The organism is Streptomyces neyagawaensis, assembly GCF_023516595.1.
Classification (GTDB): domain Bacteria; phylum Actinomycetota; class Actinomycetes; order Streptomycetales; family Streptomycetaceae; genus Streptomyces; species Streptomyces neyagawaensis.
The window spans coordinates 56287-104257 of the sequence record NZ_JAMGBG010000103.1 but is presented as its reverse complement, the minus strand read 5'-3'; the positions used below and the strand labels follow the sequence as shown (position 1 = coordinate 104257).

The window sequence follows — 47971 nt, the reverse complement described above, 5'->3', positions numbered from 1 at the left end:
GCCCTGTCCTGCCGACGCCCATCTTCGCACTTGTCGGGAGGGAACGAGACGCCGGGCCGGGGTGTGAGACACCACACGCTCACATGTGACGGGTCGAACGGCGAAGGGGCGCGGGCGACCGCGCGACCGGCCACAGCCGGCCCGGCGGTCGCCCGCGCCCCGATGATCGAGCCGGCGGGCGGACGTCAGCCCAGGTCACCCGCGGCGGCCCGCTCGGCCAGCCGCACCAGCGTCCGCACCGCGGACCCCGTACCGCCCTTGGGGGTGTACCCGAACGGGCCGCCCTCGTTGAACGCCGGACCCGCGATGTCGAGGTGCGCCCACGTGATGCCCTCGCCCACGAACTCCTTCAGGAACAGGCCGGCGACGAGGCCGCCGCCGTACCGCTCGCCCATGTTCGCGATGTCGGCGGTGGGGGAGTCCATGCCCTTGCGCAGGTGGTCCGGGAGCGGCATCGGCCACGCGGCCTCGCCGACCTCCTCGGCCGCCTCGTGCACCGCGGAGCGGAACGCGTCGTCGTTCGCCATGATGCCGAACGTCCGGTTGCCCAGCGCCAGCATCATCGCCCCGGTCAGCGTCGCCACGTCGACGATCGCGTCCGGCGCGTCCTCCGACGCCTTGGCGAGCGCGTCCGCCAGCACCAGCCGGCCCTCGGCGTCGGTGTTCAGCACCTCCACCGTCTTGCCGCTGTACATGCGCAGCACGTCACCCGGCCGGGTGGCGGTGCCGGACGGCATGTTCTCGGCGAGGGCCAGCCAGCCCGTGACGTTGACCTCCAGGCCGAGGCGCGCGGCGGCGACGACCGCGGCGAACACGGCGGCGGCGCCGCTCATGTCGCACTTCATCGTCTCGTTGTGCCCGGCGGGCTTGAGGGAGATGCCGCCCGAGTCGTAGGTGATGCCCTTGCCGACGAACGCCAGGTGCTTGGTGGCCTTCGCGTGGGTGTAGGTCAGCTGCACCAGCCGGGGCGTGGCCGCGGAGCCCGCGCCGACGCCGAGGATGCCGCCGTAGCCGCCCTTGGTGAGCGCCTTCTCGTCGAGCACGGTCACCTTGATGCCGTGTTCCTTGCCGGCGCCCTGCGCGATCGCGGCGAACGCCGCCGGGTCGAGGTCGTTCGGCGGCATGTTGATCAGGTCGCGGGCGCGGTTGAGTTCCTCGGCGACCGCGACGGCGCGCTCGACGGCGGCCTTGTGGGCGCGGTCGCGCGGCTTGGCGCCGAGCAGGGCCACCTCGGCGAGCGGCGCCTTGCCCTTCTTCGCCTTGGCGGCGTCCTTGGCCTGACGGCCGTTCTCCTTGTAGGTGTCGAAGGAGTACGCGCCGAGCAGCGCGCCCTCGGCGACGGCACCCACGGCGTCGGTGTCGGCGAGCGGCAGGGCGAACGCCGCCTTCTTCGAGCCGGCCAGGGCACGGGCCGCGGCACCGGCCGCCCGGCGCAGCGCCTCCGCGCCGAACGAGCCGTCCTTGTCGGGCTCCGCTCCCAGGCCCACCGCCACCACGAGCGGCGCCTTGAAGCCGGACGGGGCGGGCAGCTTTGTCACCTCGCCCTCGGCGCCCGAGGCGCCGAGGGTCTCCAGCAGACCGGCCAGCCTGCCGTCGTACGCCTTGTCCACGGTCTCGGCACCCGGGGCAACGACCGGGCCCTTGGCGCCCTTCGCGACACCGACCACGATCGCGTCGGCGCGGAGGCCGGACGCGGCGGCGGTGCTGAGAGTGAGAGCAGTCACGGTGGTGAAATCTCGCTTCCGATTGAGTTTTGGGTAGCCGAACGGATCGGGTCGACGTGCCGGGCACGAGCCTAGGCCCTTGTTCGGTCCGTCGGATCTGGGGCGCGGGGGCCGGTTCCGCACCGGCCGGCCGGACGGCGTTCGCTGCCACCAGCCTCCCTGACTTTCCGCCCGGCCCATGCAGGGAGATCCCCATGACTTCGGCATAGGGGGAACCCTTGTCGCGCGAAGCCGATGTCGGTCACTCGTGCGGGCGGTGGTCGCGGGCCGCGAACGGGCCCTGCCGCACCGCTCGATGACGTGGTCCGCGATCATCCTTGGGGTACGTTGCCGCCCGCCCTGGAGCCCTTGCGATGAGACGCGCCCCCGCCCGCAGCGCCCTGCTGACCCTGCTCCTGCTGGTCGGGGGCTGCGCCGCCGCCCCCGACGACAAGCCGGGCGCGGACCCCGGCCCCGGAGCGGGCGACCGGTGGCGGCCGAAGCCCGGCACGGACTGGCAGTGGCAGTTGAGCGGGCGCCTGGACACCTCCGTCGACGTCCCCGTGTACGACATCGACGGCTTCGACCACTCCGCGGACACCGTCGCCGGCCTCCACGACGACGGCCGCAAGGTCATCTGCTACCTGTCCACCGGCGCCTGGGAGGACTGGCGTCCGGACGCCGACGAGTTCCCCGAGTCGGTGATCGGCAGGGGCAACGGCTGGGAAGGGGAGCGCTGGCTCGACATCCGCCGCCTCGACGTCCTCGAACCGCTGATGGCCGCCCGGATCGACATGTGCGCGGAGAAGGGCTTCGACGCGGTCGAGCCGGACAACATGGACGGCTACCGCAACCGGACCGGCTTCCCCCTGAAGGCCGCCGACCAGCTCCGCTACAACCGTCTCGTCGCCCGCCTCGCCCACGAACGGGGCCTGGCCGTGGGCCTGAAGAACGACCTCGACCAGATCCCCGCCCTCGTCGACGACTTCGACTTCGCGGTCAACGAACAGTGCGCCCAGTACGAGGAGTGCGACACCCTCACCCCCTTCATCGACGCGGACAAGGCGGTCTTCCACGTCGAGTACGAGATGGAGACGGACGACTTCTGCCCCGAGTCCCGGCGGCTGCGCCTGAGCTCCCTGCTCAAGAAGTGGGAGCTGGGGGTGTGGCGCAAGGCCTGCTGACCCCGGCGCACGGCGGGCCGGCCACCGGCGGCCACCCGACGGCTGCCCTCGGGCTCACCCCAGGGTGAACACGATCAGGGCCGCCGTCGCCGCCGTCTCCGCGAGCCCTCCGAACACATCGCCGGTCACCCCGCCGAACCGTCGTGTGCAGTGCCGCAGCAGCGACTCGGCGGTGACGCAGCCGAGGACGACCGCGAGCACCGTACGGGCGAGGTCGTACGGCCCGAGGAGCGCGCCCGCGCCCGCCGCCGCGCACCCCACGACCGCGGCCACCAGCACCGCGCCCCGCACCGGCACGGCCCCCGCCACCGCGGCCCCGAGGCCCTCGGGCCGGGCGGCCGGAACGCCGGTGCGGGCGGCCAGGGTCAGGGCCAGCCGTGCGGTGGTCGCCGCGACGACGGCCGCGACCGTGCCCAGGGCCCAGGACTCCCCGTACGCCTCGGCGAGCGCGGCGACCTGGGCGAACAGGACGAGCACGAGGGCGATGACGCCGAACGGACCGATGTCCGACTGCTTCATGATCCGCAGCGCGTCCTCGGCGGGCTTGCCGCTGCCCAGCCCGTCGGCGGTGTCCGCGAGCCCGTCCAGATGCAGACCCCGGGTGAGCACGGCCGGTACGGCGACACCGGCCACGGCGGCGAGCAGGGGGCTCGCGCCCAGGAACAGCAGCAGCCCGCCGAGCGCGGCCGCGGCGGCGCCGACCACCAGCCCGGCGGCGGGCGCGCACAGCATCCCCACACGCGCGGCGTCGCGGTCCCACCGGGGCACCCGCACCGGCAGCACGGTCAGGGTGCCGAAGGCGAAACGCAGGCCGTCGGAGAGGGTGGGCGCGGACGCCGGGGTCGTGGACACCGGCGCAGGCTACCCGGCGGCCGTTGAGGCGGGAACGGCGCCCAAGGGGCGGGGAAGGCCCGAACGGCAGCACTGCGCGAGGCAGTCCCTGTGTATCCACATAAAGTGCCCATATGGGTCACTGGTGGGAACGGAACATCATCGAGCCGGGCAAACTGCCGCTGCTCCTCGCGCTCACCGCGTTCGTCCTGACCTTCCTGATCACCCGGCTCATCACCCGTCTCATCCGGGCCGGCAAGGGCCCCTTCCGCAACATCAGCGGCAGCGGCGGCGTCCACATCCACCATGTCGTCCCCGGTGTCCTCCTCACCGTCGCCGGCGGCTTCGGTTCGGTGGCCTCCACCGGGCACGGCTTCGGCTCGCTGTTCTCCGCCGTGATCTTCGGCATGGGCGCCGGGCTGGTGCTGGACGAGTTCGCGCTGATCCTGCACCTCGACGACGTGTACTGGTCGGAGGAGGGCCGCAAGAGCGTGGAGATGGTGGTGCTGACGGCGGCCCTGGTGGGTCTCGTCCTCAGCGGCTTCCTGCCGTTCGGCGTCAACGACCTCAGCGAGGAGGAACTCCAGGACCGGGGCGCCGCCCTGCTCACCATCGGCACGAACTTCCTCATCGCCCTGGTCGCCCTCAGCAAGGGCAAGGCCCGCACGGCGATCTTCGGGGTGGTCATCCCGATCATCGCCGTCGTCGGAGCCGTCCGCCTGGCCCGCCCGACCTCCGCCTGGGCCCGCCGCTTCTACCGCCGCCGTCCGCGCGCCCGCGCCAGGGCCCTGCTGCGGTTCTACCGTCACGACCGCCGCTGGTCGGGCCCGAGCCGCCGTCTTCAGGACTGGATCGGAGGCACCCCGGACCTGCCCTCCGGGCCGGCGCCCCCGCCCGACCGGGCGGAACGCCGCTGACGCACGGCCAGCAGCCCGCACAGCGCCAGCACGGCCGCGATCGCCGCCAGGTGCTCCTTGCCCGCGAGGTTCTCCTTGACCAGCACCTCGACGACCATCGCCACGACGACCGCGCCCGCCGTGACGTACGCCCGGAACCGCCACCCGAGGAACACCGCGAGGCCCACCACGGCCGCCGACGGCCCGGTGTCGACGACCTGGGCGTCCGAGGCGGGCAGCCCCACGAAGGGGACGTCCGGGCCGAGCGCGATGCCCACGCGCGCGTACAGCGTGCCGGCCAGCGTCGCCAGAGACGCCACGGCCAGCGTCCGCCGCTTCCCGAGGCAGATCTCCGCGATCCCGAACACGAGCAGGATCTGCGCGAGCGCACCCCACACGGGCAGGTCCAGCGCCGGGACGAACAGGGAGAGCGGGGTCCGCAGCAGCGCCAGCCACAGCGGGTCCTCGGCCCGTACGGCGCCCACGGCCTCGATGAATCCGTAGCCCCAGGGCTGCCGGTGCACGAGGTGGACGACGGTCGCCAGACCGACGGCGGCGACGGTCATCGGGGCGGCCCGCAGTCGGCGTGCCAGGGCCGGGCGCACGGTGTCGTACAACGGCCCCCATTCGGCGCGGGCCGCCCGGGCCACCCCGTTCATCCGCCGGCCCGCATCTGTGTACGTCCTCGTCCCCATGTCCCGTGCGTCTGTTCCGTACGCCGGGTCCCGACGCGGGTGCCCGCGCGTCCGTCGCCGGACGCCCGTCCCCCTACGCGGTCACCGGCGTGACTCCAGGTGTCTGCGGTGCAGCCACTTCGGCAGTCCCGGCGCCTCCAGGAAGCCCTCCGCGCGGGCCGCGGCGACGGCGATGCGCGGCAGGTCCGCGCTCTTCTCGAAGAGCAGGAACCGCGGCTCCCAGATGGGCCGGTACTTGGCGTTGGCCCGGTACAGCGACTCGATCTGCCACCAGCGCGAGAAGAAGCTGAGCAGCGACCGCCACAGCCGCAGAACCGGTCCCGCGCCGAGGCGCGCGCCACGTTCGAAGACCGATCGGAACATCGCGAAGTTGAGCGAGACCTGCGTGATCCCGATCTCCTCGGCCCGCTGGAGGAGGTCGATGACCATGAACTCCACCAGCCCGTTGTCGGCGTCGCGGTCCCGTCGCATCAGATCGAGGGAGAGCCCGTGCGGTCCCCACGGCACGAAGGACAGCAGGGCCCGCAGCTCACCCCGCTCGTCGGCGCACTCCAGCATCACGCACTGCCCGTCCGCCGGGTCGCCGAGCCGTCCGAGCGCCATGCTGAACCCGCGCTCGGTGGCCCCGTCCCGCCAGTCGTCGGCCCGTTGCAGCAGAGCGGCCATCTCGTCGTCCGGGATGTCGGCGTGCCGCCGGATCCGCACGGTGTACCCGGCTCGCCGGACCCGGTTGTACGCCTGCCGTACGCTCCGCATGGCCCGCCCGTCGAGGGTGAACTCGGCGGTGTCGACAACGGCTTCGTCCCCGAGTTCCAGCGCGTCGAGCCCGTGCCGCGCGTACACGGTCCCGGCCTCTTCCCCCGCGCCCATCACCGCCGGGATCCATCCGTGCACCCGGGCCTCGACGAGCCACGGCCCGATGGCGCCGGGCCATGCCTCCGGGTCGCCGATCGGGTCGCCGGAGGCCAGCGAGACACCGCCCAGCACCCGGTAGGCGATGCCCGCCTTGCCCGTCGGCGACCAGAGGACGCTCTTCTCCCGCCGCAGCGCGAAGTAGCCGAGGGAGTCCCGGTCGCCGTGCCGCTCCAGCAGGGCCCGCAGTCTGTTCTCGTCGTCCTCGGTGATCGGGTCGACGGCCCTGCGGGAGCGGAAGGCGGCGTAGAACACGGCGAGGACCAGCAGGGTGCTGAGCACATTGATGGTGACGTCCACCCAGGTGGGGGCGGTGACGCCCGCGAAGTCGGAGTCGTCGGAGGCGACCGAGACCAGCCGCAGAGCCCCGTACGCCCAGCGGTCCCAGAACGTCGAGAGGTGCTCGTCGGCCGCCTCGTTGGTGACGGTGACGAGGAGCGCCGCGAGCAGCGAACAGCCCAGGAGGCCGCCGAGCGCGACGGCCGCCGCGAGCCGGGGGTTCGACCGGTCGCCCTTGGCGTAGAACTCCCGCCGTCCCACGATCAGGGACGCGACGAACGCCGCGGTCAGGGTGAGCGACACCCAGTTCTGCGGGTGCCGTCTGATGTCCTCGTAGGCCATCGCGAAGACGAACAGCAGCAGGAACAGCGTGCCCAGGACGATGTTCAGGATCCACGCGGCCCGCTTGCGGCGACGCATGGTGATCGCCAGGAACGTCGTGAACACACCGGTCGCGAACCCCGCCGTCAGCAGATACGGCGTGAAGTAGTTGTCCGTGTTGTGCCGCCGTACGTCCTGCCCCAGCGACACCCACACGGCCCCGAGGAAGTTGACGAACGCGACGACCCGCAGGTACCAGACCGCGCCCCCGGCGGCCCGCCGGGAAACGGCACCACCCCCGGGCTGCGAGGGTGTCGAAACTGGGGCATTGGCCATGTTCGGGATCTTATGGCCACGGGGTGAGCGGGGCTGTTCGCGCAGTTCCCCGCGCCCCTGGGGAGCGACCGGGGCCACGCCCCGTCCGTTTCAGCGTGACCGGGGTGGCACGGCCCGGCGGTGCCGAGCCGGCCGTTCCGTTCCGCCCCCGTTCCCGGCATGGGGGTGCCCCGTCGACCGTGGGGTGTGCCCCGGCGGTGGTGGGGCATGTGCCCCGGTGGCGTCCTACGTCGCGTCGTACTCCTCCGCGAGGTTCTTCTCCTCGGCCTCGCCGTCGTCGGCCGTCTTCTCCGGCTCCGCCGGCTCCCGCTCCGGCAGCTCCGCGGCCAGTGCCGCCGCGGCCTGCACCAGGGGTAGCGCGAGCAGCGCACCGGCGCCCTCGCCGACCTTCACCCCGTGGTCGAGCAGCGGCTCGATCGCCATCCGGTCCAGCGCCTTGGCCTGCGCCGGCTCGCCACTGTTCTGCCCGGCGAGCCACCAGTCCGGCGCCCGGAAGGCCACCCGCTGGGCGACCAGCGCGCACGCCGCGGACACCACCCCGTCGAGGATGACCGGCATCTTCCGCACCGCGCTCTGCAGCAGGAACCCGGTCATGGCCGCGAGATCGGCCCCGCCCACCGCCGCCAGCAGCTGCAACTGCTCCCCGAGCACGGGCCGCGCCCGCCGCAGGGCGTCCCGTACGGCCGCGCACTTGCGCATCCACGCCAGGTCGTCGATCGCCCGGCCGCCCCGCCCGGTCACCACCGACGCGTCGGTCCCGCACAGCGCGGCGACCAGGACGGCCGCGGCCGTGGTGCCGCCGACACTGAGGTCCCCGAGCACCACCAGATCCGTCCCGGAGTCGGCCTCCTCGTCCGCGACGGCGATGCCCGCCCGGAACGCGGCCTCCGCCTCCTCGAGGGTCAGCGCGTCCTCGATGTCGATGCGCCCGGAGCCGCGCCGCACCCGGTGCCGTACGACCTCCTCGGGCAGTGACCCGGGGTCGCAGTCCAGCGCCAGGTCGACCACGCGGACCGGTACGTCGAGCCGCCGGGCCAGCACCGCCACCGGGCTGCTTCCGTCGAGCACGCCCCGCACCAACTGGTCCGCCGTGCCCGCGGGTCGGGCGGAGACGCCCAGTTCGGCGACGCCGTGGTCGCCCGCGAACAGCACCACGCGGGCCCGGCCGATCGGCCGCACCGGCACGGCGGACTGCGCCGCCGCCAGCCACTCACCGAGGTCGTCCAACCGGCCCAGCGCCCCGGGCGGCACGATCTGCCTCTCCCGCCGCGCCTCGGCGTCGCGGCGCACCCCGCCGTCGGGGCGCTCGATCAGATCGGTGAAGTCGTCGAGATTAAGCGAGCTCATTCGCCGAACAGTACCGGCAGCGATCGAACACGACCGCGCCACACCGAAACCCACCGCGCACGGCCCCGCCGCCGCACCCAGCGGCCCGCTGCCCCGTCATCGGCTCCCTCACTCGCGGGCATGCCCCCACCCCCACCCCCACCCTTGGGCTTGCCTCGGTCTGGCGTCCCTGCCGGGGGGCCTCGTCCGCGGGCTCGCCCCGGTCCGCCGTCCCCGCCCCGCTCCTCGTCCTCCGGCCCGCCCCGGCGTGCCGTGCCCCGCCCTTGCCGCCTCGTCGCGGACTCGCCCGGCCCCCGGCCCGTCGCCCAGCCCCCGGCCCGTCGCCCCGCCACGGGCACGTCGCCCCGCCACGGGCACGTCATTGCGCCTCGGATCGCGATCATCTACGTACCGTTTTGAGGCGAATGTTCGCATATCCGCTTACTCTCCCTCGCCCTCAGGAGCCGCCATGCCCCCCACCCCCCGGCCGGACCCCGGCCCGCTCGCCCCGGGTGTCGACCCCTTCCAGGAAGCGCGCCGGGACGACTGCCCCTGGTGCGGCTCGCGGTGGCTGCGGACGCGGGTGCGGGCGCCGGAGGGGCCCCGGCGCACACCGGGCACCTTCGCGGTGGACGAGTGCGGGGACTGCTCCCACGCCTTCCAGAACCCCCGCCCCACCGCGGACGGGCTGCTCCTGCGCCACCACCGGCATCCCACCGAGGGGCACATCCGGTCCAACCTCGCGGGCCGGCTGCGCCGCCGGCACCACCGCACCGCCGCCCGCGCGATGCTGCCGTACCCCGAGCCGGAGAGCTGGCTCGACGTCGGCACCGGGCACGGCTACTTCCCGGAGGCCGCGCGCGAGGTGCATCCGTACACCGCGTTCGACGGCGTCGACCCCACCCCGCGCGTCGAACGCGCGCGGGCGGCCGGGCGGATCGAGGAGGCGTACCAGGGCCTCCTCACCGACCCGGAGATCACCGCCCGGCTGCGCGCCCGCTACGACGTGGTCAGCATGTTCCACCACCTGGAGCACACCGCCGACCCCCGCGCGGAACTCCGCGCCGCCCGCACGGTACTGCGCCCCGACGGCCATCTCCTCGTCGAAGTGCCGGACCCCGCAAGCCCGTTCGGCACCCTGACCATGGGCTCCCGGTGGCCGGGCAGGGCGTACGACCGGCCCCGCCCGCTCCATCTGATGCCCCTGCGCAACCTCCTCGCCGAACTGGGGGCGCTGGGCTACGACGTGGTCGCCACCCGCTCCTGCGCCCCCTTCCCGCCCCGCGCGCACCGGATCATCGCGCGCCGCACAGCGCTTCCACCCGCCCCCGTGGCCCCGCCGCCCGACCCGTCAGCCCCGTAGCGACAGCGCCTGGCCCGCCACGACCAGCAGCACGTGCTCGCACTCCGCCGCGAACGCCGTGTTCAGCCGCCCGAGTTCGTCCCGGTAGCGGCGCCCGGAGGCGGTGGCCGGCACGATCCCCGACCCGACCTCGTTGGAGACGGCGACGACGGTCCGGCGGGTCTGCCGCACGGCCTCCGCCAGCTCGGTCACCCGCGCCCGGAGCGCGCGCTCTCCACCGCCCGCCCACTCCGCGTCGTCCCATGCCCCCACCTCGTCCATGACGTCCGTCAGCCACAGCGACAGACAGTCGATGAGCAGAGGCGGCCCGTCCTCCTCCTTGAGCAGGGGGACGAGGTCGCAGGTCTCGACCGTGCGCCAGGAACCGGGCCGCCGCTCGCGGTGCGCGGCGACCCGCGCGGCCCACTCGCCGTCCCCGTTGCGCGTGCCGCCCGTCGCCACGTACAGCACGTCCGGGAACGCCTCCAGCCGCCGCTCCGCCTCGACCGACTTCCCGGACCGCGCCCCGCCCAGCACAAGCGTGCGACGCGGTACATCGGGCACGTTCTCGTAGGCGCCGACCACCAGCGTCGTCCCGTCCGGCACGGCGCGCGCGCCCGCCGCCGCGAGCCGGCGCGGCAACTCGCCGCCCGGCGGCACGTCATGGTCGAGATGGACGGCGACGACATCGGTCGTCGGCCCCACGGCACCCGCCGCCCGCAGCCGCGCCAGGGCGTCGGGCCGCCCCAGGACATCGGCGAGCACCATGTCGTACGGCTCCACCGCCTCCCCCTCCAACCCTGCGGGCGCGCTCCCCGGTGGCAGATACAGCAGCCGCTGCCCGCCCGGCCCGGTCACCGCGTACCCCGTGCCCGGCGAGTCCAGCGCCTGCGCCCGCACCCGGTGCCCGGTCAGCAGCGCCAGCTCCCGCCCGTCCGGCACCCGCCCGGGCTGCGGCAGCCCCGCCGGCACCTCCATGGGGGGCCCGGCGTGCGGATGAGACAGCAGCACCTGGCGTACGCCGGTCAGTGAGCGCCCGGCGCGCGCGGCCGCGAGGGCGGCGCCGGGAGTGAGGTCGAGCAGCAGTGTGCCGTCCACGAGCAGCGCGGTCGCCCCGCGCGCGGCATCGCCGAGCGCGGTCGCGCACGCCGCGCACGGACAGTCGGGGCGGGGAAGCCCCGCGGGGGCGCCGGTGCCGAGCAGTGTCAGTTCCACGCCTTCGATTTTCCCGCGTCCCGAGGAACACCCGCAGGTCTTGTGCGTCCGACTAGGCTCAGGGGGAACCGGATCTTGCCCGGCGCCGGTGAGCGGTGCCGGGCCGGTACTTACGGAGGCTCACATGACGGCATGGACGTGGCGGTTCGAGAAGGCCGACGGGACGGAGGTCCAGCCCGCGGTCCAGCCCGAGGAGTTCACGACCCAGGGGGATGCCGAGTCATGGATCGGCGAACAGTGGAAGGAACTCCTCGAGGGCGGCGCAGACCAGGTCCGCCTCTTCGAGGACACGACTGAGATCTACGGCCCGATGAGCCTCCACGCGCAGGAGGCGTAACGGCAAGGAACGGCCCCGCGCCCCTTCAGGGGCGCGGGGAACTGCGCGACAAGCCACAACGGACCCGCACCCGCCGACGAAAGCGAACCCCCGAGCTGTGACGCGCACTCAGGGGGTCGAAGGGGCACAGCCCCTTCAGGACGGGATGCCAAGGGACCGCGGGGGCGGCAACCTAGCCCCGCACCCCGCACAGGTGCAGCAGCGCCGCCACCTGCCGATAGGGATCCGTCCGCCCGGCCCGCTCCTCCGCCGCGAGCAACGCCTCCAGAGCCTCCCGGCTCTCCGGCACCACCGCGTCGTCGGCCGCCAGATCCGTGAACACCCGCACCCCGTACCACGCGTGCAGCGGCGCCCCGATCCCTCCGAGCGTGTCCGTCAGCGCGTCCAGCCGGTCCGCCCGCACATCGAGGCCCAGCCGGTTCCGGTACGCGGTCGTGTCGAACGCCGCGAGCGCCCCCGCCCAGTCCCCGGCGAGCCCCGCCCGCATCGCGAGCGCGTCGCCGTTGCGCACGAGCAGCGACAGCAGCCCCCCGGGCGCCAGCATCCGGGCCAGCCCCGCCAGCAGGGCGTCCGGTTCCTCGACGTACATCAGCACGCCATGGCAGAGGACCACGTCGAAGCCGCCCGGCAGGAAGTGCACACCGGTGTCCCGGCCGTCGCCCTCGACGATGCGCATCCGGCCGCGGATGCCCTCGGGCTCCGCGGCCAGCGCCTCCCGCGCGACGGAGATCAGCCGCGGCTCCCGCTCGATCCCGGTCACCTTGTGCCCGGCCCGCGCCAGCCGCAGCGCCTGTGTGCCCTGCCCCATCCCGACGTCGAGCACCCGCAGCCGCTGCCCCACGGGGAAGCGGGCGGCTATCTGCTCGTCGACCTGGCGGGCCACCAGCTCCTGTCGTACGACCTCACGCAGCGTCCCCAGCCGGTTGAGCCAGGCCTCGGCGGCGTCCCCGGAGAAAGCCGTCGTGCTCAGGGCCGCTCTCCGCGCTTGACCTGCGGCTTCGGCAACCTCAGGCGACGCATCTGGAGGGTGCGCATCAGGGCGTAGGCGACGACGCCCCTCTTGTTCTGGTCGGGGTAGCGGGTGTTCAGCTGCTTCTTCAGGCGGATCGCCAGGCCGATCGAGTCGACCACGATCAGGATGATCACGAACAGCCACAGCAGCAGCGCGATGTTCTGCAGCGCCGGCACCCGCACCATGCTCAGCACGAGGATGAGGACGGCCAGCGGCAGGAAGAACTCGGCGATGTGGAAACGCGAGTCCACGTAGTCGCGGGCGAACCGGCGGACCGGGCCCTTGTCCCGCGCGGGCAGATAGCGCTCGTCGCCGGTGGCCAGCGCCTGGCGCTGCTTCTCCAGCGCGGCGCGCCGCTCGTCACGGGAACGCTTGGCTGCCTCCTTGCGTGACGTCGGCGTGTTGGCGACGCTGCGACGCTGGGACTGGGCCTCACTCCGCTTGGGAGTGGGCCGCCCCTTGGGGGCCTGCGGGTCACGGGTCTGCTTGGAGTCGGTCACCGACGCCTTCTCGGCGACCGCTTCCTTCTCGCTCTTGGCGCGGCTACGAAACACAAAACCCAAGGGTACGGGGTGCCGGGGCATGGACCCCAGTCCCGTGGGGAACGATCCGGCAACACCCGGCGTCTGTGCTGGGGACAGAACGGGACCGAAAGTGGACCGGGGAACCGGAGCGACGGAAACGGGGGAGTGCGGTGAAGATTCGTCCGTAGGGGAGCCGATGCTTTCCGGGGGTCCGTCCGTACACGACCCCGGGGGACACCTACTCCTTACGCCGGATCGGAGCCGTCCACAGTCGTCCTTGGGGAGGAGCGCATCCGTCCCCGAACAGTGCGGTAATGGATGCAGGGCCCGTACTGTGGGTTCTGTCGAGAGACCGGTGAGCTGGAGTCCGTCAGAAGGGGGCGCGCGAAGCCCATGAGCGGTGTCATGAAGCGTATGGGGATGATCTTCCGCGCGAAGGCGAACAAGGCCCTTGACCGGGCCGAGGACCCGCGCGAGACCCTCGATTACTCGTATCAGAAGCAGCTGGAGCTGCTCCAGAAGGTGCGGCGCGGTGTGGCCGACGTGGCCACGTCCCGCAAGCGTCTGGAACTCCAGCTCAACCAGCTCCAGTCCCAGTCCTCGAAGCTGGAGGACCAGGGCCGCAAGGCGCTCGCGCTGGGCCGTGAGGACCTGGCCCGCGAGGCGCTCTCCCGGCGTGCCGCGCTCCAGCAGCAGGTGACGGACCTGGAGACCCAGCACTCCACCCTCCAGGGCGAGGAGGAGAAGCTCACCCTCGCCGCCCAGCGGCTCCAGGCCAAGGTCGACGCCTTCCGCACGAAGAAGGAGACGATCAAGGCGACCTACACCGCCGCCCAGGCCCAGACCCGCATCGGGGAGGCCTTCTCCGGCATCTCCGAGGAGATGGGCGACGTCGGTCTCGCCATCCAGCGCGCCGAGGACAAGACGGCGCAGCTCCAGGCCCGCGCCGGCGCCATCGACGAACTGCTCGCCTCCGGTGCCCTCGATGACCCGTCCGGGATGCACAAGGACGACATCCAGGCCGAGCTGGACCGCCTCTCCGGTGGTACGGACGTCGAGCTGGAACTCCAGCGCATGAAGGCGGAGCTGGCGGGCGGCACGTCCGGGCAGCAGGCCATCGAGGGCGGCCAGGGCTCCGCCCAGCAGCAGTCCCAGCGCCAGGACACCCCCCGCTTCGACAAGCAGTAGTCATCCCGTGTGAGTCCCGTGCCTGAGGAGGGCGACATGATCGTACGGATCATGGGGGAGGGGCAGGTGGAGCTGGCCGACAGCCACTTCGCCGAGCTGAACAAGCTGGACGACGAGCTACTGGCCGAGATGGAGAGCGGCGACGGCCCCGGCTTCCGCCGCACCCTCCACGCCCTCCTGTCCAAGGTCAGGGAACTGGGCACCGCCCTCCCGGACGACGCCCTGGAACCCTCCGAGCTGATCCTCCCGTCCCCCGACGCGACCCTGGAAGAAGTCCGGGACATGCTGAGCGACGACGGCCTGATCCCGGGCTAGCCGCAGCGGGAAGGGGCGCAGCCCCCTTCCCAGGGGCGCGGGGAACTGCGCGACAAGCCCCCACGGACCCGCACCCGCCGACGGACCCGCCCCCCGAGCCGGAAGGCCGCCCCGGAGGGGCCGAAGGGGCGGCAGCCCCTGGATGGGGGTCTCCCCTGCTCCGAGCGAAGCCGAGAGCTTGGGGGAGGGCCGGCCAGGGCGCCCCACGGCTACCGCCCCCCGCAAGGTGCCCGTACCGTAATCCCCCGTGAGTACCCTCCAGCGCACCAGGACCTGGCTGACAGCGCACCCCCTCGCGCTGGACGCGGCCCTCGCACTCGGCGTCCTCACCTGCATGCTCGCCGGCTCCTTCGTCGACCCCCACGCCCAGCACCCCGACAAGTGGGGCACCCGCACCCCCGACGCCGTCGGCGTCACCCTCATGGTGCTCGCCGCCGTGGCCCTCGTCGCCCGCCGCCGCTCCCCCCTGCCCGTCCTGGCGGCGACCTCAGCGCTCGCCCTCACCGAGCTCCTCACCGGCGACCCCCGCGCCCCCGTCGCGATGGCCGCCGTCATCGCCCTCTACACCGTCGCCTCCACCACCGACCGCCCCACCACCTGGCGCGTCGGCCTCCTCACGATGACCGTCCTGACGGCCACGGCCATGCTCGTCGGCCCCGCCCCCTGGTACGACCAGGAGAACATCGGCATCTTCGCCTGGACCGGCATGGCCGCCACCGCCGGCGACGCGGTCCGCAGCCGCCGGGCCTTCGTCGCGGCGATAAGGGAACGCGCCGAACGAGCCGAACGCACCCGCGAGGAGGAGGCCCGCCGCCGGGTCGCCGAGGAGCGCCTGCGGATCGCCCGCGACCTGCACGACGTCGTCGCCCACCACATCGCCCTGGTCAACGTGCAGGCCGGTGTCGCCGCGCACGTCATGGACAAGCGGCCCGACCAGGCCAAGGAGGCCCTCGCCCACGTCCGTGAGGCCAGCCGCTCCGCGCTGGGCGAACTCCGCGCCACGGTCGGCCTGCTCCGCCAGTCCGGCGACCCCGAGGCCCCCACCGAACCCGCCCCCGGCCTGACCCGGCTCGCCGAACTCGTCGGCACCTTCCACAGCGCGGGCCTCGCTGTCGACGTGGTCCGCGCCGACGAGGGCAGCACCCTCCCCGCCGCCGTCGACCTCGCCGCGTACCGCGTCATCCAGGAAGCCCTCACCAATGTGCAGAAGCACGCGGGGACGCAGGCGAAGGCCGAGGTCAGCGTCGTCCGCGTGGGACCGAACGTGGAGATCACCGTCCTCGACGACGGCGCCCGGAACCCCGGCGGCCCGGACTCCGGCGGCGCGGGCGGCGGGCACGGCCTCCTCGGCATGCGCGAACGCGTCACCGCCCTCGGCGGCACCCTCACCACCGGCCCCCGCTACGGAGGCGGCTTCCGCGTCCATGCGATCCTGCCGCTCACCAGCCGCACGGCCCGCGCGGAAGCACCCGCGCGACCCTGACCACCGCACCGGGGGACCCCGTATGACCATCCGCGTCCTGCTCGCCGACGACCAGGCCCTGCTGCGCAGCGCCTTCCGGGTGCTCGTGGACTCGGAACCGGACATGGAGGTCGTGGGGGAGGCGTCGGACGGCGCGGAGGCGGTGCGCCTGGCCAAGGAGGAGCGGGCCGACGTCGTCCTGATGGACATCCGCATGCCCGGCACCGACGGACTGGCCGCCACCCGGATGATCAGCGCCGATCCCGAGCTGGCCCAGGTCAGGGTCGTCATCCTCACCACCTTCGAGGTCGACGACTACGTCGTGCAGTCCCTGCGCGCCGGCGCCTCCGGCTTCCTCGGCAAGGGCGCCGAACCGGACGAGCTGCTGAACGCCATCCGGGTCGCCGCCGGCGGGGACGCGCTGCTCTCGCCGTCCGCGACCAAGGGTCTGATCGCCCGCTTCCTCGCGCAGTCGGACGACCCCGACGGGGACGACGACACCGACACCGCCCGCTCCGAACGGCTCGGCACCCTGACCGGCCGGGAGCGCGAGGTGCTCGTCCATGTCGCCGCGGGCCTGTCCAACGACGAGATCGCCGAGCGCCTCGAGGTGAGCCCGCTGACCGTGAAGACGCACGTCAACCGGGCCATGGCGAAGCTCGGCGCCCGCGACCGGGCCCAGCTGGTGGTCTTCGCGTACGAGTCGGGCCTGGTACGCCCAAGGGTGGAGTGAACTCCACCCGCACTACTGCGGCCGGAGTATGCGCGGGATAAGGAAATGGACCTGCGGAGCGACGGATCGGGCTCCTCCATGGCCCAGGGTGTGGGGTGAGCGCACATCGGCGCTCGTCCTCCGCTCCTGCCACAAGAAGAGAGATCCGGTCACCCATGTCCTGGCTGTCTCGGTTCAGCCTCGCGCAACGGGCCCTCGTCGGTCTGGTGTCGATCATCGCGCTCGCCTTCGGGGCGATCGCGATACCCCAGCTCAAACAGCAGCTGCTGCCCACCATCGAACTGCCGATGGTGTCCGTGCTCGCGCCGTACCAGGGTGCCTCCCCGGACGTTGTCGAGAAGCAGGTCGTCGAACCCATCGAGGACAGCCTCGAAGCCGTCGACGGCATCACGGGCGTCACGTCCACCGCCAGCGAGGGCAACGCCCTGATCATGGCGTCCTTCGACTACGGCCCCGGCACCGACCAGCTCGTCGCCGACGTCCAGCAGGCCGTCAACCGGGTCCGCGCGCAGCTCCCGGACGACGTGGACCCGCAGGTGATCGCCGGCTCGACGGACGACATGCCGACCGTCGTCCTCGCCGTCACCTCCGACCAGGACCAGCAGGCCCTCGCCGACCGGATCGACCGCACGGTCGTCCCCACCCTGGAGGACATCGACGGCGTCGGCCAGGTCACCGTCGACGGCGTACGGGACGTCCAGGTCACCGTCACCCCCGACGACGCGAAGCTCGCGAAGGCGGGCCTCACCACGATGGCCCTCTCCCAGGCCCTCCAGGCCGGCGGCGTCACCCTGCCCGCGGGCTCCTTCGACGAGGGCGGCGCCAACCGCACCGTCCAGGTCGGCGGCGGCTACACGTCGCTGAAGCAGATCCAGGACCTGCGGGTGCGGCGCGAGGGCGGCAAGAAGCCCGTACGGCTCGCCGACGTCGCCACCGTCAAGGAGGAGGAGGCCAAGGCCGACTCCCTCACCCGCACCAACGGCGAGCCCAGCCTCGCGGTCATGGTCACCATGGACCGCGACGGCAGCGCGGTCGCCATCTCCGAGGCCGTCGAGGGCAAGCTGGCGGACATGCGCCGGGACCTCGGCTCGGACGCCACCGTCACCGTGGTCAGCGACCAGGGCCCGGCGGTCTCCAAGTCCATCGAGGGCCTGACCACCGAGGGCGCGCTCGGTCTGCTCTTCGCGGTCCTCGTCATCCTGGTCTTCCTCGCGTCGGTCCGCTCCACCCTCGTCACGGCCGTGTCCATCCCGCTGTCGGTGGTCCTCGCCCTGATCGTCCTGTGGACCCGCGACCTCTCCCTGAACATGCTCACCCTCGGCGCGCTCACCATCGCCATCGGCCGCGTCGTCGACGACTCGATCGTGGTCCTGGAGAACATCAAGCGCCACCTCGGCTACGGCGAGGAGCGCCAGGAGGCCATCCTCAAGGCGGTCCGCGAGGTCGCCGGCGCGGTCACCTCGTCCACGCTGACGACGGTCGCCGTGTTCCTCCCGATCGGCCTCACCGGCGGCATGGTCGGCGAGCTGTTCGGCAGCTTCTCCCTGACGGTGACGGCGGCCCTGCTGGCCTCCCTCCTCGTCTCGCTGACGGTCGTGCCCGTTCTGTCGTACTGGTTCCTGCGCGCCCCGAAGGGCACGCCCGAGGACGCCGACGAGGCGCGCCGCAAGGCCGAGGAGAAGGAGGCGAAGAGCCGCCTCCAGCGCTTCTACGTGCCCGTTCTGCGCTTCGCGACCCGGCGCCGCCTCACCAGCGTGGTCATCGCGGTGGTCGTCCTGCTCGGCACGTTCGGCATGGCCCCGCTGCTGAAGACCAACTTCTTCGACCCGGGCGACCAGGAAGTCCTCAGCATCAAGCAGGAGCTGAAGCCCGGCACCAGCCTCGCCGCGACGGACGAGCAGACGAAGAAGGTCGAGAAGCTGCTCGCCGGTACCGAGGGCGTCAAGGACTACCAGGTCACCATCGGCTCCTCCGGCTTCATGGCGGCCTTCGGCGGCGGCACCGACTCCAACCAGGCCTCGTACAGCGTGATGCTGGAGGACTCGGCGACCGCCGAGGACGTCCAGGAGCGCGTCGAGGACGGTCTGAAGGACCTGTCCGGCATCGGTACGACGACCATCGCGGTCGGTGACGCCTTCGGCAGCCAGGACCTGAGCGTGGTCGTGAAGGCCGCCGACGCCGACGTCCTGCGCAAGGCGTCCGAGCAGGTCCGGGACGCGGTCGCGACGCTGGACAACGTCAGCGACGTCACCAGCGACCTCTCCCAGAGCGTGCCCCGCATCTCGGTCAGGGCCACGGACAAGGCGGCCGCGGCCGGCTTCGACGACCAGACCCTCGGCGCCGCCGTCGCCCAGGCCGTCCGCGGTACGACCAGCGGCCGGGCGATCCTCGACGACACCGAGCGGGACATCGTCATCAAGTCGGCGAAGCCCGCCGACACCTTGGACGAGCTGAAGAACCTGCGGCTCGGCCCGGTGAAGCTCGGCGCCATCGCGGACGTCGAGCTGGTGGACGGCCCGGTCTCCATGACCCGGATCGACGGCCAGCGGGCCGCCACGATCACCGCGAAGCCGAAGGGCGACAACACGGGCGCGGTCAGCGCGGACCTCACCGCCAAGCTGAACGGACTGACGCTCCCCGCGGGCGCCACCGCCGACATCGGCGGTGTCTCCCAGGACCAGGACGAGGCGTTCGCCTCGCTGGGCCTCGCGATGCTCGCGGCGATCGCCATCGTCTTCATGCTGCTGGTGGCGACCTTCCGGTCCCTGGTGCAGCCGCTGATCCTGCTGGTCTCCATCCCGTTCGCCGCCACCGGCGCCATCGGACTGCTGGTCGCCACCGGCACCCCGATGGGCGTCCCGGCGATGATCGGCATGCTGATGCTGATCGGCATCGTCGTCACCAACGCGATCGTGCTGATCGACCTGATCAACCAGTACCGGCGACAGGGCTACAGCACCGTCGAGGCGGTCGTCGAGGGCGGCCGCCACCGCCTCCGCCCGATCCTGATGACGGCCCTGGCGACGATCTTCGCCCTGCTGCCCATGGCCCTGGGCATCACCGGCGAGGGCGGCTTCATCGCGCAGCCGCTGGCCGTGGTGGTGATCGGCGGTCTGATCACCTCGACCCTGCTCACCCTGCTGCTGGTCCCGACCCTCTACACGATGGTCGAGATCCGCAAGGAACGCCGGGCGAAGAAGAAGGCCCTGAAGCGCGCGGGCGCCGCGTCCGCCGCGACGGAGCCCCGCTCCGAGCGGACGGAGACCGCCGGGGTCTGACACCCCGCGACCGGCACGGCCGGGCACCGGACCGACAGGTACCGGTGCCCGGCCGTCGCGCTTCCCCGGATTACGTATCCTGACGCTCGACTGCTTCACGGGCTTCACGGGCTTCACGGGCTTCACGGCCCAACGGCTTCACGGCCGCACGGTTTACAGCTTCACGGCCTTCATGGCCTGCACAGGTCGCACGGGGGAGGGATGCGGGCGTGCCGCTGCACAGCGACGACCCGAAATCGGTCGGCGGCTACCGGCTGGTCGACCGGCTCGGCACCGGAGGCATGGGCGTCGTCTACCGGGCGAGGACCCGGTCGGGGCGCGACGTCGCCGTGAAGGTGGTGCACGCCCAGTACGCCGAGGACGCCGTCTTCCGCACCCGGTTCCGGCAGGAGATCGAAGCCGTGCGCAGGGTCAGCGGGGCCTTCACGGCGTCCGTCGTGGACGCCGACCCGGAGGCCGTGCGCCCCTGGATGGCCACCCAGTACGTGCCCGGCTCCTCGCTCGCCCAGCGGATCCGCGACCGCGGCCCGCTGCGCGATACCGAACTGCGCCGCCTGGCCCTCGGCCTGGTCGAGGCGCTCCGCGAGATCCACCGCGCCGGTGTCGTGCACCGCGACCTGAAACCGGCGAACGTCCTGATCGCCGGGGACGGCCCCCGCGTCATCGACTTCGGCATCTCCCGCGCCGCCGAGAACCACACCCTGACCGAGACCGGCCAGATGATCGGCACCCCGCCCTTCATGTCCCCGGAGCAGCTCACCGACGCCCGCACGGTCGGCCCCGCCTCGGACGTCTTCTCCCTCGGCAGCCTGCTGGTGTACACCCTCACCGGCAAAGGCCCCTTCGACGCCGACAGCCCCTATCTGACGGCGTACCGGGTGATCCACGACGCGCCCGTCCTCGACGAGGTGCCGCTCGCCCTGCGCGCGATCCTGGAGCAGTGCCTCGCCAAGGACGCCGCCGACCGCCCCGGCCTCGACGAGCTGGCGGAGGCGTTCGCGGCGGTCCTGCCCGAGGGCGACCCGGAGGAGCCGGCGACCGTGACACCGGCCGCGGACGTCCACGCGGTGACCCGTCCCGGCCGCCGGTTCCGGCGCCGCCCCGTGCTGGCCGCGGCCGGAACCGTCGGCGTGCTGGCCCTCGCGCTGACGGCCTATCTGCTGCTGGCGCCCGGCTTCGCGGAGAGCGGCGAGGCGAAGACCCCCGAGCGGTCCCCGACCTCCCGCTGGGTGGCGCCCCCGAGCGGCTGGAAACCCTGGCAGACGACGGTGTACGAGACCGCGGCGTCCGGGGCCCGCAAGCCGCTGGAGGCGGACAACGGCATGTCGGGCAGTGACCCCGAGTGCGTGGTCGGCGGGGACGCCGTCTACTGCGGGGGCGACGGGATCCTGCCGGTCCGGGTGGACGGCCGCTCCGGCAGAACGGTGTGGCGCGCGGACACCGCCCCGGCCGACACGGAGCGGAGGTTGTACTACTCGTCGGTCCTCGGCGTCCGGGACGGCATCGTGCTGGTGCACCAGTCGGTGAGCTCCGACGCGCCGGTCCAGAGTCCCTCCTACCTCCTCGCCCTCGACGCCGGGACGGGCGAGAGGCGGTGGACCCGTGAGGTCACCAACACCGAGCTTCCCCCTCCCCTCGTCCTCACCGGCGACCTCGTCCTCGCCTCCGAAGCCGGCGGACGCACGGCGACGGCCCGGGCGCCGCGCTCCGGTGCCGCGCGCTGGACCGTGGAGTTCCCCGCGGGCCACAACTGTGAGCAGACCACGACGGCGGACACGCGCCTGTACGCGTACTGCGTCCCGAACACCCGGGAGGCGCGGGCCCAGATCGGGCACGCCCTGCTCGTGGCGGTGGACACGACCGACGGATCGGCCCGGCGGCTGAAGGTCCCGCTCGACGCCACCCTCCTCGGGGAGTACGACGGGCGGGTGGCCCTGGCCCTGGAGCGGGCCCCCGACACCTCGGTCGACAGCGGCTTCACGTCCTTCGTGCTCGTCGACCCGGACAGCGGTGCCCGTACCACCGTCAAACTGCCCGAGCTGTACGAGGGAAGGCCGGCGATGGCCGGCGGGAAGGTGCTGTTCACCGAGTCCAGCGGCCGGGTCACCGCCGTCTCGCCGCGGACGGGCGAGCGGCTGTGGCGGGCCAGGACCAGCTTGGAGAAGCCGGGCACCCCGGTGCACGACCGGCGCACGGGCACCGTCTACCTGGTGAGTTCCAGCGGCCGGATCGCGGCCCTCGACGAGAGCAGGGGCACTCTGCTGTGGGAGACGCTGCCCCGCACGGCGCCCGCCCTCATAGGCTCGTCCCGGCAGCGGGCCATGCTCTACCGCGGCGCGCTGGTCGTGGCGGTCTCCGACGGCACCCTCTGCTCACTGGACCCGGCTCACCCCGAGCGGAAGCCCGTCTCGGGGTGAGCGCGCGGCGCGTGCGGGCCACGCCGGCGCCGGCATCCGTGCGGGCTACGGCAGGGCCAGCATCCGCTCCAGCGCCAGCTTCGCGAACGCCTCGGTCTCCTTGTCGACCTCGATCCGGTTGACGAGGGTGCCCTCCGCCAGCGACTCCAGCGTCCACACCAGGTGGGGCAGGTCGATGCGGTTCATGGTCGAGCAGAAGCAGACCGTCTTGTCGAGGAAGACGATCTCCTTGTCCTCGGACGCGAAACGGTTCGCCAGCCGCCGTACCAGGTTCAGCTCGGTGCCGATGGCCCACTTGGAACCGGCCGGGGCCGCCTCCAGAGTCTTGATGATGTACTCGGTGGAGCCGACGTAGTCCGCCGCCGCCACGACCTCGTGCTTGCACTCGGGGTGGACGAGGACGTTGACCCCGGGTATGCGGGCCCGCACGTCGTTCACGGAGTCCAGGCTGAAGCGGCCGTGCACCGAGCAGTGGCCCCGCCACAGGATCATCTTCGCGGCCCGCAGCTGCTCCACCGTGACGCCGCCGCCCGGCTTGTGCGGGTTGTAGACGACGCAGTCCTCCAGAGACATGCCCATGTCCCGCACCGCGGTGTTGCGGCCCAGGTGCTGGTCGGGCAGGAACAGCACCTTCTCGCCCTGCTCGAAGGCCCAGTCCAGGGCCCGCTTCGCGTTCGACGAGGTGCAGATGAGCCCGCCGTGCTTGCCGGTGAACGCCTTGATGTCGGCGGAGGAGTTCATGTACGACACCGGCACGACCTGCTCGGCCACCCCGGCCTCGGTCAGCACGTCCCAGCACTCGGCGACCTGCTCGGCGGTGGCCATGTCGGCCATGGAGCACCCGGCGGCGAGGTCCGGCAGGACCACCTTCTGGTCGTCGGAGGTCAGGATGTCCGCCGACTCGGCCATGAAGTGCACACCGCAGAAGACGATGTACTCGGCCTCGGGCCGCGCCGCCGCGTCCCGGGCCAGCTTGAAGGAGTCGCCCGTGACGTCCGCGAACTGGATGACCTCGTCGCGCTGGTAGTGGTGGCCGAGCACGAAGACCTTGTCGCCGAGCTTCGCCTTCGCCGCCCGGGCACGCTCCACCAGGTCGGGGTCGGAGGGAGAGGGGAGGTCGCCGGGGCAGTCGACTCCACGCTCGCTCCTCGGGTCGGCCTCGCGGCCGAGCAGCAGCAGGGCGAGGGGCGTCGGCTGTACGTCGAGCTCCGGGGTCTGGGCGGTGGTCACGACACGCACCCTTTCTGTTCTGCGGCTCGCCGGCCCGAGGGGAGCCGACGGGACATGCGGGCTAGCCTTTTCGTCGAAATGACGCTATCTATCATAACCGCTTCACGTCACGTTGACGATGCCCATAGCGTCGATGTGACATGAATCCCGGCGGCCGGACCGGACGGGCCCGCCGTGGCCGGTGCCCGACGCGCGGGCCATGTGCGAGCATGAAGAAGGACGCGGTGGAAATCCGCTCGCCCCGGACGGAATGAATCCGGGACCCCGGCGGTTGCACCCGTCGGCAAGCAGTCTCCGTACAACCCGGGAGAGATGTAGATGTCCGTATCGGACGAGACCACCACCGTCACCGACGGCATCATCCTGACCGACGCCGCCGCGGCCAAGGTCAAGGCCCTGCTCGACCAGGAAGGCCGTGACGACCTGTCGCTGCGCGTCGCCGTCCAGCCCGGCGGCTGCTCCGGCCTGCGCTACCAGCTCTTCTTCGACGAGCGTTCGCTCGACGGTGACGTCGTCAAGGACTTCGACGGTGTGAAGGTCACCACCGACCGCATGAGCGCCCCCTACCTCGGCGGCGCCACCATCGACTTCGTCGACACCATCGAGAAGCAGGGCTTCACCATCGACAACCCGAACGCGACCGGCTCCTGCGCCTGCGGCGACTCCTTCAGCTGAGCCCGCCCGCACGCCGTACGGCGCGCGCTGAGCACGACGAAGGCGGCGTCCCCCACCGACGGGGACGCCGCCTTCGTCCGTTCGCGGCTCGCGGCCGGCCCTACTGCGGCTGCATCTCCCGGATCCCGCCCTCGGGGATCTCCTCGCCGTCCGGCCCGACCACCTCGCGGTCGCCCAGTGGCCCGTCCAGTCGCACGGTGCGCTCCATCGCCTTGGCGATCATGACGCAGACCCGGCCGGGCTGGGAGGTGCCGGTCACGGTGACCGTCACCTCGCCCGACTTCTCGGTCGCGGTGGCCGTGTACTCGCTGCACACCCCGCCCCAGAAGCTGACGGTCAGCTCCCTGCCGTCGGCGGTGTAGCCCTGCACCGGGACGTTCCGTGACGCGGGGTCGGCCGGCGGCCGGTCACCGGGGACGTTCGGGTCCTCGGGCCCCTCGGTCGGCTCCCCCTCCGGCTCGGAGGGGGTCAGGTACTTCGGGTCGACAGCCGGATGCGTCACCGTGAAGCCGGCCGCGGCCTTCCGCGGCCGCACCTCGAACAGCCAGGACGGCACCAGCGCCGGCCGGCCGCCGACCTGGTGGGAGGCAAGCCCGAACACCGCGTCCTCGACCCGCACCGGCGGGGTCCGCGGCATCGACGGCGACGGCGTGACGTCCTCGCGGGCGGGGCCGACGCCCTGCCCCGAGTCGTTCAGCAGCTTCAGCGCCCGCTCCGCGTCGACCACCGGGTACGTGTCGCCCTTCACGGGCGCCTTCACATTGCCGCTGCCGCCGACCACCGTGCCGTCGGCGCCGACCTGGAGGTTGGTCGCCCAGCCGTACGTGGGCAGCCCGCCGACCTCGGGATCGGCGTTCACCACGCGGACGGTGCCGAGGAGCTGGGAGACGTCGAGCTTGGCGTCGTCCTGGCCGACGGCCTTGAGGATCGGTGTCGCCGCCTTCCGTGCCGCCGCCTCGCTCACCGGGTCGGTGTCGCCGGCCGGGGGCACGGCGGTGCAGACGTCGACCTTCTGGCAGTTGTCGGTGCCCGGTGTGAACCGGCTGAACGTCCACGCGCCCGGCGCCTGCCTGCCGACGTGCAGGGTGGGGCCCGATCCGTCGCGCGTGGTGCCGACCCGCCAGCTCTCGCCCTCGGCCCTCGGCCCACCCTCGACGCCCAGCGCCTTGGCGAGCCGCGCCACCTCGGCGGCCGTGACCTGCCCCTCGGCCCGGTACACGGGGGCCGAGTCCGGGCCGTCGGGCAGCTTGCCGTCGGCCCGGTACGTCACCCCGTTGGGGTCGGGTTCACCAGGGGCGATGCCGTTCGAACCGCCGCCGCCGTATCCGTCGAGCGCCAGCGGCGGAGGAGTACCGTCGGACCCGGCCGAGCGCCCGGAGCCATCGCCGGACCCGCCGGACGTGGTCGCCGCGAGGAACGCCCCACCACCGCCGACGAGCAGCACCGCAGCGGCCACGGAGGCCACGACCACGCGGGACCGCCGCCGCGCCGCCCGCGGTGCGTCCTCGACGTCGGGGGCCTCGGCCTGCCCGACATCGCCCCGCCCGACCTCGGCGACCTCGGACTCGTCGGCCGTTCGGGCCTCCCGCGCCTCGTCGCCCTCGTCCGGACCGCCCCGGTCGTCACCGCCGTCGTCCACGACCTTCGCGGGTCCGGGCCGCTCGTCGCCGTCCTCGTCCGCGGGACCGGCCGAACGGGCGCGCGCCTCGTCGTCACCGGGACCCGTGGCGGGGGCCTCCTCGGCCTGTGCCGGGTCGGTCTTCTCGACCCCCTCGGCCCGGTCCCCGGCAGCCCTGATCTCCTCGGTCGTGTCGGGCCGGGTGCCCTCGTCCGGGTTCTCGGGGTGGTCGGGTCGCTCGGCGTTCACCGCATCGCTCCTTCGGCTGGTCGTACACCGCCTCCCCTATACGGGGGACAGCGATGGGACGCGGCGGAGGAGCCGACGGTTCCCTGTCCGCCGAGCGGACGCGCGGCGGACCCCTCAGTCGCCGTAGTCCGACATCGCGTCCACCAGCCGCGCCGAGGCCGCGGGAACCGACACCCCGTGGATGAGCGAAGGGGGCACCGGAGCCGTAATGACCTTCGCGGGGGCCGCCCAGTGCGGAGCCATCCGGGCGCAGTCGCCGCGCAGCGCCGCGAGGCCGCCGTCCGGGTCGAACGGGACGGTGCCGTGGATCTTCGGGTTCGTCATATCGGCACCGTACGCACCGGGAACCCCACGAAGAAAGACCTACTATCGGGTAGTTCTGCCTGCTTCTGACGGCCCCGGCGACCCGGTAGCGTGAACTGTCAATCCCCTCTCCCTTCGCAGGAGTGTGTCCTCGCCGTGCGTATCGCAGTCTCCGGCTCCATCGCCACCGACCATCTGATGACCTTCCCGGGCCGCTTCGCCGACCAGTTCGTCGCGGACCAGCTGCACACGGTCTCCCTCTCCTTCCTCGTCGACCAGCTCGACGTCCGCCGGGGCGGTGTCGGCGCGAACATCGCGTTCGGCATGGGACAGCTCGGCACCCGCCCGATCCTGGTCGGCGCGGCCGGCTCCGACTTCGACGAGTACCGCGCCTGGCTCGACCGGCACGGCGTCGACACGGCCTCCGTGCGTATCTCCGAGACGCTGCACACCGCCCGCTTCGTCTGCACCACCGACGCCGACCACAACCAGATCGGCTCCTTCTACACCGGTGCCATGAGCGAGGCCCGCCTCATCGAGCTGAAGACCGTCGCCGACCGCGTCGACGGCCTCGACCTGGTCCTCATCGGCGCCGACGACCCGGAGGCGATGCTCCGCCACACCGAGGAGTGCCGCTCGCGCGGCATCCCCTTCGCCGCCGACTTCTCCCAGCAGATCGCCCGCATGGAGGGCGAGGAGATCCGGATACTGCTGGACGGCGCGACCTACCTCTTCTCCAACGAGTACGAGAAGGGCCTCATCGAGTCCAAGACCGGCTGGTCGGACGCGGAGATCCTCGACCGCGTCGGCCACCGGGTGACCACCCTCGGCGCGCGGGGCGTCCGCATCGAGCGCGTCGGCCACGACCCGATCGAGGTCGGCTGCCCGGACGAGGAGCGCAAGGCCGACCCCACCGGCGTCGGCGACGCCTTCCGTGCCGGCTTCCTCTCCGGGCTCGCCTGGGGCGTCTCCCTGGAGCGCGCGGCCCAGGTCGGCTGCATGCTCGCCACGCTGGTCATCGAGACCGTGGGCACCCAGGAGTACCAGCTGCGCCGCGGCCACTTCATGGAGCGGTTCACCAAGGCGTACGGCGACGAGGCCGCCGCCGAGGTCAAGGCCCACCTCGCCTGACGGCCCGGCCAACCCCCTGACGGCTCACGCCACCCTGCGCACCACGTAGGCCGAGCCCCGCTCCGCCGCTTCCTCTCCGACATACTCCTGGCCCCGCATCTCGCACCACGCCGGGATGTCCAGACGGGCCGCCTCGTCGTCGGAGAGGACGCGGACGGTGCCGCCGACGGGGACGTCCGTGATCACCTTCGCCAGCTCGATGACGGGGACGGGGCACCGCTTGCCGAGGGCGTCCACGACGAGGGCGTCCTCGCGCACCACGGCGGCCGGGGTGGGCGCGCCCAGCTTCTCCCGCACCGCCTCGACCGCCCCCGGCAGCACCGCAAGGAACCGCTCGACGTCCTCCTCCGCGGTGCCCGGCGGCAGCGACACCCGTACGTTGCCCTCGCTCAGGACCCCCATGGCGCGCAGCACATGGCTCGGCGTCAGCGTGCTGCTCGTGCAGGAGGACCCGGACGACACGGAGAATCCCTCGCGGTCCAGCTCGTGCAGCAATGTCTCCCCGTCGACATAGAGACAGGAGAAGGTGACGACACCGGGCAGCCTCCGCTCCGGATGCCCGACCACCTCCACGTCCGGCACCAGCGCCGGCACCCGCGTCCGGATCCGCTCCGTCAACTCCCGCAGCCGTACGGACTCCGCCTCGGCCTCCGCCCGCACCGCCCGCAGCGAGGCGGCCGCCGCCACGATCGCCGGGATGTTCTCGAACCCGGCGGCCCGGCCCGACTCCCGCTCGTCCGCGGGCCCTTGGGCCGCGAACCGCACCCCCTTGCGCACGACGAGCAGCCCCACCCCGGACGGGCCGCCCCACTTGTGGGCGCTCCCGGTCAGGACCGACCAGTCCCCGTCGACACGGCCCCACCCCAGCGACTGTGCGGCGTCCACCAGCAGCGGCACCCCCGCCTCCCGGCACACCGCCGCCACCTCGGCCACCGGCTGCTCCGTCCCCACCTCGTGGTTGGCGGACTGCAGACAGGCCAGCGCGGTGTCGGGGCGCAGGGACTCGGCGAACGTGGACGCGGACACCGCCCCCGACCGATCCACCACCACCCGGGTGACCGTCCCGCCCGCGGTCTCGTGGACCTCCGCCGCGTGCAGCACCGAAGAGTGTTCGACGGACGACACGATCAGGTGTCGTCCCACGCGCCTACGCCCCGCCAGCACCCCCGCGACCCCGGAGTGCACCGCGCGCGTCCCGGACGAGGTGAAGACCAGCTCGTCCGCCCGGCACCCCACGGCCTCGGCGGCCGCCTCACGGGCGGCGTCCAGCAGCATCCGCGCCCGCCGCCCCTCCCGGTACAGCCGGGCGGGATCGGCCCACCCCTCGTCCAGGGAGGCCAACAGCGCCTGCCGGGCCACGGGATGGAGGGGAGCGGAGGAAGCAGAGTCGAAGTACGCCACAGGTCAACGCTAAAGCCTCGGGGCGAGTGAAATGGGGGCGCGGGGAACTGCGCGAACAACCACAATTCTCGTGCACCCGCCAAAACCTCCGAACTGCCGAGCTATTAGGCGCACCCGACACCCCCAGGTAGCCGCTCCAAGTGACCCCCGGCGAGTTGGGCCCCCCTCCCCGCGCGACCCCAAATCGCGTCCAGTAGGGTTTGGTCCGCATAAACATCCAAACCCCTGCCCGCCGCAGGGCGGCGACCGACCAGCGAGAAGGCCGCAGCCTGACCTGCGCGGGCGAGACTCTCGGGAAGGCGCTACGTGAGTCCCAACGGCTCCGACCGCTCGCCGCGGCGCCCGATGCGGCGGAAGCTGCTGCAGGCACTGACTGCGGGCCTGGTCCTGGCGACCGCCACCGGTTGCACATACAAGGACTTCCCTCGCCTTGGTATGCCCACCCCGACCACGGAAGAGGCTCCGCGGATCCTCTCCCTGTGGCAGGGTTCCTGGGCGGCCGCGCTCGCCACGGGCGTACTGGTCTGGGGCCTGATCCTGTGGAGTGCTTTCTTCCACCGGCGCAGCCGCACCAAGGTCGAGGTTCCCCCACAGACCCGGTACAACATGCCCATCGAGGCGCTGTACACGGTCGTTCCGCTGATCATCGTCTCGGTGCTGTTCTACTTCACCGCCCGCGACGAGTCGAAGCTCCTCGACACGTCCAAGAAGCCCGACGTCACGGTCAACGTGGTCGGCTTCCAGTGGAGCTGGTGCTTCAACTACATCGAGAACGTCGACGGCTCCACCGGCGACGCGGCCAAGGACGCCAACCTCGCCGCGATCCCGGAGCGGTACAAGAAGGACTTCCCGGCCAACGCCGGCGGCGTCTACACCTGCGGTATCCCCGGTGACAAGAACCCGCAGACCGGCAACCCCGGCCCGACCCTCTGGCTCCCCAAGGGCAAGACGGTCCGCTTCGTCCTCACCTCGCGTGACGTCATCCACTCCTTCTGGGTGGTGCCGTTCCTGATGAAGCAGGACGTCATCCCGGGCCACACCAACGCCTTCCAGGTGACCCCCAACCAGGAGGGCACCTTCCTGGGCAAGTGCGCCGAGCTGTGCGGTGTGGACCACTCGCGGATGCTCTTCAACGTCAAGGTCGTCTCCCCCGAGCGCTACGAGCAGCACCTCAAGGAGCTCGCGGAGCAGGGCCAGACCGGTTACGTCCCGGCCGGTATTGAGCAGACGAAGCACGAGAAGAACCGGGAGACGAACGTACTGTGAGCATCCTCAACGAACCTCAGGGTGCCGCGGCGGCGGGGTCCCACTACGAGGACGAGCTGCCCGTCCGGCGCCAGCGCCGCGGTGAGGTCGTCGTCAAGTGGCTGACGACCACCGACCACAAGACGATCGGCACGCTCTACCTGGTCACGTCGTTCGCGTTCTTCTGCATCGGCGGCGTCATGGCGCTCCTCATGCGCGCCGAGCTGGCCCGTCCGGGCACGCAGATCATGTCGAACGAGCAGTTCAACCAGGCGTTCACGATGCACGGCACGATCATGCTGCTGATGTTCGCGACGCCGCTGTTCGCCGGATTCGCCAACTGGATCATGCCGCTGCAGATCGGCGCGCCCGACGTGGCGTTCCCGCGGCTGAACATGTTCGCGTACTGGCTGTACCTCTTCGGCTCGCTGATCGCGGTGGCCGGCTTCCTCACCCCGCAGGGTGCGGCCGACTTCGGCTGGTTCGCCTACTCCCCGCTGTCGGACGCGGTCCGCAGTCCGGGTGTCGGCGCCGACATGTGGATCATGGGTCTGGCCTTCTCCGGCTTCGGCACGATCCTCGGCTCGGTCAACTTCATCACCACGATCATCTGCATGCGCGCACCGGGCATGACCATGTTCCGCATGCCGATCTTCACCTGGAACGTGCTGCTGACCGGTGTCCTGGTCCTGCTCGCCTTCCCGGTCCTCGCGGCCGCGCTGTTCGCCCTGGAGGCGGACCGCAAGTTCGGGGCCCACGTCTTCGACGCGGCCAACGGCGGCGCACTGCTCTGGCAGCACCTCTTCTGGTTCTTCGGCCACCCAGAGGTGTACATCATCGCCCTGCCGTTCTTCGGCATCATCTCCGAGGTCATCCCGGTCTTCTCCCGCAAGCCGATGTTCGGCTACATGGGCCTGATCGGCGCGACCATCGCGATCGCCGGCCTCTCCGTCACGGTGTGGGCGCACCACATGTACGTCACCGGTGGCGTGCTCCTCCCGTTCTTCTCCTTCATGACGTTCCTCATCGCCGTACCGACCGGCGTGAAGTTCTTCAACTGGATCGGAACGATGTGGAAGGGCTCGCTGTCCTTCGAGACCCCGATGCTCTGGGCGACCGGCTTCCTGATCACCTTCACCTTCGGTGGTCTGACCGGTGTCATCCTGGCCTCGCCCCCGATGGACTTCCACGTCTCCGACTCGTACTTCGTCGTGGCGCACTTCCACTACGTGGTGTTCGGCACCGTCGTCTTCGCGATGTTCTCCGGCTTCCACTTCTGGTGGCCGAAGTGGACGGGCAAGATGCTCGACGAGCGCCTCGGCAAGATCACGTTCTGGACGCTGTTCATCGGCTTCCACGGCACGTTCCTCGTCCAGCACTGGCTGGGCGCCGAGGGCATGCCGCGTCGTTACGCCGACTACCTGGCGGCCGACGGCTTCACCGCCCTGAACACGATCTCGACGATCAGCTCCTTCGTGCTCGGCCTGTCGATCCTGCCGTTCCTCTACAACGTGTGGAAGACCGCCAAGTACGGCAAGCCCGTCGGCGTCGACGACCCGTGGGGCTACGGCCGTTCCCTGGAGTGGGCGACCTCCTGCCCGCCGCCGCGGCACAACTTCCTCACCCTGCCGCGGATCCGCAGCGAATCCCCGGCGTTCGACCTGCACCACCCGGAGATCGCCGCGCTCGAGCAGCTCGCGCACGGCGCTCCCCGCGCCAACGAGCTCGCGGGCAGCGGCAGCGGCAAGGAGGCCGGCAAGTGAAGATCCAGGGCAAGATGTTCATCTGGCTGAGCGTCTTCGTCCTCGCCATGGCGATCGTCTATGGCGTGTGGTCGAAGGAGCCGGCCGGTACCACGGCGCTCTTCCTGGCCTTCGGCCTGTGCATCATGGTCGGCTACTACCTGGCCTTCACGGCCCGGCGGGTCGACGTGGGCGCGCAGGACGACAAGGAGGCCGACGTCGCGGACGACGCGGGCGAGCTGGGCTTCTTCAGCCCGCACAGCTGGCAGCCGCTCTCCCTCGGCATCGGTGGCGCGCTCGCCTTCCTGGGCGTCGTCTTCGGCTGGTGGCTGCTGTACTTCTCCCTGCCGGTCATCCTGGTCGGCCTGTGGGGCTGGGTCTTCGAGTACTACCGCGGAGAGAACCAGAACCAGTAACACGCGCTGAGCGGCGGAAGCCCGGACACTCCCACAGGAGGTCCGGGCTTCCCTCGTTTGCCGCATCGCGTGTCCCTCACTCGGCCCACTCGGCGCGCCGCGCCCGACGGCCGTTCCTACGTTGAAGCCATGAGCACTACACCGCGAAACCGCACGGTCGTCAGCTGCACCCTGCTGGTCGTCTCGCTGGGAGCGGGCGTCACCGCCTGCGGTTCCGGCGGGCACCCGCTCTCGGGCAAGCCGTACGACGCGGCCGACCAGGTCTCCTTCAACACCCCCTCCGGCGACGGCGAGAAGGCCGACCCGGACAAGCCCCTGGAAGTCACCGCCGAGGACGACGCACGCCTCACCGACGTCACCGCCGTGGACGCCGCAGGACGCTATGTGGCGGGCGAACTCTCCGCCGACGGCAGCCGCTGGCACTCCACCTCACCGCTCGCCGCCAACGCCCGCTACACGGTCCGGGTGAGCACCGAGGACGACGACGGAGCCCCCGGCCGCGAGGAGCGGTCCTTCGACACCGGTCGGCCGCTCGCGAAGAAGCGCCTGACCGTCACCTTCGGCCCCAAGGGCGGCAAGTACGGAGTCGGCCAGCCCGTCACCGCCGAACTCAGCAGGGCCGTCAAGGACAAGGCGGCCAGGGCAGTCGTCGAACGCGCGCTCAAGGTGGAGTCCATGCCCGCCGCGGAGGGCGCCTGGCACTGGGTGGACGACAAGAAGCTCCACTACCGCCCCAAGGAGTACTGGCCCGCGGGCGCCACCATCAAGGTCCGCAGCAACCTGGAGGGCATAAAGATCGGTGACCGTCTCTGGGGCGGCAAGGCCGAGCCCCTGACGCTCACCACCGGCGACAAGATCGTCGCTGTCACGGACGCCGCCGCGCACCGGATGACCGTCTACAAGAACGACAAGGTCATCAAGGAGATACCGGTCACCACGGGGATGCCCGGCTACGACACCCGCAACGGCGTCAAGGTCGTCCTGGCCAAGGAAGGCACCGTACGTATGACCAGTGCCAGCATAGGTGCCTCGGACTTCTACGACCTGGTCGTCCACAACTCCGTCAGGGTCACCAACAGCGGCGAGTACGTCCACGCCGCCCCCTGGTCCACCGGCTCCCAGGGCTACGCCAACGTCAGCCACGGCTGCACCGGCATGAGCAGCGACAACGCCGAGTGGTTCTACGACACGATCAACGAGGGCGACATAGTCAAGGTCGTCAACTCCGCCGGCGACATGATGGCCCCCTTCGGCAACGGCTTCGGCGACTGGAACCTCGACTGGCAGAAGTGGCGCGAGGGCAGCGCCCTCACGGCCGGCACCAAGCAGGCCCCCCGCTCCGAGATCCAGGCCCGCCTGCGCCCCGAATCGGCGTGAGGGAAGGGCCGCGCCCCCTCAGGGGCGCGGGCGAGTACGGCCTAGGCGCTCAGCGCCCGCTTCCGGCGCAGCAGGGACGCCAGCGCCGACGCGAACTCCACCGGGTCCACCGGCAGCGTCACCGCACCGTCCGCGCGGCTCCACGTCGCCAGCCACGCGTCCTGCGGCCGGCCGATCAGCAGCAGCACCGGCGGGCACTCGAAGACCTCGTCCTTGATCTGGCGGCACAGGCCCATGCCCCCCATGGGCACGGCCTCACCGTCGAGGACGCAGACATCGATACCGCCCTTGTCCAGCTCCTTCACTACGGCCGCGGGGGTCGCGCACTCGAGGAACTCCACGAACGGAACGTCCGGGGCGGGGCGCCGGCCGGTCGCCAGCCGTACTTGTTCACGGGTGTTGGAGTCGTCGCTGTACACCAGCACCGTGGCGGTCGGGCGCATTGTTCCTCCGTTACGCAGAAGATTCAGACGTCGTACGGACAGGGACCGATGCGCGGATGCTACTCCCTTGAACCCCACGTCAGCACCGGTACGGAAGGGAGCAACACTCCGAACGGCACCCCCCGGAGTGAGGGCGGGATAAGCGACCGACATAATGTCGGTCGTGGCGACAGCAACGACAGTAGATACCGGGCACGCGCACCCGTCGGTCAACCGGCCGAACCTCACCAGCGTCGGAACCATCATCTGGCTGAGTTCCGAGCTGATGTTCTTCGCGGCCCTCTTCGCGATGTACTTCACCCTGCGATCGGTGACTGGTCCGACGTTCTGGGCCGAGAAGGCCGACACCCTGAACTTCCCGTTCTCGGCGACCAACACCACGATCCTGGTGCTCTCCTCCCTGACCTGCCAGCTCGGCGTGTTCGCCGCCGAGCGCGGGGACGTGAAGAAGCTCAGGATGTGGTTCATCGTCACGTTCGTGATGGGTGCGATCTTCATCGGCGGTCAGGTCTTCGAGTACACCGAGCTGGTCAAGCACGAGGGCCTGTCGCTCTCGTCCGACCCGTACGGCTCGGTCTTCTACCTGACCACCGGCTTCCACGGCCTGCACGTGACGGGCGGCCTCATCGCCTTCCTGCTGGTCCTCGGGCGCACCTACGCGGCCAAGAGGTTCACCCACGAGCAGGCGACCGCGGCCATCGTCGTGTCCTACTACTGGCACTTCGTCGATGTCGTCTGGATCGGCCTCTTCGCCACGATCTACATGATCAAGTAATCGGGCGGACGAGCCGGGCGGACCGTACGCCCGCCTCGATCCCGAGAACGACCCTTCCAGAAGCACCGACGCAGAAGATCCTGACACCGGGGTAATCCGTGAAAAAGCTCTCCGTACGACGACGCCATCCGCTGGCGGCGGTCGTCGTCCTACTCATCGCGCTGGCGGCCACCGGGGGGCTGTACACCGCCTTCGCGCCCGCGGACAAGGCGCAGGCCGATGAAACCGCCCAGACCCTCACCATCGAGGAGGGCAAGAAGCTCTACTTGGTGGGCTGCGCCAGCTGCCACGGCAAGGGCGGCGAGGGCACCTCCGACGGGCCGAGCCTGGTGGGCGTGGGCGCGGCTGCCGTCGACTTCCAGGTCGGCACGGGCCGTATGCCGGCGCAGCAGCCCGGCGCGCAGGTCCCGAAGAAGAAGAACATCTACTCGCAGGCCGAGATCGACCAGCTCGCGGCGTACATCGCCTCGCTGGGCGCCGGTCCCGAGATCCCGACCGAGAACGCGTACAACCCCGAGGGCGCGGACATCGCCGAGGGCGGCGAGCTGTTCCGGACGAACTGCGCTCAGTGCCACAACTTCACCGGCAAGGGCGGTGCGCTGTCCGAGGGCAAGTACGCGCCGAGCCTTGAGGGTGTCGACCCGAAGCACATCTACGAGGCCATGCAGACCGGCCCGCAGAACATGCCGTCCTTCCCCGACACCACGCTGTCGGAGGAGAACAAGAAGGACATCATCGCGTACCTCGAAGCGGTCAACAGCGATGACACCGTGGAGCCCGGTGGCCTCAGCCTCGGCGGACTCGGTCCCGTCAGCGAGGGCCTGTTCGGCTGGGTCTTCGGTCTCGGCACGCTGATCGCTGTCGCCGTGTGGGTCGCCGCTCGGACCGCAAAGGCCAAGAAGTCATGAGTAGCCAAGACATTCCAGAAGAGAACCTGCCTGCTGAGCAGGGCGACGCGCACGGCGCGGTGAAGGTCGCGGACGAGGAGAACCCCTTCGCGGACCCCGGCCTCCCGCCCCACGAGCACCGGATCCAGGACATCGACGAGCGGGCCGCCAAGCGGTCCGAGCGCACGGTCGCCCTGCTGTTCACGGTGTCGATGCTGTCCACCATCGCGTTCATCGCCTCGTATGTCGCGATCCCCGTCGACCGGTCGATCTACGTCTGGCCGATCGGGCACATCAGCGCGCTGAACTTCGCGCTGGGCGGCACCCTGGGCCTGGCCCTGTTCTGCATCGGCGCGGGCGCGGTCCACTGGGCCCGCACCCTGATGTCCGATGTGGAGGTCGCCGACGAGCGTCACCCGATCGAGGCCTCTCCCGAGGTCCGCGCGAAGGTCCACGCGGACTTCAAGCAGGGTGCCGCCGAGTCGGGCATCGGCCGCCGCAAGCTGGTGCGCAACACGATGCTCGGCGCGATGGCGATGGTCCCGCTCTCCGGTGTCGTCCTGCTGCGCGACCTCGGTCCGCTGCCCGGCACCAAGCTGCGGCACACCACCTGGGCCAAGGGCAAGAAGCTCGTCAACATGAACACGGGCGAGCCGCTGCGTCCCTCGGACGTCGCGGTCGGGTCGCTGACCTTCGCCATGCCGGCCGGCCTCGACGAGCACGACCACGACTTCCAGAAGAACATCGCCAAGGACGCGCTGATGATCGTCCGGATCCAGCCGGACAACATCAAGTCCAAGAAGTCACTGGAGTGGGGTCACGAGGGCATCCTGGCCTACTCGAAGATCTGCACCCACGTCGGTTGCCCGATCTCCCTGTACGAGCAGCAGACGCACCACGTGCTCTGCCCCTGCCACCAGTCCACCTTCGACCTCGCCGACGCGGGCCAGGTGATCTTCGGTCCCGCGGGTCACGCCCTGCCGCAGCTGCGGATCACGGTCGGCGAAGACGGCTACCTCGAAGCCCTGAGCGACTTCGAAGAGCCCGTCGGTCCTGCCTTCTGGGAGCGCGGATGAGCACTGCAACCACCACCGATTCGCGCGACAAGCGCGGGAAGGCACCGGCCGGCGAGCGCGTCGCCGACTGGGCCGACGGCCGGCTCGGGATCTACTCCCTGGCCAAGGCCAACATGCGCAAGATCTTCCCCGACCACTGGTCGTTCATGTTGGGTGAGGTCTGCCTCTACAGCTTCATCATCATCATCCTCACGGGTGTGTACCTGACGTTGTTCTTCCACCCGTCGATGAACGAGGTGGAGTACCACGGCCCGTACGTCCCGCTGCAGGGCCAGCTGATGTCCGAGGCGTTCAACTCGACCATGCACATCTCGTTCGAGGTGCGCGGTGGTCTGCTGATCCGGCAGATCCACCACTGGGCCGCGTTGGTCTTCCTCGCCGGCATGTTCGTGCACATGATGCGCGTGTTCTTCACCGGCGCGTTCCGCAAGCCGCGTGAGGTCAACTGGCTGTTCGGCTTCCTGCTGTTCGTCCTCGGCATGTTCACCGGCTTCACCGGTTACTCGCTCCCGGACGACCTGCTCTCCGGCACCGGTGTCCGCTTCATGGAGGGCGCGGTCCTGTCCGTGCCGATCGTCGGCACGTACCTGTCGTTCTTCCTCTTCGGCGGGGAGTTCCCCGGCGGCGACTTCGTGGCCCGGTTCTACTCGGTGCACGTGCTGCTGCTGCCCGGCATCATGCTCGGCCTCGTGGTGGCGCACCTGATCCTGGTCTTCTACCACAAGCACACGCAGTTCGCGGGCCCCGGAAAGACGAACAACAACGTCGTCGGCATGCCGCTGCTGCCCGTGTACATGGCCAAGGCCGGAGGCTTCTTCTTCCTGGTCTTCGGTGTCATCGCGATCATCTCGGCGATCGCCACGATCAACCCGATCTGGACGATGGGTCCCTACCGTCCGGACCAGGTGTCGACCGGCGCCCAGCCCGACTGGTACATGGGCTTCTCCGAGGGCCTGATCCGTGTGATGCCGGGCTGGGAGATCAACTTCTGGGGTCACACGCTCGTCCTGGGTGTGTTCATCCCGCTGGTGATCTTCCCGCTGGTCCTGGTCGCGATCGCGGTCTACCCGTTCATCGAGTCCTGGGTCACCGGCGACAAGCGCGAGCACCACATCCTGGACCGCCCGCGCAACGCCCCGACCCGTACGGCCTTCGGCGTCGCGTGGATCACCTGGTACATGGTTCTGCTGATCGGTGGTGGAAACGACCTCTGGGCGACCCACTTCCACCTGTCGATCAACGCCATCACCTGGTTCGTCCGGATCGCGTTCTTCGTGGCGCCGGTCCTCGCGTTCATCGTCACCAAGCGCATCTGCCTCGGCCTCCAGCGCCGCGACAGGGACAAGATCCTGCACGGTCGCGAGACCGGCATCATCAAGCGCCTGCCGCACGGTGAGTTCATCGAGGTCCACGAGCCGCTCAGCCAGGAGCAGCTGCACACGCTCACGGCGCACGAGCAGTACAAGCCGGCCGAGATCGGTCCCGCGGTCGACGAGAACGGCGTCACCCGCAAGATCACGCGTCGCGAGAAGCTGCGGGCCAAGCTGAGCAAGGGCTACTACGGCGAGGACAACCAGATCCTCAAGCCCAGCGTCGAGGAGTACAAGGAGATCACGAGCGGCCACGGCCACCACTGATCCCCCGCTTCGCCACACACGGTCGAAGGGCCCCCGTCCGATCTCCGGACGGGGGCCCTTCGCCGTGCTCGGAGCTGGATAGGGTGAGAGCAATCGATGACCTCGCGTCGCGGGCGGTGACCGTCCCCGCGGCTACGACCACCAGGAGCGGCTGATGAGCGCTGTGACCCCCGCCGGAGGCGACACCGCGGCGGACCGTTCCTGGCCCCAGGTGCTGAACGCGCTCCTCGCCGGGCAGGACCAGGACGCCGGCGCCACGTTCTGGGCGATGGACCAGATCATGCGGGGTGAGGCGACGGACGCGCAGATCGCCGGGTTCGTGGTGGCGCTGAGGGCCAAGGGCGAGACCGTCGACGAGATCACCGGGCTGGTGCGGGCGCTGTACGAGCACGCCAAGGTGATCGAGGTGTCGGGGCGGACCGTCGACATCGTCGGCACGGGCGGCGACGGCGCCAAGACGGTCAACATCTCCACGATGTCGTCGATCGTCGTCGCCGGTACGGGCGCCAAGGTCGTCAAGCACGGCAACCGGGCCGCGTCCTCGGCCTCCGGCGCGTCCGACGTGCTGGAGAAGCTGGGCGTCAATCTGGAGCTGACCCCGCAGCGGGTCGCGGAGGTCGCCGAGGAAGCGGGCATCACCTTCTGCTTCGCGGTGAAGTTCCACCCGGCGCTGCGTCATGTGGCCGCCGCGCGCGGGCAGTTGGGCATCCGTACGGTGTTCAACGCGCTCGGGCCGCTGGCGAACCCGGCGAAGGTGCGGGCCCAGGCGGTCGGCGTGGCCGATCCCCGGATGGCGCCCATCATGGCGGGTGTCTTCGCCGAGCGCGGCAACTCGTCGCTGGTGTTCCGCGGCGACGACGGGCTGGACGAGCTGACGACCACGGCGACGTCGCGGGTGTGGGTCGTCCGCGACGGCAAGGTGACGGAGGAGACGTTCGATCCGCGGGACGTGGGCCTGGAACTGGTGCCGGTGTCCGCGCTGCGGGGCGCCGACGCGTCCTACAACGCGGATGTCGCACGGCGCCTGCTGGCGGGGGAGACGGGCCCGGTCCGCGACGCGGTGCTCCTGAACTCGGCGGCGGCGCTGGTGGCCCTGGACCCGGGCAGCGGGCCGCTGGCGGAGCAGCTGCGGGCGGGGATGGAACGGGCCGCGGAGTCGATCGACTCGGGGGCGGCGCGGAGGGTACTCGACCGCTGGGTCACGGCGACGAATCGGTAGGGCCGGACGCGGTCGGGGGAGGGCCCTGGGGTTCGTTGGCGGCTGCGGGTGAGTGGGGGTTGTTCGCGCAGTTCCCCGCGCCCCTGAAAAGCGACCGGTGCTGCGCCCCGTGCTTTTCAGGCTGAAGGGCGGGCCGCAGGCCCGTTCCCTTCAGGGGCGCGGGGAACTGCGCGACAAGCCACAACGGACCCGCACTCGCCGACGAACCCGTACCCCCGAGTGACTAGGCGCTCTGATCCCGGTATCCGGACAGAGGTTGCGGCGCGTCGATCACTTCGCGTACGTTCCTGATCAGGTCATGAGTGACAGCCACAAGGCCCCGGCCGGCTGTCCGGCAACCCTCCGTCCGTGGCGGGGTGCCCCGGGTGAAGACCAGGTCGTAGGCAGCGAGGTCTACGGCAAGCGCGGACCCCTCGCACACTCGAGAGAAGTGTGGGGCCAGGGGTCCTGGTCGTTCGAGGGAGTCTTCCGTGAGCAAGCGAATGCGATAGGGCCGCCGAGCCCCGCCTCCGCGCACCCCTTTTCCTTCCTTCGGTGTGCCCTTCTTCGGCATGCCCTCTCACGGGAGTTCCCCATGTCTGTCTCCAGCGTCTCCAGCCTTGCCGCCGACCAGTCCGTTTGTGCCCCGCTGTCCGTTCTCGGCAGGGATGTCACCGTCCCGCTGGTCACCGGCGGCGAGGTCACCTACGCCGCGCTCGACTACGCCGCCAGCGCCCCCGCGCTCCAGCGGGTCTGGGACGACGTGGCCGCGTACGCGCCGTACTACGGCAGCGTGCACCGGGGCGCCGGGTATCTGTCGCAGCTGTCGACGGACCTCTTCGAGAACGCCCGCCGCACCGTCGCCGAGTTCCTCGACTGCCGGGAGGACGACCAGCTGGTCTTCACCCGGTCCACCACCGACTCGCTGAACCTCCTCGCCGCGGCCCTGCCCGCCGACTGCCAGGTCTTCGTGTTCGAGACCGAGCATCACGCCTCGCTGCTGCCCTGGCAGGACTCCCGCGTGACCTATCTGGACGCGCCCCGGACGCCCGCCGAGGCCGTCGCCACGCTGGAGCGCGCCCTCGCCGACCGGGACCCCCACGGCCCGGCACTGGTCTGCGTCACCGGCGCCTCCAACGTCACCGGTGAGATCTGGCCGGTGCGTGAACTGGCCGCCGCCGCGCACGCGCACGCCGCGCGGATCGTGCTCGACGCCGCGCAGCTCGCACCCCACCACCCCGTCTCCGTGCGGGACCTGGACGTCGACTGGGTCGCCTTCTCCGGGCACAAGCTGTACGCGCCGTTCGGCTCCGGCGTCCTCGCCGGACGCGCCGACTGGCTGCGGGAGGCGGACCCGTACCTCGCGGGCGGCGGTGCCTCCCGCAAGGTGACCCGGCGGACGGACGGGGGCGTGGACGTCGAGTGGCACGAGACCGCCGCGCGCCACGAGGCCGGCTCGCCCAACGTCATCGGCGCGTACGCCATCGCCTCCGCCTGCAAGGCCCTCACCGAGGCCGGGTTCGACACCCTCGTCGCCCGTGAACGGCACCTGATCGACACGGTCCGCGCCGGGCTCGCCGAGGTGCCGGAGGTCCGGGTGCTCTCCCTGTTCGGCGACGACGCCCCCCGGGTCGGCGTCATCTCCTTCGTCGTCGACGGCTGGAACAGCTCCCACTTCGCGGCGGCCCTGTCCGCCGAGTACGGCATCGGCGTCCGTGACGGCCTGTTCTGCGCCCACCCGCTGGTCCGCACCCTGCTGGGCAGCGACCCGCACACCCAGGGGGAGTGCGGCGCGCCCGAGGCCGCGCCGGGCGAGAAGTCCCTCAACGCGATCCGGGTCAGCTTCGGCGCCGGCACGCCCGACGAGCACGTCGAGCGGTTCGTGGGCGCGGTCAGGGAACTCGTCCGGGACGGTGCCCGGTGGAACTACCGCACCGAGGACGGCCGTTGCGTCCCCGCCACCTGACGTCCCCTGTTGCCACCCTGCCCCAAAGGACAACTGTTCGGGGCTGAGGGGGGCTGCCTAAGGTGAGTGAGCGGTCGGTCTTCGCGGCCGCTCACTACGGGGAGTACGGATGAAGCATGGGATGAAGGGGCTCGCGATCGCCTCCACCATGACGGTGGGCTTGGTGCTGGCGGGCGGGATCCAGGCGGACTCGGCCGAGGCCGCCATGGGCGACTGCAAGCCGAAGGGGTCGCTGTGCCTGTGGGACGCCAAGAACTACAAGCACACCATGACGTACTACAAGGTGAACGCGGTGGCCGACTACAAGTGCGGCAGGGGCGCGTGGGTGCCGCCGTACGCCGACCATCCCACCCGCAAGCGGCTGCCCCGTTCGACGTGGAACCGGACCACCAAGACGTGGTACGGCAAGGACAGCCGGGACAATGACCGTCAGATCGTGCGCAAGACCGGGATGCGCGGGTCGACCGATCCGGACATCGGCGCCTACAAGTCGATCAAGAAGTGGTGCTGGAAGTGACCCGGGAGACGATTCCCGGCTTTCCCGGCTGATCGCCGGACGGCCGTAGAGGCCCTTCGGCAGCTCGACGCGGCGGGCCCCCTCCTCGGAGGGGGCCCGCCGCGTGGCGTCTGTGCGGCCCTCGTCGGCCCTGGTCAGCCGTCCAGGCCGATGGCGAACGCGGCCTCCAGGTCGTGCTGCGAGTACGTCCGGAACGCCACGTGCGTGTCCGTCCCCTGCACCCCCGGGATCTTGCTGATGCGCCCGGGGATCACCTCGGCGAGGTCCTCATGGGCCTTGACCCGGACCATGGCGACCAGATCGTACGTACCGGTCACCGAGAACACCTCGGTCACCGACTCGATCGCGGCGATCGACTCCGCGATCTCCGGGATCCGGTCCACGCTGGTCTTGATGAGCACGATCGCGGTGATCACGGCTGGTGTTCTCCCTCGGGGGCCGGAGCGGGGGCATTCGCTGTCACTCTAGTCCTCCGTCCATAACGCCCCCACGCGTAGACGAACCCCAGTCCGAACCCGACCAGGTGCGCCAAATAGGCGACCCCCGGCCCGGACGTCTCCCGACGCGCGGCCAGCCACTGCAGGGTCACCCAGAACGGCAGGGTCACCCACGCCGGGAAGCGCAGCGGCAGGAAGAACAGGAACGGGAACAGGCTCGTCACCCGCGCTCCGGGAAACAGGAAGAGGAACGCGCCGAGGACGGCGGAGATCGCCCCGGACGCGCCCACCAGCGACTGCTGCGACCCGGCGTGCGCCACCGCGTACGCCACCAGGGCGAGGTACCCGCAGCCCAGGTAGAAGAGGGCGAACTCCACATGGCCCATGCGTTCCTCGACCATCGCCCCGAAGACGAACAGGAACAGCATGTTTCCCAGCAGGTGCAGCCAGCTGCCGTGCACGAAGAGGGCCGTGAAGGGCGTGAGGACCGCGCGGGGCGTGCCGGCGAAGAGTTCGACCGGTACGACACCCCAGCGGCGGAAATAGGCCCGCTGAGCGGCGAGCAGCTCGTCCCCGGCGCCGTACACGGGGTTCAGGCCCGCGGCCGGACCGATCAGGAAGACCAGACAGCAGGCGGCGATCAGCCCGTACGTCACCGGCGCCGACTCGTTCCGCACGGTCCGCTCCAGCGGCTGCCCCGCCCCGGAGCCGGACCGGGCCCCGAAAACATGTGCGCTCCACTTGCCGATCATGAGCAGAGCATGACGTAACGGGACCCACCCGCACAGACCGCCTCGCCGCCGAGGGGGTTCGTCCTCACCGCCGGAGGCACTCCCCGGGCGGACGGGCGGCGAGTACCGGTCAGGCCGTAGGGTTACGAGCCACACGCACCGGGAGACCGGCGCGCGCATCACGGAGACTGGAAGAAGGAAGAGCAGCCACGATGACGGTTCCCCTGCCGACGGCCACGACCCGCTGGCGCTGCACCCTCTGCGGCAACCTCACGCGGTTCGACGTGACCCGCTCGTCCAAGGTCGTCGAGTACGTTCACCTGGACCTCGCGGGGGAGCCGAAGGTCGAGGAGCGCGAGGTGGTCAGTGAGACCATCGAGTCGGTCCGCTGCCGCTGGTGCAACGCCGTGGACCAGGTGGAACTCGTGGACAGGCCGGGCGCCGGCTCCTGAGGACGTGGGCCCCGCTCGCGCGAGTCGGGAGCGGCTGAGGGGCCCGCATGGAAATGGGGTGTGACGGATGGTGGAGACCGCAGGCGGGGGGCCGGGCGACGGCGCCGCTGAGGTGCTCGACCGTCCGCTGCCCGAAGGCGTGCGCCGGCGTGTCGTACAGATCGTGTCGGACGGGTTCGGCGGCCTGACCGTCGCCGAACTGCCCGCGCAGCTCCGGCAGTACGCCCGGTTCGCCCCGAACCGCCGGGTGAAGTTCGCGGGCAACGCCATGGCGGCCGCGGTCGAGGGCGACACGCTTTTCAGACAGCGGATCGCGGAGCGGTTCCGAGAGGCCCACCCGGAACTGGCCGGCGCCCTGGACACGGGAGCCCCGCCACCGGCCGCCGACCCGCTGGACGTGGCGGCCGCCGCGTACGTCCTGCGCCCCACGGGCTGGGTGAAGCTGGTCGCCGCGGCCGGCGAGGAGGCCCTGCGGGCGGACGCCGAGCGGGCCGACGAGGAGAGCCGCGCCGAACTGGAGCGGCTGCGCGAGCAGCTCGCGGAGGCCCGCGACCACACGAAGGCCGAGACCGAACGGCTGCGCCAAGAGCTGGAATCGGCCAAGAAGGACGCCGACTCCCTGCACCGCAAGCTCCGGGCGGCCCTCAGCGACGTCAAGCGCGGCGAGGCCGCCCTGCGCAAGCAGAACGCCGAGATGGAGGCCCTGCGCGCCGAGAGCCACGCCCAGGTGTCCGCCGCCGAGAGCGAGACCCGGCGGCTGAAGGCCCGGCTCGGCGAGGCGGAGGCCGCCCTGGAGGCCACACGGCGGGCGGCCCGCGAGGGGCGCAGCGTCGAGGACATGCGCGTACGGCTGCTGCTGGACACCGTGCTGGACGCAGCTCAGGGCCTCAGACGGGAGCTGGCGCTGCCGCCGGTGTCCGTGCGGCCCGCCGAGACCGTCGACGCCGTCGAGCCGGGGCGGATGACGCCGAAGGACATCGCCGCCCGCGCGCTGTCCGAGAACGACCCGGCGATCCTGGACCAGTTGCTGGCGCTGCCGCAGGCCCACCTCGTGGTCGACGGCTACAACGTCACCAAGACCGGCTATCCGCAGATGCCCCTGGAGAAGCAGCGGTTGCGGCTCCTCGGGCAGCTGTCGCAGCTGGCCGCGCAGACCGGCGCCGAGGTCACCTGTGTCTTCGACGGGGCGGAGCTGGCCGCGCCCGTGCTGCTCGCGCCGCCGCGCGGGGTGCGGGTGCTGTTCTCCAAGCCCGGCGTCACCGCCGACGAGTTGATCCGGCAGCTGGTGCGCGCCGAACCGCCGGGGCGGCCGGTCATCGTCGCCTCCACCGACCGCGAGGTGGCCGACGGCGTCGCCAAGGCGGGCGCGAGGCCGGTGGCGTCGGCGGTGCTCCTGAAACGGCTTTCCTGACCCTTCGGCCCCGTCCGCACCAACCGCAACATACGGCCGGTATGACCGAATTGACGGAACTGTTGCGCAACGTAGCGTCAATCGAGCATTACTGCATGTGTGTTGAGTGTAAATAGTGCGCCGGGGGAGGGGATTTTTGCTGTGTGGGATTTGAAGTGATCACCGTTAGGTCACTAGGGTCTGGGCTCAAACCTCTGGACGGGTGATCGTTGCCGCCGGTCCCCCTTCGGGCGGGCGATCGCTCACAAGAAGGAGTTCACCTACCGTGGCGTCCCACCGTCGACCCAAGCAGCCGAGCCGTGCGCGAGTGAGCGTGCTCACCACCGCCGCCGCCGCTGCCGTGGCACTGACCTCGCAGGCGGCCAACGCCGCCCCCAGCGACAAGCCGAGCAAGGAAGAGGTCAAGGCCAAGGTCGACGCGCTCTACGAGGACGCGGGCCGGGCCACCGACAAGTACAACGGGGCCAAGGAGAAGCAGGAGAAGCTCCAGAAGGAGATCTCCACCATCCAGGACAACGTCGCCCGCGGCCAGGAGGAGCTCAACGAGCTGCGCGAGGGCATAGGCCAGGCGGCCAGCGCCCAGTACCGCACGGGTGGCATCGACTCCTCGATCCAGCTGTTCCTCTCCGCCGACCCCGACGACTACCTGGACAAGGCCGCCACCCTGGACCAGTTGAGCGGCCAGCAGGTCGAGCAGCTGAAGAAGATCCAGGAGAAGCAGCGGGCGCTCGCCCAGCAGCGCCAGGAGGCGGCCGAGAAGCTCGAGGACCTCGCCGAGACCCGCGAGACCCTGGGCAAGAAGAAGAAGGAATACCAGAACAAGCTCGCCGCGGCGCAGAAGCTCCTCAACAGCCTCACCGCCCAGGAGCGGGCCGACCTCGCCGAGGACGAGCAGCGCGCCAGCCGCGACGCCGGCGAGCGCGTCGAACTCGGCAAGGACGTCCCCGCCTCCGACCGCGCCGCCGCCGCGCTGGCCGCCGCCGACACTCAGCTCGGCAAGCCGTATGTCTCCGGTGGCAGCGGCCCCAACTCCTACGACTGCTCCGGCCTCACGCAGTGGGCGTACGCGCAGGCCGGTGTGTCGATCTCCCGGACCACGTACACCCAGCAGAACGACGGCACGAAGATCGGTCGCGACCAGCTGATGCCGGGCGACCTGGTGTTCTTCAACAACCTGGGCCACGTCGGCCTCTACGCCGGCAACAACACGGTCATCCACGCCCCCTACCCGGGCAAGGTCGTCCGCTACGAGTCGATGGACACCATCGGTTCCTTCCAGTTCGGCGTTCGTGTCGTCTGACGCATTCACGGCTCGAACGAGGCCGGTTGTCACGCACCGTGACAACCGGCCTCTTTCCGCTTCAAGATCAGGACACAACGCCGCCCGAACGGGCGAATTCCCGCACCTCGCACTGACCCCGCGCCCCGCTGGTGACCTGCGCCCCGAGCAAGGTGTCACGCTCCGTGTCCGCGGAGGTCTTTGGCTGTGACCGGGTCGCGCGGCTACTGTCGGCCGCGCCTTCCTCACCCGCCGTGAGAACGCCCCCGCGAAGGGGCACCTCGACGCCGTGCCGGGGGAGGATCCTGTCCGCCGTCGAAGGGAGTGCGGCTTCCCGTGGGGTCCCACAGTCGTCTTGTACCGTCCGGTTTCGACCGGGGCGCAGCCGCCGCCCTGGGCGTGCTGTCCGCCGCGGCCGCCGCGCTCGGCGCCATCCCCGTCCAGCAGGCCGCCGCCGCGCCGCACGACAACTCCACCCGCGCCGAGGTGGACCGGCTGTACGAGCAGGCCGAACGGGCCACCGAGGCGTACAACAAGGCCGACGAGCGCGCCGACGAGCTGCGCGACCAGATCGGCGCCGCCCAGGACGCCATCGCCCGCAAGCAGGACAGCGTCAACACCATGCGGGAGTCCCTCGGTTCGCTGGCCGGCGCGCAGTACCGCTCGGGCGCCCTCGACCCGTCGCTCGCCCTGCTGTTCTCCACCGACCCGGACGACTACCTCGCCAAGGCCTCCGCGCTCGACCGGATCAGCACCCACCAGGCGGGCGAACTCCGCGACCTCCAGCAGGCGGTGCGGGAGCTCGCCCAGAAGCGCCAGGAGGCCACCGGGAAGCTCACCGAGCTGGAGAAGAGCCGCAAGGCCGTCGCCGCGCACAAGCGGACCGTCGAGCGGAAGCTCGCCAAGGCCCGCGAACTCCTCAACTCCCTGCCCGACGAGGAGCGCGCGGAGTACGACCGCGCCTCCCGCTCCGGCCGCGCCGAGATGGAGCAGGAGACCCCCGAGCCCTCGGGTGCCGACGCCCCCAACGCCCGTGCCGCCACCGCCGTCTCCGCGGCCCGCTCCGCCCTCGGCAAGCCGTACATCTGGGGGTCCACCGGCCCGAACGGCTTCGACTGCTCGGGCCTGATGGTGTGGTCGTACGCCCAGGCAGGTGTCGCGCTCCCGCGGACCTCGCAGGCCCAGCGGTACGCGGGCACCCAGGTCCCGCTCTCCCAGGCCCAGCCGGGAGACCTGGTCACCTACCGCTCCGACGCCAGCCACGTCGGTATGTACGTGGGCAACGGCCAGGTCATTCACGCCCCCTACCCGGGCGCCCCCGTCCGCTACGACCCCGTCGGCATGATGCCCATCGCCTCGGTCACCCGCCCCTGACCGCGGACCCCGCCGCATCGAGGCCCGGCCGCCCCGCCCCGGGGGCGGCCGGGCCGCCGTACGATCGGGAACGTGGCTGGTCGAAGGCGTGCGCT

General features: G+C 71.3%; 43 protein-coding genes and 1 riboswitch (1 of these 44 cut by a window edge). Of the genes, 28 read left to right on the top strand and 15 right to left on the bottom strand.

All coding sequences use genetic code 11. The annotated features are described in order from the left end of the window. Positions 1 to 185: 185 nt before the first annotated feature. Entirely contained in the window at positions 186 to 1724 is a 1539-nt protein-coding gene (locus M8J73_RS33305) for a leucyl aminopeptidase (protein WP_055537741.1), read from the bottom strand. A gap of 353 nt (positions 1725 to 2077) precedes the next feature. Here M8J73_RS33305 and M8J73_RS33300 point away from each other — a divergent pair, with 353 nt between their 5' ends. Next, entirely contained in the window at positions 2078 to 2887 is an 810-nt protein-coding gene (locus M8J73_RS33300) for an endo alpha-1,4 polygalactosaminidase (protein WP_055537740.1), read from the top strand. A 54-nt stretch (positions 2888 to 2941) separates the two neighbouring features. Here the strand turns inward: M8J73_RS33300 and M8J73_RS33295 are convergent, their stop codons facing one another. Beyond that, on the bottom strand, positions 2942 to 3739 hold the full coding sequence (locus M8J73_RS33295) for an adenosylcobinamide-GDP ribazoletransferase (protein WP_055537739.1): 798 nt from the start codon (positions 3737 to 3739) through the stop codon (positions 2942 to 2944). Positions 3740 to 3852: 113 nt separating this feature from the next. Between M8J73_RS33295 and M8J73_RS33290 the strand changes: the two genes are divergently transcribed. Continuing rightward, on the top strand, positions 3853 to 4635 hold the full coding sequence (locus M8J73_RS33290; RefSeq protein ID WP_055537738.1) for a hypothetical protein: 783 nt from the start codon (positions 3853 to 3855) through the stop codon (positions 4633 to 4635). Here the strand turns inward: M8J73_RS33290 and M8J73_RS33285 are convergent. The 3 genes from M8J73_RS33285 to cobT form a co-directional block, all read right to left on the bottom strand. After that, positions 4560 to 5309 (bottom strand): hypothetical protein, encoded by a 750-nt coding sequence (locus M8J73_RS33285; protein WP_372504059.1) that lies wholly within the window; start codon positions 5307 to 5309, stop codon positions 4560 to 4562. The genes M8J73_RS33290 and M8J73_RS33285 overlap by 76 nt on opposite strands. Positions 5310 to 5390: 81 nt before the next feature. Continuing rightward, complete coding sequence (locus M8J73_RS33280; RefSeq protein WP_055537736.1) at positions 5391 to 7157, bottom strand: phosphatidylglycerol lysyltransferase domain-containing protein; 1767 nt, start codon at positions 7155 to 7157, stop codon at positions 5391 to 5393. A 225-nt stretch (positions 7158 to 7382) separates the two neighbouring features. Continuing rightward, on the bottom strand, positions 7383 to 8504 hold the full coding sequence (gene cobT / locus M8J73_RS33275) for a nicotinate-nucleotide--dimethylbenzimidazole phosphoribosyltransferase (RefSeq protein WP_055537735.1): 1122 nt from the start codon (positions 8502 to 8504) through the stop codon (positions 7383 to 7385). Between the two features lie 448 nt (positions 8505 to 8952). On the opposite strand from cobT, the gene M8J73_RS33270 reads away from it, so the two are divergent. Further along, entirely contained in the window at positions 8953 to 9846 is an 894-nt protein-coding gene (locus M8J73_RS33270) for a class I SAM-dependent methyltransferase (RefSeq protein WP_249829447.1), read from the top strand. Here M8J73_RS33270 and M8J73_RS33265 read toward each other — a convergent pair. Then, positions 9835 to 11040 (bottom strand): bifunctional adenosylcobinamide kinase/adenosylcobinamide-phosphate guanylyltransferase, encoded by a 1206-nt coding sequence (locus M8J73_RS33265; protein WP_249829446.1) that lies wholly within the window; start codon positions 11038 to 11040, stop codon positions 9835 to 9837. The two genes, M8J73_RS33270 and M8J73_RS33265, sit on opposite strands and share 12 nt — an antisense overlap. A gap of 124 nt (positions 11041 to 11164) precedes the next feature. On the opposite strand from M8J73_RS33265, the gene M8J73_RS33260 reads away from it, so the two are divergent. Beyond that, positions 11165 to 11377 carry a hypothetical protein gene (locus M8J73_RS33260; RefSeq protein ID WP_055543224.1) on the top strand — a complete coding sequence of 71 codons (213 nt, stop codon included), beginning with the start codon at positions 11165 to 11167 and terminating at the stop codon, positions 11375 to 11377. 172 nt (positions 11378 to 11549) lie between these two features. Here M8J73_RS33260 and M8J73_RS33255 read toward each other — a convergent pair whose 3' ends face one another. Continuing rightward, positions 11550 to 12347 carry a class I SAM-dependent methyltransferase gene (locus M8J73_RS33255; protein WP_249829449.1) on the bottom strand — a complete coding sequence of 266 codons (798 nt, stop codon included), beginning with the start codon at positions 12345 to 12347 and terminating at the stop codon, positions 11550 to 11552. After that, positions 12344 to 12973, bottom strand: a complete 630-nt coding sequence (locus M8J73_RS33250) for a DUF3043 domain-containing protein (RefSeq protein WP_107424167.1) — start codon at positions 12971 to 12973, stop codon at positions 12344 to 12346. The genes M8J73_RS33255 and M8J73_RS33250 overlap by 4 nt, the downstream gene beginning before the upstream one ends. A 333-nt stretch (positions 12974 to 13306) precedes the next feature. Here M8J73_RS33250 and M8J73_RS33245 point away from each other — a divergent pair, with 333 nt between their 5' ends. From M8J73_RS33245 to M8J73_RS33220, 6 genes are all read left to right on the top strand, one after another. Further along, positions 13307 to 14101 (top strand): PspA/IM30 family protein, encoded by a 795-nt coding sequence (locus M8J73_RS33245; RefSeq protein WP_079049790.1) that lies wholly within the window; start codon positions 13307 to 13309, stop codon positions 14099 to 14101. 36 nt (positions 14102 to 14137) lie between these two features. After that, positions 14138 to 14416: a PspA-associated protein PspAA gene (gene pspAA, locus M8J73_RS33240; protein WP_055522016.1), complete on the top strand. Its 279-nt coding sequence runs from the start codon at positions 14138 to 14140 to the stop codon at positions 14414 to 14416. Positions 14417 to 14663: 247 nt separating this feature from the next. Next, on the top strand, positions 14664 to 15899 hold the full coding sequence (locus M8J73_RS33235) for a sensor histidine kinase (protein ID WP_249829445.1): 1236 nt from the start codon (positions 14664 to 14666) through the stop codon (positions 15897 to 15899). A gap of 22 nt (positions 15900 to 15921) precedes the next feature. Next, the gene (locus M8J73_RS33230; protein WP_249829444.1) at positions 15922 to 16611 is read left to right on the top strand and encodes a response regulator; all 690 of its coding nucleotides are present in this window, start codon (positions 15922 to 15924) and stop codon (positions 16609 to 16611) included. A 155-nt stretch (positions 16612 to 16766) separates the two neighbouring features. After that, entirely contained in the window at positions 16767 to 19889 is a 3123-nt protein-coding gene (locus M8J73_RS33225; protein WP_055538087.1) for an efflux RND transporter permease subunit, read from the top strand. Positions 19890 to 20098: 209 nt separating this feature from the next. Continuing rightward, positions 20099 to 22306 (top strand): serine/threonine-protein kinase, encoded by a 2208-nt coding sequence (locus M8J73_RS33220; RefSeq protein ID WP_055538086.1) that lies wholly within the window; start codon positions 20099 to 20101, stop codon positions 22304 to 22306. A 45-nt stretch (positions 22307 to 22351) separates the two neighbouring features. Here the strand turns inward: M8J73_RS33220 and nadA are convergent, their stop codons facing one another. Then, positions 22352 to 23536, bottom strand: a complete 1185-nt coding sequence (gene nadA / locus M8J73_RS33215; RefSeq protein ID WP_055538085.1) for a quinolinate synthase NadA — start codon at positions 23534 to 23536, stop codon at positions 22352 to 22354. Positions 23537 to 23854: 318 nt separating this feature from the next. Here nadA and M8J73_RS33210 point away from each other — a divergent pair, with 318 nt between their 5' ends. Then, positions 23855 to 24211, top strand: a complete 357-nt coding sequence (locus tag M8J73_RS33210) for a HesB/IscA family protein (RefSeq protein ID WP_055512670.1) — start codon at positions 23855 to 23857, stop codon at positions 24209 to 24211. Between the two features lie 100 nt (positions 24212 to 24311). Here the strand turns inward: M8J73_RS33210 and M8J73_RS33205 are convergent, their stop codons facing one another. Further along, complete coding sequence (locus M8J73_RS33205) at positions 24312 to 26078, bottom strand: hypothetical protein (RefSeq protein ID WP_055538084.1); 1767 nt, start codon at positions 26076 to 26078, stop codon at positions 24312 to 24314. 114 nt (positions 26079 to 26192) lie between these two features. Then, complete coding sequence (locus tag M8J73_RS33200; RefSeq protein WP_055538083.1) at positions 26193 to 26402, bottom strand: hypothetical protein; 210 nt, start codon at positions 26400 to 26402, stop codon at positions 26193 to 26195. Positions 26403 to 26537: 135 nt separating this feature from the next. Here M8J73_RS33200 and M8J73_RS33195 point away from each other — a divergent pair, with 135 nt between their 5' ends. Further along, positions 26538 to 27512 (top strand): carbohydrate kinase family protein, encoded by a 975-nt coding sequence (locus M8J73_RS33195; protein ID WP_055538082.1) that lies wholly within the window; start codon positions 26538 to 26540, stop codon positions 27510 to 27512. A gap of 24 nt (positions 27513 to 27536) precedes the next feature. Here M8J73_RS33195 and M8J73_RS33190 read toward each other — a convergent pair whose 3' ends face one another. Then, positions 27537 to 28913 (bottom strand): cysteine desulfurase/sulfurtransferase TusA family protein, encoded by a 1377-nt coding sequence (locus M8J73_RS33190; RefSeq protein WP_055538081.1) that lies wholly within the window; start codon positions 28911 to 28913, stop codon positions 27537 to 27539. A gap of 306 nt (positions 28914 to 29219) precedes the next feature. On the opposite strand from M8J73_RS33190, the gene ctaC reads away from it, so the two are divergent. From ctaC to M8J73_RS33170, 4 genes are all read left to right on the top strand, one after another. After that, complete coding sequence (ctaC, locus tag M8J73_RS33185; RefSeq protein ID WP_055539540.1) at positions 29220 to 30179, top strand: aa3-type cytochrome oxidase subunit II; 960 nt, start codon at positions 29220 to 29222, stop codon at positions 30177 to 30179. Next, positions 30176 to 31921 carry an aa3-type cytochrome oxidase subunit I gene (gene ctaD, locus M8J73_RS33180; protein WP_055512660.1) on the top strand — a complete coding sequence of 582 codons (1746 nt, stop codon included), beginning with the start codon at positions 30176 to 30178 and terminating at the stop codon, positions 31919 to 31921. The genes ctaC and ctaD overlap by 4 nt, the downstream gene beginning before the upstream one ends. Then, positions 31918 to 32316, top strand: coding sequence for a cytochrome c oxidase subunit 4 (locus tag M8J73_RS33175; RefSeq protein WP_055539539.1), 399 nt, complete (start codon positions 31918 to 31920; stop codon positions 32314 to 32316). Before ctaD ends, M8J73_RS33175 begins: the two co-directional genes overlap by 4 nt. Before the next feature lie 129 nt (positions 32317 to 32445). Next, positions 32446 to 33693 carry a L,D-transpeptidase gene (locus M8J73_RS33170; RefSeq protein WP_055539538.1) on the top strand — a complete coding sequence of 416 codons (1248 nt, stop codon included), beginning with the start codon at positions 32446 to 32448 and terminating at the stop codon, positions 33691 to 33693. A gap of 41 nt (positions 33694 to 33734) precedes the next feature. Here the strand turns inward: M8J73_RS33170 and M8J73_RS33165 are convergent, their stop codons facing one another. Next, on the bottom strand, positions 33735 to 34136 hold the full coding sequence (locus M8J73_RS33165) for a response regulator (RefSeq protein WP_055539537.1): 402 nt from the start codon (positions 34134 to 34136) through the stop codon (positions 33735 to 33737). Between the two features lie 154 nt (positions 34137 to 34290). Here M8J73_RS33165 and ctaE point away from each other — a divergent pair, with 154 nt between their 5' ends. The 7 genes from ctaE (at position 34291) to M8J73_RS33130 (ending at position 42192) form a co-directional block, all read left to right on the top strand. Next, on the top strand, positions 34291 to 34911 hold the full coding sequence (ctaE, locus tag M8J73_RS33160; protein WP_055512653.1) for an aa3-type cytochrome oxidase subunit III: 621 nt from the start codon (positions 34291 to 34293) through the stop codon (positions 34909 to 34911). Positions 34912 to 35009: 98 nt separating this feature from the next. Continuing rightward, positions 35010 to 35819 carry a cytochrome bc1 complex diheme cytochrome c subunit gene (gene qcrC / locus M8J73_RS33155; protein WP_055539536.1) on the top strand — a complete coding sequence of 270 codons (810 nt, stop codon included), beginning with the start codon at positions 35010 to 35012 and terminating at the stop codon, positions 35817 to 35819. After that, positions 35816 to 36874, top strand: a complete 1059-nt coding sequence (gene qcrA, locus M8J73_RS33150; protein ID WP_055539535.1) for a cytochrome bc1 complex Rieske iron-sulfur subunit — start codon at positions 35816 to 35818, stop codon at positions 36872 to 36874. Before qcrC ends, qcrA begins: the two co-directional genes overlap by 4 nt. After that, the gene (qcrB, locus tag M8J73_RS33145) at positions 36871 to 38511 is read left to right on the top strand and encodes a cytochrome bc1 complex cytochrome b subunit (protein WP_055539534.1); all 1641 of its coding nucleotides are present in this window, start codon (positions 36871 to 36873) and stop codon (positions 38509 to 38511) included. Before qcrA ends, qcrB begins: the two co-directional genes overlap by 4 nt. Before the next feature lie 154 nt (positions 38512 to 38665). Continuing rightward, positions 38666 to 39730, top strand: coding sequence for an anthranilate phosphoribosyltransferase (gene trpD / locus M8J73_RS33140; protein ID WP_055539533.1), 1065 nt, complete (start codon positions 38666 to 38668; stop codon positions 39728 to 39730). A 294-nt stretch (positions 39731 to 40024) separates the two neighbouring features. Continuing rightward, positions 40025 to 40141, top strand: a riboswitch (SAM riboswitch). 163 nt (positions 40142 to 40304) lie between these two features. Further along, positions 40305 to 41675 (top strand): aminotransferase class V-fold PLP-dependent enzyme, encoded by a 1371-nt coding sequence (locus M8J73_RS33135; protein ID WP_055541557.1) that lies wholly within the window; start codon positions 40305 to 40307, stop codon positions 41673 to 41675. 109 nt (positions 41676 to 41784) lie between these two features. After that, the gene (locus tag M8J73_RS33130; protein ID WP_157873289.1) at positions 41785 to 42192 is read left to right on the top strand and encodes a hypothetical protein; all 408 of its coding nucleotides are present in this window, start codon (positions 41785 to 41787) and stop codon (positions 42190 to 42192) included. A 134-nt stretch (positions 42193 to 42326) separates the two neighbouring features. Here M8J73_RS33130 and M8J73_RS33125 read toward each other — a convergent pair whose 3' ends face one another. After that, entirely contained in the window at positions 42327 to 42608 is a 282-nt protein-coding gene (locus M8J73_RS33125) for an Lrp/AsnC family transcriptional regulator (protein ID WP_055516478.1), read from the bottom strand. After that, positions 42605 to 43381, bottom strand: a complete 777-nt coding sequence (locus M8J73_RS33120; RefSeq protein ID WP_055541555.1) for a rhomboid family intramembrane serine protease — start codon at positions 43379 to 43381, stop codon at positions 42605 to 42607. Before M8J73_RS33120 ends, M8J73_RS33125 begins: the two co-directional genes overlap by 4 nt. A gap of 191 nt (positions 43382 to 43572) precedes the next feature. On the opposite strand from M8J73_RS33120, the gene M8J73_RS33115 reads away from it, so the two are divergent. The 5 genes from M8J73_RS33115 to M8J73_RS33095 all read left to right on the top strand — a co-directional run. Continuing rightward, positions 43573 to 43812 (top strand): hypothetical protein, encoded by a 240-nt coding sequence (locus tag M8J73_RS33115; protein WP_055541554.1) that lies wholly within the window; start codon positions 43573 to 43575, stop codon positions 43810 to 43812. Between the two features lie 67 nt (positions 43813 to 43879). Beyond that, on the top strand, positions 43880 to 45223 hold the full coding sequence (locus M8J73_RS33110) for an NYN domain-containing protein (RefSeq protein WP_055541553.1): 1344 nt from the start codon (positions 43880 to 43882) through the stop codon (positions 45221 to 45223). A gap of 265 nt (positions 45224 to 45488) precedes the next feature. Further along, positions 45489 to 46523, top strand: coding sequence for a C40 family peptidase (locus M8J73_RS33105; protein ID WP_055541552.1), 1035 nt, complete (start codon positions 45489 to 45491; stop codon positions 46521 to 46523). A gap of 315 nt (positions 46524 to 46838) precedes the next feature. Then, the gene (locus M8J73_RS33100) at positions 46839 to 47876 is read left to right on the top strand and encodes a C40 family peptidase (RefSeq protein WP_055541550.1); all 1038 of its coding nucleotides are present in this window, start codon (positions 46839 to 46841) and stop codon (positions 47874 to 47876) included. Between the two features lie 72 nt (positions 47877 to 47948). Then, positions 47949 to 47971, top strand: partial view of a Cif family virulence factor gene (locus M8J73_RS33095; RefSeq protein WP_249829443.1) — the start only. The gene runs 1198 nt beyond the window's last position; the window shows 23 of its 1221 coding nt (coding positions 1-23); the start codon lies at positions 47949 to 47951; its stop codon lies beyond the right edge, outside the window.

Excerpts from the sequence above, each read along its gene's own strand:
- M8J73_RS33135 (WP_055541557.1), top strand. The coding sequence starts at position 40,305 with ATGTCTGTCTCCAGCGTCTCCAGCCTTGCCGCCGACCAGTCCGTTTGT.
- M8J73_RS33110 (WP_055541553.1), top strand. The coding sequence starts at position 43,880 with ATGGTGGAGACCGCAGGCGGGGGGCCGGGCGACGGCGCCGCTGAGGTG.
- M8J73_RS33290 (WP_055537738.1), top strand. The coding sequence starts at position 3,853 with ATGGGTCACTGGTGGGAACGGAACATCATCGAGCCGGGCAAACTGCCG.
- ctaE (WP_055512653.1), top strand. The coding sequence starts at position 34,291 with ATGTCGGTCGTGGCGACAGCAACGACAGTAGATACCGGGCACGCGCAC.
- M8J73_RS33285 (WP_372504059.1), bottom strand. The coding sequence starts at position 5,309 with ATGGGGACGAGGACGTACACAGATGCGGGCCGGCGGATGAACGGGGTG.
- M8J73_RS33170 (WP_055539538.1), top strand. The coding sequence starts at position 32,446 with ATGAGCACTACACCGCGAAACCGCACGGTCGTCAGCTGCACCCTGCTG.
- qcrB (WP_055539534.1), top strand. The coding sequence starts at position 36,871 with ATGAGCACTGCAACCACCACCGATTCGCGCGACAAGCGCGGGAAGGCA.
- M8J73_RS33210 (WP_055512670.1), top strand. The coding sequence starts at position 23,855 with ATGTCCGTATCGGACGAGACCACCACCGTCACCGACGGCATCATCCTG.
- M8J73_RS33165 (WP_055539537.1), bottom strand. The coding sequence starts at position 34,136 with ATGCGCCCGACCGCCACGGTGCTGGTGTACAGCGACGACTCCAACACC.
- M8J73_RS33115 (WP_055541554.1), top strand. The coding sequence starts at position 43,573 with ATGACGGTTCCCCTGCCGACGGCCACGACCCGCTGGCGCTGCACCCTC.
- cobT (WP_055537735.1), bottom strand. The coding sequence starts at position 8,504 with ATGAGCTCGCTTAATCTCGACGACTTCACCGATCTGATCGAGCGCCCC.
- M8J73_RS33245 (WP_079049790.1), top strand. The coding sequence starts at position 13,307 with ATGAGCGGTGTCATGAAGCGTATGGGGATGATCTTCCGCGCGAAGGCG.
- M8J73_RS33130 (WP_157873289.1), top strand. The coding sequence starts at position 41,785 with ATGAAGCATGGGATGAAGGGGCTCGCGATCGCCTCCACCATGACGGTG.
- M8J73_RS33300 (WP_055537740.1), top strand. The coding sequence starts at position 2,078 with ATGAGACGCGCCCCCGCCCGCAGCGCCCTGCTGACCCTGCTCCTGCTG.
- M8J73_RS33270 (WP_249829447.1), top strand. The coding sequence starts at position 8,953 with ATGCCCCCCACCCCCCGGCCGGACCCCGGCCCGCTCGCCCCGGGTGTC.
- M8J73_RS33225 (WP_055538087.1), top strand. The coding sequence starts at position 16,767 with ATGTCCTGGCTGTCTCGGTTCAGCCTCGCGCAACGGGCCCTCGTCGGT.
- M8J73_RS33280 (WP_055537736.1), bottom strand. The coding sequence starts at position 7,157 with ATGGCCAATGCCCCAGTTTCGACACCCTCGCAGCCCGGGGGTGGTGCC.
- pspAA (WP_055522016.1), top strand. The coding sequence starts at position 14,138 with ATGATCGTACGGATCATGGGGGAGGGGCAGGTGGAGCTGGCCGACAGC.
- M8J73_RS33200 (WP_055538083.1), bottom strand. The coding sequence starts at position 26,402 with ATGACGAACCCGAAGATCCACGGCACCGTCCCGTTCGACCCGGACGGC.
- M8J73_RS33250 (WP_107424167.1), bottom strand. The coding sequence starts at position 12,973 with ATGCCCCGGCACCCCGTACCCTTGGGTTTTGTGTTTCGTAGCCGCGCC.
- M8J73_RS33260 (WP_055543224.1), top strand. The coding sequence starts at position 11,165 with ATGACGGCATGGACGTGGCGGTTCGAGAAGGCCGACGGGACGGAGGTC.
- M8J73_RS33230 (WP_249829444.1), top strand. The coding sequence starts at position 15,922 with ATGACCATCCGCGTCCTGCTCGCCGACGACCAGGCCCTGCTGCGCAGC.
- qcrA (WP_055539535.1), top strand. The coding sequence starts at position 35,816 with ATGAGTAGCCAAGACATTCCAGAAGAGAACCTGCCTGCTGAGCAGGGC.
- M8J73_RS33120 (WP_055541555.1), bottom strand. The coding sequence starts at position 43,381 with ATGATCGGCAAGTGGAGCGCACATGTTTTCGGGGCCCGGTCCGGCTCC.
- trpD (WP_055539533.1), top strand. The coding sequence starts at position 38,666 with ATGAGCGCTGTGACCCCCGCCGGAGGCGACACCGCGGCGGACCGTTCC.